General features: G+C 65.3%; 49 protein-coding genes (2 of these 49 running past the window's edge). 30 read left to right on the top strand and 19 right to left on the bottom strand.

Annotated features, from left to right (window positions below):
• The 4 genes in view from ACFYOW_RS40800 to ACFYOW_RS40785 are tightly spaced (each overlapping or abutting the next) and all read left to right on the top strand, a layout consistent with a single transcriptional unit that may run on beyond the window.
• Nucleotides 1-290 carry the 3' portion of a molybdopterin-binding protein gene (locus ACFYOW_RS40800; protein ID WP_063039958.1) on the top strand. The gene continues 109 nt to the left of window position 1, outside the view, so only the last 290 of its 399 coding nucleotides appear in the window; the start codon falls outside the window, past its left edge; the stop codon is at nt 288-290.
• Nucleotides 290-1075, top strand: coding sequence for a molybdate ABC transporter substrate-binding protein (gene modA / locus ACFYOW_RS40795; protein ID WP_387295913.1), 786 nt, complete (start codon nt 290-292; stop codon nt 1073-1075). The genes ACFYOW_RS40800 and modA overlap by 1 nt, the downstream gene beginning before the upstream one ends.
• Nucleotides 1075-1887 carry a molybdate ABC transporter permease subunit gene (gene modB, locus ACFYOW_RS40790; RefSeq protein WP_387295954.1) on the top strand — a complete coding sequence of 271 codons (813 nt, stop codon included), beginning with the start codon at nt 1075-1077 and terminating at the stop codon, nt 1885-1887. Before modA ends, modB begins: the two co-directional genes overlap by 1 nt.
• Nucleotides 1884-2933: an ABC transporter ATP-binding protein gene (locus ACFYOW_RS40785; protein WP_387295911.1), complete on the top strand. Its 1050-nt coding sequence runs from the start codon at nt 1884-1886 to the stop codon at nt 2931-2933. The genes modB and ACFYOW_RS40785 overlap by 4 nt, the downstream gene beginning before the upstream one ends.
• A gap of 6 nt (nt 2934-2939) precedes the next feature.
• Here ACFYOW_RS40785 and ACFYOW_RS40780 read toward each other — a convergent pair whose 3' ends face one another.
• The 3 genes from ACFYOW_RS40780 to ACFYOW_RS40770 form a co-directional block, all read right to left on the bottom strand.
• Nucleotides 2940-3977, bottom strand: a complete 1038-nt coding sequence (locus tag ACFYOW_RS40780) for an alpha/beta hydrolase (protein ID WP_387295909.1) — start codon at nt 3975-3977, stop codon at nt 2940-2942.
• A 159-nt stretch (nt 3978-4136) separates the two neighbouring features.
• Nucleotides 4137-4781, bottom strand: a complete 645-nt coding sequence (locus ACFYOW_RS40775) for a dihydrofolate reductase family protein (protein WP_387295907.1) — start codon at nt 4779-4781, stop codon at nt 4137-4139.
• Nucleotides 4782-4987: 206 nt separating this feature from the next.
• Nucleotides 4988-5917: a MerR family transcriptional regulator gene (locus ACFYOW_RS40770; protein WP_387295905.1), complete on the bottom strand. Its 930-nt coding sequence runs from the start codon at nt 5915-5917 to the stop codon at nt 4988-4990.
• A 72-nt stretch (nt 5918-5989) separates the two neighbouring features.
• Between ACFYOW_RS40770 and ACFYOW_RS40765 the strand changes: the two genes are divergently transcribed.
• Nucleotides 5990-6646 carry a maleylpyruvate isomerase family mycothiol-dependent enzyme gene (locus tag ACFYOW_RS40765; protein WP_387295903.1) on the top strand — a complete coding sequence of 219 codons (657 nt, stop codon included), beginning with the start codon at nt 5990-5992 and terminating at the stop codon, nt 6644-6646.
• 284 nt (nt 6647-6930) lie between these two features.
• Here the strand turns inward: ACFYOW_RS40765 and ACFYOW_RS40760 are convergent, their stop codons facing one another.
• From ACFYOW_RS40760 to ACFYOW_RS40750, 3 genes are all read right to left on the bottom strand, one after another.
• Nucleotides 6931-9171, bottom strand: a complete 2241-nt coding sequence (locus ACFYOW_RS40760; RefSeq protein WP_387295901.1) for a heavy metal translocating P-type ATPase — start codon at nt 9169-9171, stop codon at nt 6931-6933.
• A 34-nt stretch (nt 9172-9205) separates the two neighbouring features.
• Complete coding sequence (locus tag ACFYOW_RS40755) at nt 9206-10111, bottom strand: hypothetical protein (protein ID WP_387295899.1); 906 nt, start codon at nt 10109-10111, stop codon at nt 9206-9208.
• Nucleotides 10112-10266: 155 nt separating this feature from the next.
• On the bottom strand, nt 10267-11022 hold the full coding sequence (locus ACFYOW_RS40750) for a carboxymuconolactone decarboxylase family protein (protein WP_387295897.1): 756 nt from the start codon (nt 11020-11022) through the stop codon (nt 10267-10269).
• Nucleotides 11023-11141: 119 nt separating this feature from the next.
• On the opposite strand from ACFYOW_RS40750, the gene ACFYOW_RS40745 reads away from it, so the two are divergent.
• On the top strand, nt 11142-11699 hold the full coding sequence (locus ACFYOW_RS40745) for a TetR/AcrR family transcriptional regulator (RefSeq protein WP_387295895.1): 558 nt from the start codon (nt 11142-11144) through the stop codon (nt 11697-11699).
• A gap of 117 nt (nt 11700-11816) precedes the next feature.
• Here ACFYOW_RS40745 and ACFYOW_RS40740 read toward each other — a convergent pair whose 3' ends face one another.
• From ACFYOW_RS40740 to ACFYOW_RS40700, 9 genes are all read right to left on the bottom strand, one after another.
• Nucleotides 11817-12476, bottom strand: coding sequence for a sterol desaturase family protein (locus ACFYOW_RS40740; RefSeq protein WP_387295952.1), 660 nt, complete (start codon nt 12474-12476; stop codon nt 11817-11819).
• Nucleotides 12477-12631: 155 nt separating this feature from the next.
• On the bottom strand, nt 12632-13369 hold the full coding sequence (locus tag ACFYOW_RS40735; RefSeq protein ID WP_387295893.1) for a FadR/GntR family transcriptional regulator: 738 nt from the start codon (nt 13367-13369) through the stop codon (nt 12632-12634).
• Nucleotides 13370-13703: 334 nt separating this feature from the next.
• Nucleotides 13704-14480 carry a hypothetical protein gene (locus tag ACFYOW_RS40730; RefSeq protein WP_387295891.1) on the bottom strand — a complete coding sequence of 259 codons (777 nt, stop codon included), beginning with the start codon at nt 14478-14480 and terminating at the stop codon, nt 13704-13706.
• Nucleotides 14477-16144, bottom strand: coding sequence for an ABC transporter family substrate-binding protein (locus tag ACFYOW_RS40725; RefSeq protein ID WP_387295889.1), 1668 nt, complete (start codon nt 16142-16144; stop codon nt 14477-14479). The genes ACFYOW_RS40730 and ACFYOW_RS40725 overlap by 4 nt, the downstream gene beginning before the upstream one ends.
• Nucleotides 16141-17826 carry an ABC transporter family substrate-binding protein gene (locus ACFYOW_RS40720; protein WP_387295887.1) on the bottom strand — a complete coding sequence of 562 codons (1686 nt, stop codon included), beginning with the start codon at nt 17824-17826 and terminating at the stop codon, nt 16141-16143. The genes ACFYOW_RS40725 and ACFYOW_RS40720 overlap by 4 nt, the downstream gene beginning before the upstream one ends.
• On the bottom strand, nt 17823-19496 hold the full coding sequence (locus tag ACFYOW_RS40715) for an ABC transporter family substrate-binding protein (protein ID WP_387295885.1): 1674 nt from the start codon (nt 19494-19496) through the stop codon (nt 17823-17825). Before ACFYOW_RS40715 ends, ACFYOW_RS40720 begins: the two co-directional genes overlap by 4 nt.
• A gap of 12 nt (nt 19497-19508) precedes the next feature.
• Nucleotides 19509-21383, bottom strand: coding sequence for an ABC transporter ATP-binding protein (locus tag ACFYOW_RS40710; protein WP_387295883.1), 1875 nt, complete (start codon nt 21381-21383; stop codon nt 19509-19511).
• Nucleotides 21380-22321: an ABC transporter permease gene (locus ACFYOW_RS40705; protein WP_387295881.1), complete on the bottom strand. Its 942-nt coding sequence runs from the start codon at nt 22319-22321 to the stop codon at nt 21380-21382. The genes ACFYOW_RS40710 and ACFYOW_RS40705 overlap by 4 nt, the downstream gene beginning before the upstream one ends.
• Nucleotides 22318-23295 carry an ABC transporter permease gene (locus tag ACFYOW_RS40700; protein WP_063039893.1) on the bottom strand — a complete coding sequence of 326 codons (978 nt, stop codon included), beginning with the start codon at nt 23293-23295 and terminating at the stop codon, nt 22318-22320. The genes ACFYOW_RS40705 and ACFYOW_RS40700 overlap by 4 nt, the downstream gene beginning before the upstream one ends.
• 160 nt (nt 23296-23455) lie before the next feature.
• On the opposite strand from ACFYOW_RS40700, the gene ACFYOW_RS40695 reads away from it, so the two are divergent.
• Both ACFYOW_RS40695 and ACFYOW_RS40690 read left to right on the top strand, forming a co-directional pair.
• Nucleotides 23456-24316, top strand: a complete 861-nt coding sequence (locus ACFYOW_RS40695) for a hypothetical protein (RefSeq protein WP_387295879.1) — start codon at nt 23456-23458, stop codon at nt 24314-24316.
• Nucleotides 24317-24390: 74 nt separating this feature from the next.
• The gene (locus ACFYOW_RS40690) at nt 24391-25191 is read left to right on the top strand and encodes an HAD family hydrolase (protein WP_387295950.1); all 801 of its coding nucleotides are present in this window, start codon (nt 24391-24393) and stop codon (nt 25189-25191) included.
• A gap of 9 nt (nt 25192-25200) precedes the next feature.
• On the opposite strand, the gene ACFYOW_RS40685 is transcribed toward ACFYOW_RS40690, so the two are convergent.
• Nucleotides 25201-27522, bottom strand: coding sequence for an N-acetylmuramoyl-L-alanine amidase (locus ACFYOW_RS40685; RefSeq protein WP_387295877.1), 2322 nt, complete (start codon nt 27520-27522; stop codon nt 25201-25203).
• Nucleotides 27523-27799: 277 nt separating this feature from the next.
• Here ACFYOW_RS40685 and ACFYOW_RS40680 point away from each other — a divergent pair, with 277 nt between their 5' ends.
• On the top strand, nt 27800-29752 hold the full coding sequence (locus ACFYOW_RS40680; protein WP_387295875.1) for a SpoIID/LytB domain-containing protein: 1953 nt from the start codon (nt 27800-27802) through the stop codon (nt 29750-29752).
• A 409-nt stretch (nt 29753-30161) separates the two neighbouring features.
• On the opposite strand, the gene ACFYOW_RS40675 is transcribed toward ACFYOW_RS40680, so the two are convergent.
• Nucleotides 30162-30698: a MarR family winged helix-turn-helix transcriptional regulator gene (locus ACFYOW_RS40675; RefSeq protein ID WP_387295873.1), complete on the bottom strand. Its 537-nt coding sequence runs from the start codon at nt 30696-30698 to the stop codon at nt 30162-30164.
• 70 nt (nt 30699-30768) lie between these two features.
• Here ACFYOW_RS40675 and ACFYOW_RS40670 point away from each other — a divergent pair, with 70 nt between their 5' ends.
• From ACFYOW_RS40670 to ACFYOW_RS40650, 5 genes are all read left to right on the top strand, one after another.
• Nucleotides 30769-31695, top strand: coding sequence for an EamA family transporter (locus ACFYOW_RS40670; protein ID WP_387295871.1), 927 nt, complete (start codon nt 30769-30771; stop codon nt 31693-31695).
• 68 nt (nt 31696-31763) lie between these two features.
• Nucleotides 31764-32525, top strand: a complete 762-nt coding sequence (locus tag ACFYOW_RS40665; RefSeq protein ID WP_387295869.1) for a MerR family transcriptional regulator — start codon at nt 31764-31766, stop codon at nt 32523-32525.
• 110 nt (nt 32526-32635) lie between these two features.
• Nucleotides 32636-33115 carry a hypothetical protein gene (locus ACFYOW_RS40660; protein ID WP_387295867.1) on the top strand — a complete coding sequence of 160 codons (480 nt, stop codon included), beginning with the start codon at nt 32636-32638 and terminating at the stop codon, nt 33113-33115.
• A gap of 41 nt (nt 33116-33156) precedes the next feature.
• A complete protein-coding gene (locus ACFYOW_RS40655; RefSeq protein ID WP_387295865.1) occupies nt 33157-33708 on the top strand; it encodes a hypothetical protein in 552 nt (183 codons plus the stop codon).
• Between the two features lie 195 nt (nt 33709-33903).
• The gene (locus tag ACFYOW_RS40650) at nt 33904-34212 is read left to right on the top strand and encodes a hypothetical protein (protein WP_387295863.1); all 309 of its coding nucleotides are present in this window, start codon (nt 33904-33906) and stop codon (nt 34210-34212) included.
• A 168-nt stretch (nt 34213-34380) separates the two neighbouring features.
• Here the strand turns inward: ACFYOW_RS40650 and ACFYOW_RS40645 are convergent, their stop codons facing one another.
• Nucleotides 34381-35007 carry a TetR/AcrR family transcriptional regulator gene (locus ACFYOW_RS40645; RefSeq protein ID WP_387295861.1) on the bottom strand — a complete coding sequence of 209 codons (627 nt, stop codon included), beginning with the start codon at nt 35005-35007 and terminating at the stop codon, nt 34381-34383.
• Nucleotides 35008-35111: 104 nt separating this feature from the next.
• Here ACFYOW_RS40645 and ACFYOW_RS40640 point away from each other — a divergent pair, with 104 nt between their 5' ends.
• Both ACFYOW_RS40640 and ACFYOW_RS40635 read left to right on the top strand, forming a co-directional pair.
• Entirely contained in the window at nt 35112-35834 is a 723-nt protein-coding gene (locus tag ACFYOW_RS40640; protein WP_387295859.1) for an SDR family NAD(P)-dependent oxidoreductase, read from the top strand.
• A 102-nt stretch (nt 35835-35936) separates the two neighbouring features.
• A complete protein-coding gene (locus ACFYOW_RS40635; protein WP_387295857.1) occupies nt 35937-36305 on the top strand; it encodes an enoyl-CoA hydratase/isomerase family protein in 369 nt (122 codons plus the stop codon).
• A gap of 7 nt (nt 36306-36312) precedes the next feature.
• On the opposite strand, the gene ACFYOW_RS40630 is transcribed toward ACFYOW_RS40635, so the two are convergent.
• Complete coding sequence (locus ACFYOW_RS40630) at nt 36313-37518, bottom strand: hypothetical protein (protein WP_387295855.1); 1206 nt, start codon at nt 37516-37518, stop codon at nt 36313-36315.
• 201 nt (nt 37519-37719) lie between these two features.
• On the opposite strand from ACFYOW_RS40630, the gene glf reads away from it, so the two are divergent.
• From glf to pks13, 14 genes are all read left to right on the top strand, one after another.
• Nucleotides 37720-38949 (top strand): UDP-galactopyranose mutase, encoded by a 1230-nt coding sequence (gene glf, locus ACFYOW_RS40625; RefSeq protein ID WP_387295853.1) that lies wholly within the window; start codon nt 37720-37722, stop codon nt 38947-38949.
• 152 nt (nt 38950-39101) lie between these two features.
• Nucleotides 39102-41111, top strand: a complete 2010-nt coding sequence (locus tag ACFYOW_RS40620) for a glycosyltransferase (protein WP_387295851.1) — start codon at nt 39102-39104, stop codon at nt 41109-41111.
• An 80-nt stretch (nt 41112-41191) separates the two neighbouring features.
• Nucleotides 41192-41737, top strand: coding sequence for a phosphatase PAP2 family protein (locus ACFYOW_RS40615; RefSeq protein WP_387295948.1), 546 nt, complete (start codon nt 41192-41194; stop codon nt 41735-41737).
• A gap of 1 nt (nt 41738) precedes the next feature.
• Nucleotides 41739-42671, top strand: a complete 933-nt coding sequence (locus ACFYOW_RS40610; RefSeq protein ID WP_387295849.1) for a decaprenyl-phosphate phosphoribosyltransferase — start codon at nt 41739-41741, stop codon at nt 42669-42671.
• A gap of 7 nt (nt 42672-42678) precedes the next feature.
• Nucleotides 42679-44622: a flagellar motor control protein ZomB gene (zomB, locus tag ACFYOW_RS40605; RefSeq protein WP_387295946.1), complete on the top strand. Its 1944-nt coding sequence runs from the start codon at nt 42679-42681 to the stop codon at nt 44620-44622.
• 239 nt (nt 44623-44861) lie between these two features.
• A complete protein-coding gene (locus ACFYOW_RS40600) occupies nt 44862-45953 on the top strand; it encodes an alpha/beta hydrolase (RefSeq protein ID WP_387295847.1) in 1092 nt (363 codons plus the stop codon).
• A gap of 497 nt (nt 45954-46450) precedes the next feature.
• Nucleotides 46451-47554: an alpha/beta hydrolase gene (locus ACFYOW_RS40595; protein ID WP_387295845.1), complete on the top strand. Its 1104-nt coding sequence runs from the start codon at nt 46451-46453 to the stop codon at nt 47552-47554.
• Between the two features lie 1058 nt (nt 47555-48612).
• Nucleotides 48613-49650: an alpha/beta hydrolase gene (locus ACFYOW_RS40590; protein ID WP_387295843.1), complete on the top strand. Its 1038-nt coding sequence runs from the start codon at nt 48613-48615 to the stop codon at nt 49648-49650.
• A gap of 210 nt (nt 49651-49860) precedes the next feature.
• Nucleotides 49861-51663, top strand: coding sequence for an alpha/beta hydrolase-fold protein (locus ACFYOW_RS40585; protein ID WP_387295944.1), 1803 nt, complete (start codon nt 49861-49863; stop codon nt 51661-51663).
• A 102-nt stretch (nt 51664-51765) separates the two neighbouring features.
• Entirely contained in the window at nt 51766-52296 is a 531-nt protein-coding gene (locus ACFYOW_RS40580) for a DUF732 domain-containing protein (RefSeq protein ID WP_387295841.1), read from the top strand.
• Nucleotides 52287-53282 (top strand): cutinase family protein, encoded by a 996-nt coding sequence (locus ACFYOW_RS40575; protein ID WP_387295942.1) that lies wholly within the window; start codon nt 52287-52289, stop codon nt 53280-53282. The genes ACFYOW_RS40580 and ACFYOW_RS40575 overlap by 10 nt, the downstream gene beginning before the upstream one ends.
• A 315-nt stretch (nt 53283-53597) precedes the next feature.
• Nucleotides 53598-54638: an LLM class F420-dependent oxidoreductase gene (locus ACFYOW_RS40570; protein ID WP_387295839.1), complete on the top strand. Its 1041-nt coding sequence runs from the start codon at nt 53598-53600 to the stop codon at nt 54636-54638.
• 192 nt (nt 54639-54830) lie between these two features.
• Nucleotides 54831-56747 carry a long-chain-fatty-acid--AMP ligase FadD32 gene (fadD32, locus tag ACFYOW_RS40565; RefSeq protein ID WP_040685832.1) on the top strand — a complete coding sequence of 639 codons (1917 nt, stop codon included), beginning with the start codon at nt 54831-54833 and terminating at the stop codon, nt 56745-56747.
• A gap of 135 nt (nt 56748-56882) precedes the next feature.
• Nucleotides 56883-57671: the 5' end (the start) of a polyketide synthase Pks13 gene (pks13, locus tag ACFYOW_RS40560; RefSeq protein ID WP_387295837.1), read on the top strand. It continues 4635 nt past the right edge of the window; the window shows 789 of its 5424 coding nt (coding positions 1-789); its start codon is at nt 56883-56885; its stop codon lies off the right edge, out of view.

Here is a 57671-nt window from a genome sequence, read left to right as displayed (position 1 = left end):
GGCGCAAGGGTGTGAGCGGCCGCGAGTTGGCGGAATTTCTGCGGGCCAACGCGGAGGCCCCGGAGCCGGGTGCCACGGTCGCGGTCTCGGCGCGGAATCGGATGCGCGGGATCGTGACACGCATCGTGAAGGACACGGTGATGGCTCAGGTCGAGATGCAAGCCGGGCCGTTCAGATTGGTGTCGCTGCTGAGTCGCGACTCGGTCGACGAACTCGGACTGGAGGTCGGCAGCGTCGCGGTCGCATCGGTCAAGTCCACCCATGTTGTTGTAGAAATCCCGGAAAGTTGATGAGGATGGTTCGTTCGCTGAGTGCGGTTGCTCTGACCGGAGCTGTCGCATTGACGTTGGTCGGTTGTGGGTCGGACAAGTCGTCCGATCCGGCACCCACCGACAAGATCTCCGGCACGGTGACGGTATTCGCGGCCGCATCGTTGACCGAGACGTTCACCGAGTTGGGCAAGCAGTTCGAGGCCGCCCATCCCGGCGTCAAGGTTGTCTACAGCTTCGGTGCGAGTTCTGCACTGGCCGAGCAGATCAAGCAGGGCGCCCCGGTCGATGTGTTCGCCTCGGCGGCGCCGAAGAATATGCAGCAGGTCCTCGACGCGGGCGATATCAAGGCCACACCGGTGACGTTCGTGCGCAACCGCCTCGAAATCGCGGTCCCCAAGGGCAATCCCGGCCACATCACCGGTCTCGCCGACTTCGGCAAGACCGAACCCAAGATCGCGCTGTGTGCTGAGCAGGTGCCATGTGGTGCCGCAGCGAAGAGCGTGTTCGAGGTCGCCGGTGTCACCCCGCAGCCCGACACCCGTGAGGCCGACGTCAAAGCGGTACTGACGAAGGTCACCCTCGGTGAGGTGGATGCGGCGCTCGTCTACCGCACCGACGTCAAGGCCGCCGGTGACAAGGTGGAGGGCATCGACTTCCCCGAGGCCGATAAGGCGATCAACGACTATCCGGTCGCGCCGCTGGCCAAGGCCCCCAACTCCGCGGCCGCCGCGGCCTTCGTCGATTTCGTCCGGTCCGACCAAGCGCGCACGGTATTCACCAAAGCCGGATTCGACAACCCGTGATCCGAACGTCGGCGCGACGGCGGGCAACGCGCGGGCGGCGACCGCTCGTTCTCGTGCTGCCCGCCGTCTGCGGTTTGGCGTTCTTGTTGTTGCCGCTGGCCGGGCTGCTGCTGCGCGCACCGTGGCGCGGTCTGCCCGACCGGTTGTTCAGCGCCGAAGTCGGCCAGGCGCTGCGCCTTTCGCTGGTGTGCGCGAGCTCGGCGACTGTCGTCTGCCTTGTTTTCGGGATTCCCTTGGCGTGGCTGCTCGCTCGCGGTGAGATCCCCGGACTCGGGTTCGTGCGGGCGCTGGTGACGGTTCCGCTCGTGCTGCCGCCGGTGGTCGGCGGTGTCGCGTTGCTGCTGGTATTGGGCAGGCGCGGGGTCATCGGCCGTCATTTGTATGAATGGTTCGGTGTCTCACTGCCTTTCACCACCGCCGGGGTCGTCGTCGCCGAGGCGTTCGTGGCGATGCCGTTTCTGGTGATTTCCGTCGAGGGTGCTTTGCGGGGAGCCGACCCACGCTACGAAGAAGCTGCCGCCACCCTGGGTGCGTCGCGCTGGCTGACTTTCCGGCGGGTCACCTTGCCCTCGGTGCTGCCTGGTGTGATCGCGGGTGCGGTGCTGTGCTGGGCCCGTGCGCTCGGTGAGTTCGGCGCCACGATCACCTTCGCGGGCAACTTCCCGGGTAAGACGACGACCATGCCGCTGGCGGTCTACCTCGCATTGGAAACCGATCCCGAGGACGCGATCGTGCTCAGCTTGGTGCTGCTCACCGTGTCGGTGGTCGTACTGGCCGCGCTGCGGGACCGGTGGACGCGAGGAGCGCTATGACACTCGACGCCGAAATACATATCACCCGAGACAAATTCGAGCTCGATATCGCCGTCAGTGTGGCACCGGGTGAAGTCGTCGCACTGCTGGGCCCCAACGGTGCGGGCAAAACCACCGCGCTGCGGGCGCTGGCCGGACTCACCCCGCTCACCGGTGGCAGCATTCGTCTCGACGAAAACACGTGGGATGCACCGCCGAAGCTGTTCACCCCGGCCGAGCGGCGCGCGATCGGCGTCGTATTCCAGGACTACCTGCTGTTCGCGCACATGTCAGCCCAGGACAACGTCGCCTTCGGACTGCGCGCCCGCGGGCACCACCGCCGGGCCGCTCGCGATCGCGCGAAGTATTGGCTCGAGCGAGTCGGCCTAGCTGAGCACCTGCACGCCAAACCGCGTGCGCTGTCGGGCGGTCAAGCTCAACGTGTCGCGCTGGCCCGCGCGCTGGCCACCGATCCGCGACTGCTGCTGCTGGATGAACCGCTGGCGGCACTCGACGCCAGCACTCGTTTGCAGGTTCGCTCCGACCTCGCCCACCATCTCGCCGACTACACCGGACACACCGTGCTGGTCACCCATGACCCGCTCGACGCCATGGTGCTGGCCGACCGCCTCGTCATCGTCGAAAACGGCAGCATCATCCAGGAAGGCCCGCCCAGCGAGGTCGCCCGCAGACCACGCTCGGACTATGTCGCAAACCTGGTGGGCCTCAACCTTTATCGCGGCACAGCCCACGGCAACGTGATCGATCTCGACGACGGTGGCGCACTCACTGTCGCCGAGCCTGCCCAGGGCGCTGTACATGTCGCGTTCCCGCCGAGCGCGGTGAGCCTGCACCTCGAACAACCAACGGGCAGCCCGCGAAACACCTGGCCGGTCACCGTGGTCGGGCTCGAACAGCACGCCAACACCACCCGGATCCGCCTCGATGGCAGCCCATCCGTGCTCGCCGACGTCACCCCCGCCACCGTCGCCGATTTGCGTCTTCAGATCGGAGCGCCCCTGTGGGCCGCGGTCAAGGCGACCGAAATCCACACCTACCCGGCGTGATCCAGGTCAGTAGAGATCTTTGGACAGGACCGGCCAGGATTGCTTCAGATCGTCCTGCCAATAGCCCCAGGTGTGGGTGCCGGTGGGGGGCAGGTCGAAGGTCGCCGGAATCCCCAACTGGTTCAACCGATTCTGGAGGTTGTGCGAGCAGGCGCTCATCGCCGCCTCGATGATGCCGCCGACGACGACGTGGTTGGCCACGCTGATCGGGTTGTACTTGTCGTCGCCCATGATGAACGGGTCGCCGGGAGCGTCGTGCGCGCCGGGCAGACCGCCGCCCGCCGCAACCCAGAGGTTCGTTCCGCGCAGCTTGTCCGCGTGCAGGACCGGATCGTTCGCCTGCCAGAGCGGATTGTCGGCGGGGCCCCACATATTGTCCGGGTTACCGCCGCCCCACGTTTCGACCGTGGTCTGCACGAACTTCTGTCCGACCGGATCACTGGTCTGTGCACAGCCGCTGTAGGCGCCGACATTCTGGAACAGGCCGGGCTTGGTGATCGCCAGCATCAGCACCGATGTCCCCGCCATCGAGTAGCCCGCGATCGAGTTCTTGCCATTGGTGCCGAGCGCCGCATCGATGATCGGAGGCAGCTCCTCGGTGTAGAAGGTCTGCCATTTGTTCACGCCGAGCACCGGATCGGCCGCGCGCCAGTCCGCGAAGTAGCTCCACCGGCCGCCGATCAGCTCGACGACATTGATGTTCTTGTCGCCGAGGAATTGCTTGGCGTCGGTCTTCTGGTCCCATGAGGCGTTACCGTCGACGCCACCGCCGCCGCCGTTGACCAGATACAGCGTCGGGCGCGGGACCGAGTTGTCTGCGGGCAGATCCACCACGACCGGGAATGTCCGATCCATGGCCGTGGAGTGGACCTCGAGCTGCAGCTTGCGGTCGCCGAGGGTCTCTACTTTCTCGATGTAGGAACCGTCCGGTGCCTTGGCCGAGCTGTTGATCGGTGCGGCCGAGGCCGCAGGCGCCCCCAGGCTCACTCCCGTGCCGACGACCGTCACAGCGGCGGCCGCCGCAACGAGAACTCTGAATCGCATACCGCGTCTCTCCTGAAAATCGCATCCGCGCAACGCTCGAGCCCGTTTAGGAAGTCCACCAAATGGGCAGTCGTTACTACCGTAGATCGAATCGGAAGCCGGATGCGGCCGGAAGCCCCCAGTCCTGGGGGTTGCTGAGCGGTGCGGCCGAGAGTCGCATCACCTTCGCCAGAAGAAGTGATGTACTACACCACTCGGGCTCGGGATCTGCTCCAGATGGAAACGGTCGGTGAGATCGTCGGGGTTGGACCACAGCTTTTCGCCGCGACCGATTTCGACTGGTGCGACGACGATGTGCATGTTGTCGATGAGATCGGCGTCGAGGAATTCCCGGACTGTGGCGACACCGCCGCCGATTCGCACATCCTTGCCCTCGGCGGCGTCGAATGCCCGCACCAGTGCGTCTTTCGGAGACGCGTCGAGGAAGTGGAATGTAGTTTCCCCCAGGGTGATCGAGGGGCGCACATGATGGGTGAGGACGAAAACCGGTGTGTGGAACGGGGGTTCGTCGCCCCACCAGCCTTGCCAGTCGTAGTTCTCCCATGGACCCCGCTGCGGACCGAATTTGTTGCGCCCCATGATCTCGGCGCCGATGTTGTTGGTGAAGTCGCGGGTGCAGTAGTCATCGAGGCCGTAGGTGCCGCCGGGGTCTGTTCGGTTGGGCCAGTGGGCGGTGGCGCCTGCCCAGAACATGAGCGCGCTCGGATCGGCATGGCCGAATGGGCGCTCGCGGGTCTGGCCCTCGCCGGCGCCGTATCCATCGCTGGAGACGGTGAAGTTCTGAACTCGAACCAGCTGTGTCATCGGAATCCCTTCTGATTGCAATTTGCAATCAGTTGAGAATTTACCTGAACTGATCCCGTTGTGCAATCAGTTGGGGGCCGACTCGCGACGATTCAGACGCCGAACCCCGTACCAACCGCCTGTTGGAGAACTGACCGCCGTCTATCGCCCGAGCAGCTGCCGGGCGCGATCGCCGCATTCCGGTTGGGTCGAACAGTTACCGCTGGTCACGCGCGGACGTCATCCTCCAAGTCGGCCCACTGTGCAAGTGCTCGGTACAGCCAGTAGAGAGCAGCTCCGGCGGTGGTGGTTCCGGTGATCTCGGTAGTGAGCTTCCAGTAACGGTGGATGCGTGGATTGTTGTCGGGTGCATTGTCGAGGAGTCGGTATCGCAGACGTGGAGTGTCGTGGTCGCGTCGGGCGGTGGCGTGCGCGTCGATGAACCGGTCGAGTTCCGGGCCCGGGTGTGGTTGTGTGCCGAGTGAGTCCACGGCCGCGCATGCTTCGGCGACCCCGGTGACCAGTGCGAGTTTGTCGTGGATTCGGGTCGGGTTCGTCCGCCAGAGCTGTCGTGACATCGCGGCGGTGCATGCGGGATCGGTGATGTGGGTGGTGAGTTCGGCGAAGGCGACGATGTGCCCAGGGGTTGGATCGGCGGATAGCTGCGGGACGTTCATCGCGATGAATCCGTCGAACAGTGCCGGTGGGATCGGGCCGAGCAGTGTCCGCCAGAACGTCACCAGATTGTCGTAAGCGCGGCCCCGATCTTGTACGGACGCAAGCAGTTCCAACCGTCCGGCGCGTTCGGCGGGTGGCGCATCCTCGACCGCGCGTAGCGATGCACGCCGCCACGACAGTACGCCGAGTTCGGTGTCGAGTGCGGCGCGTTCCGCGGCGATCGCATCGGCGATCGACCGGCTGCCGGTCAGAACCTCGATGATTGCCGACAGGCTCAGCCCGAGCGTGCGAAGCCGACGCACCAGCAACACCTGATCGACCGTGGTCGCCGGATCGAACAATCGGTGCCCGCCTCCGCTGCGCCGCGACTCCAGCACCCCGTTGTCGCAGTAGAAGCGGAGCGTGCGGACCGGTACCCCGGTGACTCGCGACAACTCCCCGATACTCACGAGGCCGTCGCGGTGTGTGTTCTCGGTCACATTCGCTGGAACCTCCACCTCGGTGGAGTTCCTACCCTACTGGAACACCCACCGGGACAAGGAGATACGCGGATGGCCGAGGACACCATGATGAGCACCGACCAGATCTGGCGGGCTGTCGCCGCCGAGCGAGCCAGTCTGGTCGAGCTATTGGAGCCGCTGTCGGAAGCCGACTGGGACCATCCTTCACTGTGCGATGGCTGGCGGGTACGCGACGTCGTCGCGCACGTCGTGCTGTCGGCCCGCGCCTCCATCGGTTGGATCCTGATCAATGTGATCCGTGCCCGCGGCAGCCTGGACCGGGCGATCCGCGATACCGCCATTCGTCACGCGGACCACCTCACGACCCGGCAGCTGCTCGGCGAGTTGCGCGACAGCATCGACGCACGGGTCACGGCGGTCGGCACCACACCGGCCGATCGCCTGATGGACCTACTGGTGCACGGCCAAGATATCGCGGTCCCACTCGGCATCACCCGCGATATGCCGGTCGCCGCCGCACGAGCGGCCATCCACCGAATCTGGACAATGGGCGCCCCATTCCACGCCCGCAAGAAATTCACTGGCTACTGCCTCGCCGCAACCGACACCGACTGGTCCGCCGGTGATGGATCCCCCATCACCGGCCCGGTCGCCGCCCTGCTCCTGATCGTGACCGGTCGCCGGCACGCATGGGACCAGCTCACCGGTGCAGGCGCAGTGCTATTTCCGCAACGTGACCGACGGTAGAACGCGAATTTTCTTGCTGGGAATTGACTGGCAATGTCGCGAGAGGTTGCCGAGAGTATCGCGCAGATGATTGTGGATGCCATTGGGCCGCAGTAGTTTTCGATTGCTGATCGTTGCTCTACGAAAGGTCGAACCGATGATTCTGCTTTCCCTCTTGGGCATGACCGGAAGTGCCGCTGCCGCATGGGCCACCGGAAGTGCCGCGATGGGTCTGGGAAATAGCGGCATTCTGCAGTGAGCCATGGGATCGGGCGGGACGACATGGACGCCGTCCCGCCCGATTCCTATCGAGCGGTGGAGCGGAAGCCGCGCAGGCGCAGACTGTTGCTGACCACGAAGACCGAGGAGAACGCCATCGCGGCGCCCGCGAGCATCGGGTTCAGCAGTCCGGCCATGGCCAGCGGAATCGCCGCGACGTTGTACGCGAAGGCCCAGAACAGATTTCCCTTGATGGTGCCGAGGGTCCTGCGAGACAGTCGGATCGCATCGGCGGCCGCGCGCAGGTCACCACGGACCAGGGTCAGGTCGCTGGCCTCGATGGCGACATCGGTTCCGGTGCCCATCGCCAGGCCGAGGTCGGCCTGGGCCAGGGCCGCGGCATCGTTGACGCCGTCGCCGACCATCGCCACCACCTTGCCCTCGGCTTGCAGCCGCTTGACGGTGTCGACCTTGTCGGCGGGCAGCACCTCCGCGATCACCTCATCGATACCGACCTGTGCCGCAATGGCTTTCGCTGCGGCGGTGTTATCGCCGGTCAGCATGATCGGGGTGAGACCGAGTGCCTTCAGCTGCGAGATCGCCTCGGCGGAAGTGGGTTTCACCGCATCCGCGACCACGAGCACGCCGCGGGCCTTACCGTCCCAGCCCACCGCGACGGCGGTCTTACCATCGGTTTCGGCAGTGTGCATGGCCTGCTCGAGGTCGGCGTCCAACTGCTGCGACCAGTCCGTGAGCAGCCTTGCGCGCCCGACGATCACCGCATGGCCGTCCACCACACCCTGCACGCCGAGGCCCTCGATATTCGCGAAATCCTCGACCTGCCGCAGCGCACCGACCTTATCCCGGGCACCCTTGGCGATCGCCTGGGCGATCGGGTGCTCCGACGAATCCTCCAGCGCCCCGGCCAGCGCCAGCACCTCGGCGGTGTCCTCACCTTCGGCGGCAATGACATCCAGCAGGGTCATCTTGCCGGTGGTGACGGTGCCGGTCTTGTCGAGCACCACGGTATCCACTCGACGGGTCGACTCGAGCACCTCCGGACCCTTGATCAGAATGCCGAGCTGCGCACCGCGACCGGTGCCGACCAGCAGCGCCGTCGGCGTGGCCAGCCCGAGGGCGCACGGGCAGGCGATGATCAGGACCGCGACCGCGGCGGTGAAGGCCGCGGCGACCGAACCGCCGGTGCCCAACCAGAATCCGAGCGTCGCGACCGACAGCGCGATCACGATCGGCACGAAAATCCCGGAGATCCGGTCCGCCAACCGCTGCGCTTGCGCCTTACCGGTTTGCGCGTCCTCGACCAGTTTCGCCATCTGGGCCAGCTGGGTGTCGGCGCCGATGCGATTGGCGCGCACCACGATCCGCCCGCCCACATTGACCGTCGCACCGACCACCGCATCCTCGGGACCGACCTCCACCGGCACCGATTCACCGGTGAGCATCGAGGCGTCGACCGCCGAGGACCCCTCGACGACCACGCCGTCGGTGGCGATCTTCTCACCGGGCCGGACCACGAAGGTGTCGCCAACGCTCAACTGCTCGACCGGAATTCGTTGCTCTACGCCAGCGCGTAGCACCGAGACTTCCTTCGCGCCCAGCTCCAGCAGTGCCCGCAGCGCCGCCCCGGCCCGCCGCTTGGAGCGCGCCTCGAAGTAGCGTCCGGCGAGGATGAAGGTGGTGACGCCCGCCGCGGCCTCGAGGTAGATGCTGCCGGTGCCGTCCATCCGCGAAATGGTCAACTCGAACGGATGCTTCATGCCGGGCATTCCGGCCGTGCCCCAGAACAGCGCATACAGCGACCAGCCGAACGCCGCGAGCGTGCCCATCGACACCAGGGTGTCCATGGTGGCGGTGCCGTGCCGCAGGTTGGCCCACGCGGCGCGGTGGAAGGGCAGTGCGCCCCACACCACGACCGGCGCGGCCAGCGTCAGCGAAAGCCACTGCCAGTTGTCGAACTGGAGTGCGGGCACCATCGCCAGCGCGATGACCGGAACCGTCAGCACCAGCGAAACCAGCAGTCGGGTCCGCAGCGCGGCCGTCGGATCCTCTTCCGCGGCCGTTTCCGCGGGCTCCTCGATCGGCAGCGCGGCAGTATAACCGGCCTGTTCGACGGTGGCGATCAACTGCTCCGGTGAGATATCACCGCTGAAGTCGACCCGCGCCTTCTCCGTCGCATAATTGACCGTCGCGGTGACGCCGTCGAGCCTGTTCAGCTTCTTCTCGATGCGATTGGCGCAGGAGGCGCAGGTCATGCCACCGATCACCAATTCGACCTGTCCGGCGGATGGTTGTGTCGCGGTGGTCATCGTGTGCTCCGTTCTGTGCGACTCAGGGTAGTGATCAGTGGCCGTGACCGGCAGGTTCGGCTGCCGGGATGGGTGCGGGACCGGCAACCGAGACGGTGAATTCGGCGGTGCGGACCACGCCTTCGTGCTGGAAATCCAGGAAGAGTCGGTAGTCGCCCGTGCTCGGCGCATCGACGTAGAAGGTAATGCCTGGCCCGGCCGGGGTCACACCGTCGCCGGGGCTGCCCTCCGGATGGACGTGCAGGTAGGCGAGGTCGGCGGCGCGCAATGCCACGAGGTGACCATAGGCCCCCAGGTAGGGCTGCAGATCGGTGACCGGTTTGCCATTGCGGCTGACCGAGAGCACGACCTTCGAGGCCTGGCCCGGCGTGACCGTGCCGTTCAGCGCGACGGTGTACTCGCCGACCTGCGCGGTGGTCGACGGCGCGGGCAGTGCCCGCGCGTCGTAGTTGCCCGCGACCCGCAGATCGGCGCCGAGCGTCAGATTCTTACCGCCATCGGGTGTGAAGTCGGCGAAGACCCGGTAGTCACCGGCGCGGGTGAGATCCAGCGGGACGCTCCAGGCTCCGGCCTGGTCGAGTACCGGATGCACGTGCTGGAAGGCGGTCATGTCGCGGCGGACCACGATGAGGTGCAGATCCTTGTCGTGGCTGCGGACATAGCTGGTGACGGGTGCGCCGTCGCGATTCAGGATGCGAAACCGCAGCGGAACATTCGCCGCCGCGGTGGTCTGCGGGGTGTCCAAGCGCAGGGTGTAGCCGTTTTCGCTGGCCATGAGTCCCGCGGGTAGCTCCTCGGACTCGCTCATGGCCTCGTGCCCCTTCGCATCGTGCGTGGACTCGGTGGGTTCCGGCCCGAGTGTGGCACCGACGGCCAGTGCGACCCCGAAGACCGCCGCGAGACCGAGGGTGAAGCCGGTGAACTTGCTTGCCGCGTTCATCAGGGGGCTCCGTTCGGATTATTCGGCGGACTGTCCTGCCGAACTCGGCTCTACCATACCCCCCTAGGGTAGGTTGTCAACATGGTACGGGGTGAGGGTATGCAGACGAGAGCCCGGCCCGGTACTGGACCGGGCCGGGCTCTCGTCTGCGATGCTCAGGCTTCGGGGCGGTAAGTGACCAGCGCCACCGCGGGCGCCGAAACCACCTGCACCTCGGCCGACTCCGCAATCTTGATGTGCAGGAATCCACCCTCGATCGACACCTCGACGTCATCGATCGTCCGAACCGGCTGTCCATCCCGGTCGAGCAGTGAATATCCCTCGACCAGGGCGACTTTGGTGGCCTTACGCCATTTCGCGGTCATCGTGTTGCCTTTCGTGGGTTCGGCGGGAGGGAAGTCCAGCTCCGGCTGGGCGACGTGGTTGAAGTAGTTCGACAGGACATTCAGCGCGATATGGCCGACCACCTCGCTCAACTGGGCATCGCTCACGCCATGCTGGTGGGCCGCGTCGATGACGCGATCGTCGACCCGGCCGCGCGATCGCAGCACCTCGCGCGCGACCTGTAGTACCGCATCCGCGTGCGGATCATCGGCGTGCGCCGCACGGGTGGCCGCGATGGCCTCCTCGGTGAAACCCATCCGCCCCGCTCGCATGCTGTGCGCGGCAACGCAGTAGTCGCAACCGTTTTCGCTCGCGACCAGCAGGGCCAGTTGTTCGCGGATGCGGGCCGAGAGCTTGCCGCGGGTGAGTGCGTCGCGCATGTTCAGGTATCCGCGCAGTGTCGCGGGGCTGTTCGCCATGGCGGCGTAGAGATTCGGAACCCGGCCCAGTTGGCGCTGCACTTCGGTGAGCAGGTCGGCCTGCTCGGCGTCGGCGGTTTCGGTCGATACAAGCGGTAGCCGAGACATCGTGACTCCAAACTCGAACATGATGGTACTGATCGGTACCGAACTGAAACGGTACTGATCGGTTCCGAATGAGTCAAGTCAGATGGTACCGATCGGTGCCGTCCTGGTATGGTGATGCCATGGCAACACAGGCCAAGCAGCGACTACTCACCACGGCCGAGGAACTTTTCTATGCCGAGGGCATCAGGGCGGTCGGCGTCGATCGCCTGCTGCAGGAGTCCGGCGTCGGCCGCGCATCCTTCTATCGCCACTTCGCTAGCAAAGACGACCTGGTCGTCGCCGTACTCGAGGACCGGGATCGGCGCTGGTTGGCGTGGTTACGGGAATCCGTCGAAGCGAAGGCGGGCGACCCGGCGGACCGCCCGCTCGCGGTCTTCGGCGCACTCTCGGAACGCTTCGCTCGCAACGACTTCCGCGGCTGCGCCTTCATCAACACCATGGTCGAAGTGGCCGATCCGAGCTCGGCCGCCCATCGGGCCGCCGATCGGCACAAGCGACGCGTCATCGACTACCTCGGCGAAATCCTCACCGCCGCAGGCCGATCCGATGCCGAGGAGTTGGCCGCCGAATTCGCGCTGCTCGTCGACGGTGCGATCGTCACGGCCGTACGCGAGAACTCCCCGGCCGCCGCCGACCGTGCTCGCACCATCGCGCACCGTCTGCTCGCGGCAACCTGACCCCGCTACCTGCCGCTTGGGCGACCTCCCGGTGGTGTGAGGCAGACAACCTCACCAGTCGCGATGGATTCGCAAGTCGACAGCGGTACGTATTCCTACGAACGCGCCCTGAGCTGGTCAGGCGGAGTGGAGATGGCGAGCGGTTGGGGAGGTTTCGGTGGTTGCCGGGTCCGGGTGGGTGCCGAGTAGACGATCGGCGGTGCCGGAGGTGGTCACGGTGAACCAGTAGTGCTCGTTCTTGTAATGGTGATGACGATGGTTTCGCCAAACCGCCCGGTAGAGCGAGCCTTTCGGCTTGTAGTCGGTGTGGATCAGGTAGTGGGTCCACTCGTAGCCGAGGCCGAGGGCGGTGATCATCAGGAGGAAGGTCAGGCCGAGGCCGAGCCGGGGGAAGGCCAGGGTCGCGATCGCGATCAGGACGACAACCAGTACCGAAAGCGTCTTGGTCGGGATGAAGATCAGCGGGATATTGCGCGGATCCACATGGTGCTCGCGGTGTTTGCGGGCCAGTTCGCTATCGATCGGGATCGAGCCGAGTTGCCGCGGCCGCCAATGCAACACCGTGACGTGCACGATCCATTCGAAGACCGGGAAGACCGCGAGCATGACCGCGGGCACCAGCGCATCGGTCGATTGCCAGTCGCCCACAATGATCCGGGCGACCAGCGCCGCCATCAGGGTGGTGCCGATCAGCCATGGCGAAGGGTGCCGGGTGAATTCGCGGAAGGCGGCGGCGAGGGTGAGGCCGCGGCGCAGGGGCCGCTCGTCCTGACGCATACGCGCCGTGGCCGAATCCTTGCTGGATGATTGTGGTTTTGTCATGGTCTTTCCTCGATGGAGTCAGTCGGTGCCGTCCATTCGGTGGCGACCGAGCGATATTCCGAACCGCCGCGGTGATCCGGGATTGCCGATGCCGGATCGCGTATTCGCCATCAGCGTTCGATGTTTTCGGTGCCCTCCAATACTTCGATCAGGGCCGTGGTCGCCGGTTCGAGCAGCGCCCGAGCGGTGTTTGCTGCCTGTTCCGGCGCACCGGCCTCGATGGCGGCGGCCAGGTTTCGATAGGCCTCGACATTGCCCACCTCGGCGGACATGATCGGGGCCAGCGCCGCGAGCGCGGGTTCATAGGCGGCGCGCAACATGTTGAACATCAGCCGGAAAACGATGGAGTCGGCGGCGTCGACGACGTGATCCCAGAACTCCATCGCATGGCGCTGCTGTTCGATCGGATCCTGTTCGGCGGCAAGCGCTTCGACCGTGCGATCCAGGGCAGCGCGCACGCCGGCCGACTCGGTTTTGCCGAGCCGGATCGCCGCGAGTCCGGCCACCTTCGGTCCGTTGTGCAGCCGCGCTTCCAGGATGCTGCGCGCGACCTTCGGTTCCAGCTCACCGGCCTGAACCAGCAGTCGCGGCAGCACCTCCAGCCCGGCCCCGCGCCGGTAGTCCAGCACGGTGGTCGCATCTCCCTGTCGCACCGCCACCAGTCCGGCCGCCGCCAACCGCTGCAGCGCCTCCCGCACCGCCGGCCGCGAAACTCCCAACGCCTCCGCCAACTGCCGCTCGCTGGGCAGCGTCGCGCCGGGCGCCAACTCCCCACTGAGCACATCCGCCGCGATCTGCTCGAATACGTCGCCCGATACCGACCGCTTGACCACAGGTTGCAACGCCATGCCCCCACTCTCCGCCAAATAGGTCAGGAGGTCAAGTGGTCAGACCAGCTTGGTGACTCCTGTGTCTCGCGACGTGCGCGATACACGCTCATATTCGGGTTCGGCTCCGAGGCGGGTCCGCCTGTCGGCGGCCTTGGGAACGTCCCGCTGAGACCAAAACCGCGCAGGCGGCGAGCCGGGTCGGGCTGACAATCGGTGTGGTTCCCGACGCGGGCTCTACCGTCGGCGAAGGGAGCTCGGGGTTGGGGACGGAGCTGCGAGTGGCGCCACGCTGGGTCGGGCCCCAAGCGGCGTAGGCCCGACGCGGGCCCGACTGTCGGCTGCCCTGGGAAGGTCAGCTGGGGTCGGAGCCACGAATGGCGGCGAGCCAGATCGCGGTGGCGGCGGCTACCGAGGTGGCGGCGAGAAAGGCGATGAAGCCACCCGCGGCGACGTAGATCCACATGAGGGCTACGAAAGGCGCGGCGACGGTGGATTGGGCGTCGAGCAGGAGGCGGCGGCGGATCCGCGCGGAATCGGTGGCGAGATTTGCGGCGTCGGGATCGCGGCGGGAGGGATTGTCGATCAGGCGGCCCGGAGGTTCGGAGGTCCGTGCCTTTCCGGATGGATAGAGGTGCTGCGTGGCGGTGTCGACGGAGGTGTCGGTCACGTCGGCCTCGGTCTCCGTCATACCGAGCAGCGCTGGCTCGAAAAACACTGGCAACCAGCGAGTTCGATAGTTCTCGGTGATCTCGAGCCAGCTTCGGCTGACGAGCCGATGTTGCTGTCGCACCCGTTTGATCTCTACGGTTCGCAGGCCGTGGCCGCCTTCGGTTTCCCTGCTGTGGCCGGTATCCGCAATCCCGTCCGTTCCGAACTGTGAGCCGCCATCGCTGCGAGCCGTATTCCTGCGATTCCCGCGCGGTGGGCCGATATCCGCCAAACCGTTCGTCAGGTAGCCCAATGCCCTGGCGAGCTGAAGACCGGTATAGCCCAGAATTCCGAGCGCAACCGTCGCCAATGCCGCCACCTGGTCCACATCGCCGAACGGCGCCCAAGCCAGGCAGACAACCAGGGCGCCGATCGTCACGGAGACCGGATAGGCCAGGGGGTGGCCCGGTCCGAATTTCACTTCAGGAAGCCGACTTTGGTGTAGTCGGGGGAGGCGAGGCCGAACGCGCCGTAGTTGGCGAGGTTGTCGCGCACCGCGTAGGTGCCCGAGGCCTGCTGCAATGGCACCGAATAGCCCTCGGCGAAGATCATCTGATCGCATTTGTTGGCCAGCTCGATGGCCTTCGTCGGATCGAGTTCGGCAATGGTCTGCTCGATCAGCGTATTCAATTCCGGGGATCCGATGCGGGCCTTATTGCTGCCTTGACTGTTCGGGTTGTTCGGGTCATACGCGTAGACCTGTGGCAGCACCCCCAGCGGTAGCACGCTACCGCCCCAGCTGAATTGGGCGATGTCGAAGTTGCCCGGATCGATCACATCCTTGAACAATCCTTGGCCGGGCACGGTTTGGATGGTCATCTTCACCCCGACCTTCGCCAGGTTCTGCTGCACGATCTGCGCGGTCTGCACCCAGCCCTCCTGCTGGTACATCACGTCGCGCAGTTCCAGCTTCCGGCCGTCCTTTTCGCGGACATCGCCGTTGAGCTTCCACCCGAGCGCGTCGAGCATCCGCGCCGCCTCGGCGGGGTCGTAGGCGATGGGAGCCGAATTGTCCTGGTAGCCCTTCTGGCCCTTCATATAGATGTGGTTGTTCAGCGGCGTCGGATTTTCGACGACACCGTTCTGGGCAGCGGTCACCAGGGCCTGCCGATCGATTGCCTTCGAAATGGCAATGCGCAGTTGCGGATCCGCGAGCAGCGCGCCCTTGCCGCCATTGAAGGTCAGATGCGACCAACTGGGCTCGGGCGTGCGCCGCACCACCACATTCTTGGAGTTCCTGGCCCCGGTCACATTCTCGATGCCGGACATATAGGCATAGTCGATCTCGTTGTTCTGGATCCCGGGCAGCACCGCGGAATCGTCGAGCACGCTGAGCGTGATCGTGTCCAGCTTCGGGGTATCGCCCCACCATTTCGGATTGCGGCCCAACGTGATCCGGTTCTGCGCGCGATCGATGCTGGTGAGCACGAACGGACCCGAGCTGACCGGGAGGGTGTCGTGGTCGGCGTTGCTGAACGCATCCGGGGTGGCAGTGACGGACTTCGGATACAGCGGACTGAATTGACCCTGCCATTCGGCATAAGGCTTATCGAAGGTGACGATCGCCTGCCGGTCGTCCTCGCCGCGTTCGACCGTTTCGACCCGGTCGAAGCCACTTGGGGAGGAGATGAGGAAGCCGGGGTCCTTCGTGCTCAGCGCGGCCGCCTCTGATCGCAGGTCCTCCCAGGTGATCGGGGTGCCGTCGGACCATACGGCCTTCGGGTTGATCGTGTAGGTGACCTGCTGGGGGCTGGTATTCGTCAGCTTGATGTCGGTGAAGTAATTGTGATCGACGGTTAGTTCTCCCGCGGCATTGCTCACCCAGGGCGACGGCATGGTCGGATTGATCACCGAGGCCGTGGTATCCGTGGTGCCGTCGATATGCAGATAGTTGAAGTTCTCCGGGAAGTTGGTGATGGCAAGGCGCAGATTCCCGCCGTCGCGCAGCTCGCTGCGATCCTTGGGGTTGATGTCGTTGGTACTACCGATATCGACCGCGCCGGGCGTGATGCTGTTGTCGGAGCAACCGGTCACGATCAGGCCGAGCGCGACAACCGGAACTGCTACCGCGGTTGCGAATCTCATTTCTCGAACCCGACCTTGGTGTAATCCGCCGACGCGAGGCCGAAGGCGCCGTAGTTGGCCAGCCCCTCGCGCACTGCCACGGTGCCCGCGGACTGCACGATCGGCAGCGAGAAGCCCTCGTCGAAGATCATCTTGTCGCATTCGTTGGCCAGCTCGATGGCCTTTTCGGGATCGAGTTCGGCGATCGTCCGTTCGATCAGCGCATTCAGTTCCGGGGAGCCGATCTTGCCCTTATTGCTCAACGTATTCGCCGGGTCGAAGGCATAGATCTGCGGCAGCGCACCCAGCGGGAGGATGCCGCCGCTCCAGGTGAACTGGACGATGTCGAAATTGCCCGGGTCGACCACATCGGTGAAAAGCCCGTTGCCCGGGTAGGTCTGGATGAGCAGTTTGACGCCGATCTTGGCCAGATTCTGCTGCGCGATCTGGGCCATCTGCACCCAGCTCTCCTGTTGGTACATCACATCGCGGATTTCCAGCTTGCGACCGTCCTTTTCGCGGACATCGCCGTTGAGCTTCCACCCGAGATCATCGAGTTCTTTGGCGGCCTGTTCGGGGTTGTAGGCCACCGATGCCGCATTGTTCTGATAGCCCTTCTGACCAACCATGAAAATGTGGTTGTCGAGTGGCTTCGGGTCGACCACGACGCCCTGCTGGGCCGAGGTCGCGATGGCCTGCCGATCGATACCCTTCGAAATGGCAACGCGCAGTTCGGGATCCGCGAGGATCGAGCCGGGCGCGCCATTGAAGGTGAAGTGCGAGAAGCGTGGCGCGGGGGCGCGGCGCACCTTGATGCCGGGCGCGTTCGAGGCCGTCTTGACCTCATCGATGCCCGATACCGATGCCGAATCCAGTTCGTTGTTCTGCAGTGCGTTCAGTCGCGCCGAATAGTCGAGCACGCTGTAGGTGACCGTATCCAGCTTCGGCGTATCACCCCACCACTTCGGATTGCGGCTCAGTACGATTCGCTGCTGCGCCTTGTCGATCGAGGTGATCATGAACGGACCCGCCGAAACCGGCAGGCCATTGCGGTTGACGTCGTCGAAGGCCTGCGGGGTCGCGGTCGACGCCTTGGGGTAGACCGTGCTGAAGATGCCCTGCCATTCCGCATAGTGCTGGGCCATGGTGACGATCGCCTGCCGGTCGTCGACTCCGCGTTCGACCGTGCCGATCTGCGCGTAGCCCTGGGTTGCCGCCACCTGGAAGGCCGGGTTGCGCCCGCTGAGCGCCTCGGCCTGGGATTTCAGATCTTCCCAGGTGATGGGCGTGCCGTCGGTCCAGACCGCCTTGGGATTGATCGTGTAGACGATGGTCTGCGGATTCGTATTGGTGAGTTTGATCTCGGTGAAATAGTTGGTGTCGGTGGTGATATCGCCCGCCGCATCGGATTTGACCGAGCCCGGCAATGCCCACCCGACCAGATCGGAGACCTCACCGTCGGAGTCGACGTGGGATGCATTGAACGTCGCCGGGAAGTTCGTCAGCGCCAGCCGCAGATTTCCGCCGTCGCGCAGGTCGCCGGCGTCCTTCGGATTGATGTCGTTGGCCGTGCCGATCGAGCTGGAGCCCGCCGTCACGTCATCGCCCGACCCGCACCCGGACAGAATCAGCGCGATGGCGACGGCGGGTGCCGCGATCCGAATTCCCACCCGACGCTGCCGGGTGATGCGTGCTGTTGTCATTTCACGAATCCGATCTTGGTGTAGTCGTAGGACGCGAGGCCGGGGGAACCGATATTGGCGAGATTCGCGCGGACGCCGAAGCTGCCGTCGCTCTGCATCAGTGGCAGCGAATGACCCTCCTCGAACACCTTGCGATCCACCTCATTGGCCAGCTCGAGCGCCTTCGCCGGATCCAGTTCCGAGAGGGTGCGATCGATCAGGGCATTGAGCTCCGGCGAGCCGACGCGGGCGTAATTGCCCTGCAAATCGTTAGGGTCGTAGTAGTAGGCCTGTCGAATACTGCTGAACGCGAACGCATCACCCACCCAGATGAACTGGGCGGCGTCGAAATCGCCGGGCTGGATGACATCGGTGAAGTAGCCCGCCCCCGGCCTGGTGTCGATGGTCAGCCCGACGCCGATCTTGGCGAGGTTCTGCTGGATGATCTGGGCGACCTGCACCCAGGTCGGATCGTTGTACATGACATCGCGGATGACGAGCTTGCGCCCGTCCTTCTCCCGCACGTCGCCGTTGAGCTTCCACCCCGCCTCGTCGAGTTCGCGCGCCGCGGCGGTCGGATCGAAGCCGAGGCTATTGTCCTGATAGCCCGCCTGTCCCTGCAGGAAAATGTGATTGTTCAGCGGCTTCGGATTCTCCACCAGCCCGTTCTGAATCGCGGTGACGATCGCCTGCCGATCGATGGCCTTCGAAATGGCAACGCGCACTTTGGCATCGGACAGGATGGACCCCGGCGCGCCGTTGAAGGTGATGTGGCGCCAGCGATTACCCGGCGCGCGACGCACCACCAGGCCGCCGGTATTGCGCACCGTCTGGACATCGTCGACCGTGGTCAGCTGCACCAGGTCGAGTTCGTTGTTCTGCAGCGCCGTGGTCCAGGCCGAGTGATCGAGCACGCTGTAGGTGATGGTGTCGAGTTCGGGCTTGGACCCCCACCATTTCGGGTTGCGGCCCAGCACGATTCGGCCCTGCGACCGGTCGGTGGAGACGACCTGGAATGGTCCGGCACTCGGCCCCATCGCATCGGCGAGGCTGTTGTTGAACGAATCCGGGTCGGCGGTTACGGATTTCGGGAACAGTGAGGCGTTGCCCGCGAACTGACCGCGCCATTCGGCGTAGGGGTGGCTGAAGGTCAGAACGGCCTCGCGGTCGTCGACGCCGCGCTCCACCTTGTCCACGAATTCGAAGCCGTTGGTGATGGCGATCAGGAATCGCTTGTCCCTACCGCTGAGCGCGTTGGCCTCGGATTTGATGTCTTCCCAGGTGATCGGATTGCCGTCGGACCATACGGCCTTCGGGTTGATTGTGTAGGTGACCTGCTGCGGGTTGGTGCCGGTCAGCGCGACATCGGTGAAAAAGTCCTTGTTGATGGACAATTCGCCTGCTGCGTTGGTGTCGAACGCGCGCGGCATCAGCGGCCGTTCGATATCGGCTATCTCGCCGTCGTTACCGTCATTGGACAGGGTGTTCCAGTTGGCCGGATACGTCGTGGTCGCCAGGCGCAGATTCCCACCGTCGCGGACTTCCTCGACGCGCTTGGGGTTGATGTCGTTGGCGGTGCCGAGCGTATCCGACAGCCCCGCCGTCGAGTCGCCGCCCGGACCACAGCCCGCCGCGATCAGACCCAGTGCGACAACCGGTGCCGCCCATTTGGTTCGGGTTCTCGATCGCATCGCGCTCTCCCTCTATCGGCTGACGACCGGCACCGGGACCGCATCGATCAACGCCCGGGTGTATTCGTTGCCGGGACGGTCGAAGATCTGTTCGGCGGGTCCGGCCTCGACGATCTTCCCGCGATACATCACCGCGATATCGTGGGCCAGATTGCGGACCACCGAAAGATCGTGGGAGACGAACAGATACGACAGACCGTGTTCGGTCTGCAGGTTGCGCAGCAGATTCAGCACACCCGCCTGGATCGACACATCCAGTGACGACACCGGCTCGTCCAGCACGAGAATCTCCGGATCCAGGGCCAGGGCACGGGCAATGCTGATGCGTTGCTTCTGGCCGCCGGAGAAATCGGCGGGATAGCGGTCGGCGTGTTCGGGCCGCAGACCGACCTGCTCGAGCAATTGCGGTACCCGCTTGGCGATTTCGGTGCGGGGCCTGCCATCGATGCGCATCGGTTCGGCGAGCACGTCGAAGATCGGCAGCCGCGGATCCAGAGCGGCCGTCGGATCTTGGAAGACGATCTGCATCTTCCGGCGGATCTCCCGCCTGCGCGCCTTGGTCAGGGTCGCGGTATCGCTGCCCATGATCTCGATGGTGCCCTCTTGCGGCTTCACCAGGTCGAGAATCTGGGTGAGTGTGGTGGATTTTCCGGATCCGGACTCACCGACCAGCGCCAATGTGCGCCCGGCGCGCACCTCGAAGCTGATGCCGTCGACGGCGCGGACCTCGCCCTTACGGCGCTTGAACACCACGCCCGAGGTGATCGGATAGGTCTTCACGAGATCCGAAACCCGCAGCACCACACGCTCATCGGTATCGGCTTCGGCGGATGGCTCCGAAATCTCCTGGCGGTAGGCCTCGAACAGATCGGCGGAGGTGACTTCCGCGGTGCGGATGCAGGCGGCCGAATGACCGGGGCCGGTCTTCTCCAACGGCGGTTCGGCCGCACGGCAGTCATCGATAGCGATGGGGCAGCGGGGTGCGAACGAGCAACCCGGCGGCAGCGCGTGCATGGCCGGCGGTGCACCGACGATCGGGATCAGCGGGCTGCGGGCCGGACCGTCCATGCGCGGTATCGAGCCGAGCAGGCCGACCGTATACGGCATCCGCGGTGTGGCGAAAAGCTCTGCCGCCGGTGCGGTTTCGACGATCTTCCCGGCGTACATCACCGCGACCCGATCGGCGAGCGTGGCCGCGATGCCCATATCGTGGGTGATCATGATGACACCGGCGCCGGTGATATCGCGCGCCTTGCGCAGCAGATTCAGGATCTGCTTCTGCACCGTCACATCGAGTGCGGTGGTCGGCTCATCGCAGATGATCAGCGCGGGATCATTGGCAATGGCCATGGCGATGACCACACGCTGACGCATACCGCCGGAGAACTCGTGCGGAAATGCCTTGGCGCGCAATGCCGGTTCCGGAATGCCGACCAGATCCAGCAGCTCGACGGCCCGTGCCGAGGCCACTCGACCGGTCATATCCGTATGTGCGAGTAGGGCTTCGGCGACCTGATCGCCGATTCGATACACCGGTGTCAGTGCCGAGAGCGGGTCCTGGAACACCATGCTGATGGAACGTCCACGCAGCTTGGACAATTGGCGATCGCCGAGCCCGAGCAACTCGCGGCCGCGCAGCCGGATGGAGCCGTTGATCCGCGCTTGCTCCGGCAGCAATCCGATCACCGCGAGCGAGGAGACCGACTTGCCGGATCCGGATTCGCCGACGATGGCGAGCACTTCGCCGTCGGAGACGGTGTAGTTCACCCCGCGCACCGCGTCGATGCGGCCCTCTTCGCTGGGGAAGGAGACCCGCAGGTCGGAGACCTCCAACAGCGGTGCGGTCGAGTTCTTTTCGGTGGAGACCTTGTCCGCTGGGCCCGTCACGCCGCTACCTTCTCTTCCGACCCAGCCTTCTTGCGCGAGCGAGCCCGTTTGGCACTGGGATCGAACGCGTCCCGCAAGCCGTCACCGACCAGATTCGCCGAGAGCACGATGACGATCAGCAGTCCACCGGCGAACATGAACAGCCAGGGGAAAGTGAGCGCCGATGCGGTGCCCGAGGCGATGAGCGTGCCGAGTGAGACATCCGGCGACTGCACACCGAATCCGAGGAAGCTCAAACCGGTTTCGGCCATGATCGACGCGCCTACCGACAGTGTGGTGTCGATGATCAGGATCGAGGCGATATTCGGCAGGATATGACTCAGGATCACCGTCCTGGTCGGCGCGCCCATATATCGTGCGGCCTTGACGAATTCGCGTTCACGCAGACTCATGGTCAGGCCGCGCACGATGCGCGCGCTGATCATCCAGCCGAAGACACTGAGCAGCAGGATCAACAGCAGGATGGACCCGCTGCCCTTCGTCTTCGGCGCGAACAGCGCGACGATGATGAAACTCGGCACCACCAGCAGCAGGTCGACCAGCCACATGATGGCCTTATCGGTGAAACCGCCGATGAGGCCGGCGATCGAACCGGTCAGCGCCGCGATGGTGGTGCTGATGATGGCGACGCAGAAGCCGATGATCAGCGATTTCTGCATACCGCGCAGGGTTTGGGCGAGTACGTCGTGGCCGATGGCGTCGGTGCCGAAGGGATGCTCGGGAGAGGGCGGCTTACGCAGCGCGGTGCCGTCGAGTTCCTGATAATCCCAGGTCCAGAAGTACGGCAGCACATAGGCGACCAACACGAGGATCAGCAGCACGATCACGCCTGCGACGGCGGCCTTATTGCGCAGGAACCGCCGCAGCACGAGCCTGCGCCGACCCGAGGCAGCCGCGACTTCCGGCGCGCCCTGGACAATGATTTCGGCTTCTGTCATCCCACACGCACCCTGGGGTCGAGAATCGCGTACACGACATCGGAGAGCAGACCCGATACCAGTACGACAAGACCGGCGAATGCCGTCACCGTGACGACAACGTAGAGGTCCTGGGCATTGATCGAATTGACCAGCCATTCCCCGACGCCGTGCCAGCCGAAGATCTTCTCGGTGAAGGTCGCGCCGGTGATCAAACCGCCGAGGCTGTAGGCGAACAGCGTCGCCATCGGGATCAACGCGGTCCGCAGGCCGTGCTTGTAGAGCGCCTTGTTGCGGGTCAGACCTTTGGCTCGGGCGGTACGGATGAAATCGCTCTGCAGCACGTCGAGCATGGCATTGCGCTGGTAGCGACTGTAACCGGCCATCGCGCCGAGGGCCAGACCGGCCGTCGGCAGCACCAGATGCTGGAGGCGGTCGAGCAATTGCGGGAAGAAGCCGTTGATCTTGTTCGCCGAGGTCTCGCCGGTATACAGGAAGATCTGCGATCCGGTGAGCGTATTCACTTCCAGCGCACCGTATTTCAGCAAGGTGGCGAGCAGGAACACCGGCGTGCTCAGCACCAGCAGGGACACGACCGTGGTGAAGTAATCACTGAATTTGTATTGCCGGATCGCCCCGGCCGCACCGATCAAAACCCCGAGCACTGTACCGACGATCGAACCGATGATCAGCAGCCGCAGACTCACCAGCACCCGGCGCGGCAGTTCCTCACTGACCGGCTGCCCGGCCAGCGTCTGGCCGAAGTCACCCTGCGGGATGCCCTTCAGCCAGCTGATATAGCGCTGTGGGATCGGCTCGTTGAGATGCAGCTGTTCGGCCTTGGCATCGATCACCGCCTGCGGCGGACGTGGATTGCGCTGTTCGAGACTGTCCAGCGGCGTGAACGTCAGCGACGCCAGACTGAACGTCAGGAACGAGGCCAGCAGCAACAGCACGACATAATTGAACGCGCGTCGTAGCAGGAAGCCGGTCATCAGTCCTCTGGTCCTACGGCTGGTCGGGCCAGCATCGAGTATTAGTCCCTGATCATAAGGACGTGCGTGCGAGCGTGCGTGACACGCGTGAGATCGGCATGTCCTCTATTCTGTCGAGACCGGTGTTTCCAGGCTTTTCCGGTGCTCAAAGGGGGACTGCATGGGTTATCCGCAATATGAGCCATATCCATCGGTCCCGGCACCCGCACCCGGTGGCGGCACCGCGATCACGGCTGGGGTGCTGGCGAGTATCGGCAGTGTGGGCCAATTACTCGGCGGCGGTTTCAATATCGTGCTCGGGCTCACCGACCTGGCCCGTGATCTCTCGGAGTACGACTCGACCGGCCTGTTCGCGCAGAGCTGGATCAAGACCTACTTGCTGGTGGCTGGTTCGATCGCGGTGGTGACGGCGTTCCTGCTCGGTATCGGCGCGATCATGATGTTCACCAGGCGCCCGCTCGGTCGGGTGTTCGTCGTCGCCGGATGCGCGGTGGTGGTGATCGCGGGGATCACGGAGTACGCGGTAACCCTGCACTACACCACCTCGGGCGGGAGCGCGGCGGAGATCGGCGGCGGCATCGGTGGTCTGTTCGGGTTGATCTTCCCGATCACGACCGCGGTGCTCGCCCTGGTGCCCCCGACAACGCGCTGGCTCAACCACAACCCGGTAGCCGCGCCGCCCGTGGCCATGTATCCGTATGGACCTGGCGCTCCAACCGGTGGGTATCCGTCCGGACCTGCCGTGCGACCAGCTGGGTATCCGTCCGGACCCGCTGTACCAGCGGCCAGGTATCCGTCCGGTCCGACGCCCTATCCACCGTCGCCTTATCCGCAATACGGTCCGTCAGCCGATGTTCCCCCGTATCCGCAAGCAGGTACCGATCAGGCGGGCGCGCAGCCCCAATGGGGAGCGAATCCGCAGGCAGCACCGGATTCTCCGCCACCGGATCTGGCGAAACGGCAGTCCGACCCGGCGATGAACGCCGAGGACTCCCCGTGGCGGCGACCGCCGTCACAGTGATAGCCGCGACCTCGCCGAGATGGTCTTCCGGCAGGATGGAATAGGTGACTCGCCTGCACCTGCCCAAGCCGAAGATGGTTGCTACCGATGTGGACGGCACCCTCATCGATCACGACGAGCGGGTCACCGCGCGAACCAAGGCGGCGGTGGCTGCCCTGATCACCGATGGGGTGCCGTTCGTACTCGCCACCGGACGGCCGCCGCGCTGGATCGATCCGGTGGTCGACGGACTGGGTTATGCGCCGCTCTGCGTCTGTGGCAATGGTGCGGTGATCTACGACAGCGCCGCGGACCGCGTGCTCGCCAGCCGGACCCTGGACGTGGACACCCTGGCCTGGATCGCCGACCTGGCCGAACGCGCACTGCCCGGCTGCGGTCTGGCCGCCGAACGCGTCGGCGCCAGTGCACACGACGCGGTGACGCCGCAATTCGTCAGCTCACCGGAATACGAACACGCCTGGCTGAATCCGGATGACACCGAGGTTTCGCGCGCCGAGGTCATCGATGCGCCTGCGATCAAAATGCTGGTCCGACTACGCGGCACCCCCAGTGCCGATATGCGCGCGGTTCTCGCACCGCTGATCGGCGACCGCGCCGATATCACCTATTCGACCGACCACGGCCTGATCGAACTCTCGGCAACCGGCGTCACCAAGGCGTCCGGCCTGACCAGCGTCGCCCAACGCCTCGGTGTCGAACATTCGGCGATCATCGCATTCGGCGATATGCCCAACGATGTTCCGATGCTGTCGATGGTCGGCCACGGCGTCGCGATGGCCAATGCGCATCCGGAGGCGCTCGCCGCCGCGGACGAGATCACGGCGGCGAACTCCGAAGATGGTGTGGCGCAAGTGCTCGAGCGCTGGTGGGTGTGAACGCCCGGGTCAGCTGGCCGGGACCGGATCGGGGCCCGGCGCGACGACCTGGCCGACCGGGTTGCGGTTGACCTGCTGCTGGTAGGTGTCGTTATAGGTCTTCCAGACGGTGGTGATGATGCCGGTCAGCTGGTTGAGAATCAGTGAGCCGTACTGGAAGTCGGTTCGCAGCCCGTTCGGCGCCGCGTAGCCGTTGCTCATCGGCAGCCCGAGCAGCCCGGCATCCCCGCCGAGGGCGAGGAAGCGATCCAGGATCGCGCCCATCACCTCGAACACCTGACCGTTCGGTCCGGTATAGACGTACCCGTTGACGAACTTCGCGTACTGCTGCCCCTGCGCGGCGGGCAGCGGCTCCGACACCGGCTTGCCGAGCGGACCGTCCGGACCGCCCTTATCGGCCCAGTGCCTGGCGATCGCATTCTGATTCACCATGCCGAGCAGCTTGGCCGTGAGTGCGGCCAGCGTGGCGATATCGCTCTGCGGGGTGGTCTGCATCTGCGGTTGCTGGGTTGGCGGCGCCTGTGCCTGCCGTTGCGGCTTGGTAGAGGTGCCGGACGGTGCCGAAATGCCCGCTGCGATATCCCGAATGCGGTCCATATCGGCGTAGGCGGAGTCACCGGGGCAACTGGTGTTGCCGACATCGCGATGCGCGAACACCACCGGCAGCCGAACCGCCTCACCCTGCGCATACGAGGTGAATTCGGTGCCCTCGGAATACATCGTGGTGTAGCCCTTGGGATCCAGGCCCGCGATCTTGGACCGCCACCCGATGAACCGGCCGATCGCATTGATCGCCTCTTCCGAGGGTTCTGCGGATTCGTAGTTGCCCATCAGTGCGACGCCCGAAGTGTTCTCGTTGAACCCACCCGCGTGCGCGCCCTGCACCGGGCGATCCAGTCCGCCGAAGCGGCCCTCGAAGATCTGGCCGTATTTGTCCACCAGTGCGTTGTAGCCGATATCGCACCAGCCCAACGTCTTTGCGTGATACGTGTAGATCGCGCGGACGATGCCCGCCGATTCGGCCGGGGTGTAGTCGTTGCGACCCGCGGTGTGGTGCACGGTGAGGCCGCCGAGCTGGTCGTCGTAGGTGGGTTCCTCGCAGCGGATGGATTCGTCCGCGCCCCACTGGGATCGGGTGATGACATTGGGTCCGCCACCGGGAAGCGCCGCGGCGACATTTTTGAGTGCGCCATCGATCGCGCCGCGGCCCGGATCGATCAGCACGGCCGTCAGTGCGGCGTCGGTCTGGGCCGGATCATCGGAACGTCCGGCGGCCGGGGTGGGCAGCACTGGCACGGCGCCCTCCGCGTCACCCGCGACCGGAGGACGCGGCACGGTCGCCACGGCAGGCTTGCGGGTCACCAGGATCTGCACGGACTTGGTATTGCCGACGTAGATCGGTTCGGTGCCGGTGGTGCCGCCCGTCGCCCGATCGTTGCGACGGGTGTCGACCGCCTCGGCGTCGTACCAGGGACCCCAACCGCCATCGGACTGCCGTGCCCGGACCAACGTCTTGGTATTCGCCAGATCTTGCGCGGTCAGTGCGACAACGCTGAACGGGGTATCGCGGCTGAGCTCCTTGACCTGCGCACCCACCTGGCTGAGGAGTTCCGGCGGGACGGCGCCGGGTGACAGTGCCGGTGTGTCGGGGGTGACTTCGGGCTCGAGCTGGGCGGGATCGGCGATGAAGGCGGCGGCTGGGGAACGGGCTTGGGTGGGTTGACCCGGGGTTGTGCCCTGAGCTGGGGCGAGGGTCTGACCTGGGATGGTTTCGGCGGGAGTCGATTGACCCGGGATGGTCTGGCCGGGTGCCGATTGACCATGCGTAGTTTGGCCGGGGAGCGATTGGCCGGGGGTGCTCTGGCCTGGAACTGTTTGGCCGGGGAGCGACTGGGCGGGGGTGCTCTGGCCTGGAACCGTTTGGCCAGGCAGTGTTTGGCCGGGTAGCGATTGGCCGGGAACCGTTTGGCCTGGTGTGGTGTGTTCGGGGTTGAGATTGGGTAGGGGAATTTCCGTCGGTAGCTCGACACCGGGCGGCAGTGGCAAACCCTGGGGAACCGGAATGGATTCTGGAATCGGCAGCATGCGTAGATCCGAAAGATGCAGATCAGGCAGGTCGAGACCGGTGAGTTCGCGCAGCGGAAGGGTGATGTCGGGCGCCGTGGTGAGAACCACCTCGGCTAATTGCGCGGGGATTGCGGCGAGCTCGCTACCAGTTGTCGCGCGGTAATCGGACGAATCGCTCAGCGTGAACGTCGCGAGCGGAGCCGCTACCGCAAGTGTGGTGACAACCGGGAGCACGTAGGAACGTTTCGGTTTGCGGTACGGCACGAGCATCTCCAATCAGGTCGAACCGGAGCGATTATCTGCATGAATGTCAGGGTTGCTTCCTGATGCATCAACGACCACACTAGTTCACAACTGTCACATGTCTAAACCTTTAGTTGAGGATTGTGTGATTGCTTGAATGTAGCTCTCGATTTGCGGCCGGATGGAACGACATGCCGACAGGTATCGAACCGATCAGGTCCTGGAAAACCGTGGGAGTGAACGGATGCGAAGTAAACGGCACCGGAATGACACGACGCGGGGGGAGCGAAAATTGCGGATGAAAACGAGTGCGCCACGCGGACGAATTGGTGGGCGGCGGATATCGGGAACTCCGATTTCCATCCGTCCAGTTCTGGTCACCGGTGGTGCGGCCGTGCTGGCCGGCACACTACTCGCGTTCTGGGTCTGGCCGACCGACGCCCTTGTCCGGCCGTTGGCGGGACCGGGCCATGGGCGCGGTATGAGTCAGGTCGGCGCGTTCGACAGCGCCCTGGAAGGCTGGACAGCCGAACGCATCCTCGATCACTACTACCCGGGCGCGGCGCTCAGCAAAATCTCGGCGACCACCGTCGGGGTGCGGCTGTTCGCCCAAGACGATTCGACGCTGGACGTCTATGCCGACGCCGGATTGCGAGTCGCGGGCCAAATGCTGCCGCGCGGCCAGGTCGCGCATCTCACCGCGCTGCCCGACGGCGGCGCGAATGTGGTTGTCACGATGGGCTGTGACGGTGCGGTGCTGTGGCAGCGGGCGACCGCCGACCCGTGGATCTATCCGCTCAACCCGCGGCCCAACCGTCCGGCCGCCGAACATCTGACGCTGTGTGGTGGTTCGGCATATCGCGGCTCACTCGGCGTTGCCATGGAAAACGGTGAGGCGCGCACGGTGAACCGCGTCGACGTCGAGGACTATCTGCTCGGTGTCGTCCCGGCGGAGGTACAGGCCAACTGGGTCGACAAGGGAGCGACGGAAGCCCTTCGCGCACAAGCGATCGCGGCACGTTCGTATGCGCTGGCGGAGCACCGCCACCTATACGCGCAGACTTGCGATATCACCGACTGCCAGGAGTATCCCGGCACTGCCAAGGAGGATCCGCGCGCGGCCGCCGCCATCGCATCGACCGCGGGAACGGTGCTTTTGCGGGACGGCCGAATCCTGCGTTCGGAGTACTCCTCCGCACCCGACGGTGGGGAACCGGCCGATATCTACGCCTTCGATGTCGGACCGACGCCCGCCGAGCTCGGCACCCCGGTGGTCGGTGCGGGTAATCCTGTCGATCCCCGCAAGCAGACCCTCGTCGCCGAATCCCCGATCGATGCCGAATACCGCCGGATCGGCGGCGCGAACAGCGCGGTCGGCCGGCCGCTCGGCCCGGAAATGGCGCTACCCCAAAACGCCGGTACCTACCGGCTTTTCACCAACGGCGTCATCATCGAGACACCGACGCTCGGCGCCCAGGTCGTCGACTTCAAGACGCTGATGCAGTTGGTACCGGATACGCACGAGGGCAAGCCGGGGGGCTCGGCGCCGCCTGGCAGCAACGAGCGCGCCGTACCACCCGGCGCGAATGGCACACCCGAGACCGCGGTGCCCGGTGCTGCGAATGGCGTGCCTGAAAGCGCGCCGCCCGGACGTGCGCCCGGTGTGAAGAGCTCACCTGAAAGCGCGGTGCCCGGTGTTGCGAATGGCGTGCCTGGAAGCGCGCCGCCCGGACGTGCGCCCGGTGTGAAGAGCTCACCTGAAAGCGCGGTGCCCGGTGTTGCGAATGGCGTGCCTGGAAGCGCGCCGCCCGGACGTGCGCCCGGTGTGAAGAGCTCACCTGAAAGCGCAGTGCCCGGCGGCGCGAACGCCGTGCCCGGCAATGTCGCACCCGGGCGCGTGCTGCCCGGCGGCAATGTATTGCCCGGGAACGCATTGCCGAGTGCTGCGAATGGTGCGCCTGAAAGCGTGCCGCCCAGCGGCAACATATTTCCCGAGAGCGCGTTGTGGGATGGTTCGAATGCCTCGCCCGAAAGCGTGCCGCCCGGGGGCGCGCTCGCGCCCGAAAATGCCGGGTCGCCGGGACTTTCCGCAGTACCGGGCGCCGCCATCGCGCCCGAGGTCTCGGTCCCGCCCGGAACCACCGTCGCACCGACCACCGCATCAACCCCAACTCCGCCACCCCCACGCGGTCCCGCGATCCCCTCGGCCGCGCCGACAAGTGAGGAATCGGAGCTGACCGAAGAGCTCTAGTCGCCCTACGCACCTTTGTGGTCCACTTGCCTCTCGGCCTCTCGGCCTCTCGGCCTCTCGGCCTCTCGGCCTCTCGGCCTCTCGGCCTCTCGGCGGCTCGGCGGCTCGGCGGCTGCGGCTGCCGCCCGATTACCGCTGCTCGTGCCGCGTGGCGTATTGCCCGCACAGGTCCTCATCCCGGCCCGGCCGCGCCGCTCGCACTCGCGGGCGCGCACCGTGCACTGGGTGTGCGGCTCGCAAAGGAGTGCTGCCCCTCCGGACGATCGGCGCCGGCGGGATGCCGTGTCGACCGCTGGCGTCGGTCCATGGGTGCCGCGGCTTGCGGCCCATTTGCCGCCGCCGGTGTCGGTCTTGGCGAATCCGCTTGCGCGGCAGTAGTTGTCGGTGGCGTAATCGGGCAGTCGTCGAATCAGGACGACGCGGTATCGCCCAGTGATTCGGTCAGGATTCGCAGTAGATCGGCGAGGTGACCGCGGTCCTGCTTATCGAGTGCGGCGAGGAGGCGCTGCTCGTTCGCCATGTGCAAGGGCAGTAGGTCGTCGATCAGGGTGCGGCCGGTGGCGGTGAGTTGGACGCGGATTGCTCTGCGATCCTCTGGGCAGGGTGCGCGCTCGACGAGGCCCTTGGCTGCGAGGCGGTCGATCCGGTTGGTGATGGCGCCCGAGGTGAGCATGGCGACCTGGTTGAGGGCGCCCGCGGTGAGCCCGTCGGCGCCGCCGGAGCGACGCAGGGTCGCGAGCATGTCGAACTCCCAGAACTCCAGTCCGTGTCCGGCGAAGAACTTCTTCAGTTCCTGTTCCAGCAGGCGGGAAAGCCGCTGGATGCGCCCGATCACTGCCATCGGTGACACATCGACGTCCGGCCTTTCCCGGTTCCAGTGCACGGTGAACAGATCGATCGCGTCGGCCACGGTGTTCCTCTCGATAGTGATTATCTCAACATTCATCTACTTGACGGTGAGGTATGCCAACGAGTAGATATTTCAACGTTGAGATTATCAATGAGGAGCGACCAACATGACAACAACCACCGCCGCGCGTGACTCGTACGCCGGCACCCTGGCGCTCGCCGCACTGGCCCCGATCGCATGGGGCTCCACCTACGCCGTGACCACCGAATTCCTGCCGCCGGATCGTCCGCTCTTCACCGCGCTGATGCGCGCGCTGCCCGCCGGGCTCGCGCTGCTCGCCATCACCCGCGTGCTGCCGCGCGGGGTCTGGCTCGGTCGCGCTGCTGCCCTCGGTGTCCTCAATATCGGCGCGTTCTTCCCGCTGTTGTTCCTCGCCGCGTACCGGCTGCCCGGTGGTGTCGCCGGTGTTCTGGGTGCGGTCGCACCGATGTTCGCACTGGCCTTCGCAACAGTCGTGCTCGCCGAAAAGCCCAACGGGCGCAAGGTGATCGCGGGCCTGATCGGTGTCTTCGGGGTCGCGCTCGTGGTGCTGCGCGCCAATGCGCAACTCGATACGGTCGGTGTGATCGCCGGACTCGCCGGTGCGGCGTCCATGGCGATGGGCACGGTGCTCACCCAGCGCTGGGGTCGGCCCGATGGTGTCGGACCGCTCGCGGTCACCGGCTGGCAGCTCACCGCGGGCGGCCTGTTCATCGCGCCGCTCGCCTTCCTGATCGAGGGTGCGCCGCCCGTACTCGACAGCCGGGCCGTCGGCGGCTACCTGTACCTCGGCGTCATCGGCACCGCGCTGGCGTACTTCCTCTGGTTCCGCGGCATCGCGAAGGTGCCGGCCACCTCGGTCGCCTTCCTCGGGCTGCTGAGCCCGGTATCGGCGGCTGTGATCGGGTGGATCGCGCTCGGTCAAGCGTTGAGCCCGCTGCAGGTGGTCGGACTCGGTATCGCGCTCGGCGGCACGCTGCTCGGCCAGGCGGCCGCAAAGCCGCGGATCGAACCTGCCCTGGTCACACCTCGGGTCCCGGTGGATGCACATTAAAGGTTGACCTTGACGTAACGTTAACTTGCAAAGTGGTTGTACCGACGAGAGAGAAGGGAGAACAGGTCATGCGAACGGGCACCGAATGGTCCATCCAGGATCTGGCCAAGGCAGCCGGTACCACCAGCCGGACGCTGCGCCACTACGGGCAGCTCGGGCTGCTGCCGCCGAGCCGGATCGGCGCCAACGGCTACCGCTACTACGACCAGGGCTCCCTGGTTCGGCTGCAACGCATCCTGCTGCTGCGCGAACTCGGCCTCGGCCTTCCGGTCATCGCCGAAGTTCTCGCGGGCGAACAGGACACCGCCGCCGCACTGCGCGCGCACCTGGAACTGCTTCGGCAGGAACAGGATCGGATCCGGCGCCAGATCGAGTCGGTCACCACCACGCTGCACAAGACGGAACGAGGTGAACAACTCATGGCAGCAGAGGTTTTCGACGGTTTCGACCACACTCGGTACAAGGATGAGGTGATCGAACGCTGGGGCAAGGCCGCCTATGAAAGCGGCGACCGCTGGTGGCGCTCACTCACCGAGGCGGATAAGCAGGCGCACTTCCAGACCCACCTGGATATCGCCGCCGACTACGGCCGGGCGCACGCAGCCGGACTCGCCCCGGACAGCGACGAGGTCCAGGCCATCGTCGCGCGGCACTACGACTGGATCGGGGTCGGTTCGCAGCGCCGCCCGTCGTACGAGTACTTCACCGGACTCGGCGAAATGTACGTCGCCGACCCGCGTTTCGCGGCCAACTACGACGTACACGGCGACGGCACAACCGAATTCGTGCGCGACGCGATGAAGGCGTACGCCGAGGCCAACCTGCGATAACAACAAGGTAGGGCGCCCGCACCCAGCGGACGCCCTATCCGCATTTCGCCGGGCAGCCGAACTGGTTGCGGCGCGGTAGAGTTCGCGATCGAAATGAGGAGGGGATTTCGATGGGCTATCCGTATGGGGGACCGGGGCCGCAGCTACCGCCGCACGCGTTCGGCCGTCACGAGCCGGTACCCAACAGCGGCACCGCGATCGCCGCAGCGGCGATATCGCTGATCATCGGATTGTTGTTGGCATTCGGCACCTTGTCGGCGGGTATGTTCGCGTTCACGGAGGTGGACCGGGAGTATCGATCCGGCGAGTTGTACTTCGTCGTCGCGAGCAGCGGTGTGGCCGCGTTGGTCTGGTTGTCGGCCGCGGCACTGCTGTTCCTTCGCACCACCGCCGGACGGGTGCTGGTAATCATCGCGTCCGTGCTCAGCCTGATATTCACAATTGCCCAAGCGGTGGATACCGGTGAGCCGCTCGCACTCATGCTGATGTTTCCACCGCTGGCTCCGCTCATCCTTGCCGCTGTGCCGTCGACCGGCCGCTGGATCGCCGCTGAATCGACATCTCGACCGGGTCCGGTACGGCGGCCGTAGGATCGGAATCGTCCACAACTAGGTGGGGAGGAGTGTCGACGATGCTTTACCGGAGTGGGGATCGGCCGCCGAGCGGGGCGGCCGCGCAGATCGGCGCGGTGCTTGCGGTGCTGTATGGGTTGCGGAGCCTGGTCGGGGGCACGTGGCTGATCGTCGATTTCATCGACAATCGAAGCCGGTTCGACAATTCGCTCGTCATCTTCACCACGCTCGGGGCGGCGCTGATGGCCGCTGTCATGATCGTCGGCGGTCTCCAACTCTGGCGTCAGGACGAGACCGGGCGCTACACCCTGATCGTCGCGTCCGGTGTGTCGATCGCGATCGGCATTGTCGGACTTGCCGTTTCGCTCACCGGTTACGAATTCGGCCTCGGCATCTTCTGGTGGTCCCCCGACGACCACTCACTTTGGGTGTCGTCCGCCTTGTTCGGCCTGGTCGGCCAGATCACCGCCCTGATCCAGGAAAACCTGCTCCGCACCGCTCTAGACCTCATCCAGCCCCTCCTCATTTTCGTCCTGTGTGCCAACAAAAACGCCGCCCGCTGGACCGCCGCCCGCCCGACCCGCCCGTCCCACCCCGCGCTGACCTACTGACCGCGCTCGCGTCGAACGAAACCCGCGCGGCGCGGTACAGTTTCGCGATCGAAGTGGGAGGGAGATCTCGATGGGTACCCATATGGCCAACCGGGGTACGGCTATTCGCAGCAAGCATATGGTGTTGCCGCGAAGACCGCGGGGGTCATCGCGATCATTATCGGCCTCCTCGGCCTTGTCGGTGTGGTGTTCGGAGTGTCCGCCGCGAATGACGCGAGCAACAAGTCGCACGGCTATCACAGTGGTCCGTCCGCACCGGACGTGCCCGGCTATATCTACGGCTTGATCGGCCTCGGCGGCATCGCCTTTCTCTGGGCGCTCGGCGCGTTTCTCCTGTTCCGCCGCAGTACGGCAGGCCGGGTGATCCTGATCATCATGTCCTCGATCAGCCTGATCGGAGCCGCCATCAGCGCCATCGGCGGAAATCCGGCCGGGCTCGTCCTGGGCTGGTCACACTGGCCGTCCTCGTCTGTGCTTGGTCCAGTTCCACCCGTGACTGGATAGCCGAGGGTCGCGCCCGGTACCCATACGGTCAGCCGATTCAGGGCACTACCCGTATCCGCCGCAGCCTCCTGCTGGGCAAACACCGTATCCGTCTCAGTGAGCTTGGCTCACAGGTTGTTTCGGCCGCACTGAAGTACTCCGGACGGAATGCCTTGGGCGCATCCGTCACTAGCCTTTGAGTGCCTGCATCAGTTGATCTTCGGTGATGGGGGGTACCGGGAGGGGGTGGGCGGCCGTGGCTCGGAGGCCGTCCAGGACGAGGGCGAGGTGGCGGCGCCAGGCTTGGGGGGCGATTTTGGCGGTGGCTTCGATGATGCGGGTGTGGGACCAGGTGATGAAGGCTATGTCTTCCAGGACCCAGTCGGGACGTAGGGCGCCGGATTCCTGTGCGCGGGTGACGATTTGACGCATCAGCCCGTGGCCGTATTCCTGGGCGCGCGCAATCGCGGGGCTGGGGGCGCCGCGTAGGGCGAGGTCGCTGAGTAGGCGGTCGGCGGCCTGGAGTTCACAGACCTTCTCGACCAGGTAGACGAAAGCGTCCCAGGGGTCCTGGATTTCGATCGCCTCCCTGGCGATGCGCCCGCCCGCTTCGATGCGGTCCTCGACGGCGGCGGCGATGAGGTCGTCGCGGGTGGGGAAGCGGTTGTAGAGCGTGCCGATGGCCACGCCGGCGCGGGCGGCGATTTCCTTGAGTGGTGCGTCCAGGCCGCGTTCCTCGAAGACCTCGCGGGCGGCGTTGACAAGCGCGTCCCGGTTGCGTTGGGCGTCGCTGCGTAACGGCTTGTCCACGGGCATTCGCCGATCCTACAAATCCGGTACTCGATTTATCTTGAGCATGGGTTCAACTTAATGCTACCGTCGAAGCTAACTTGAACCACTGCTCAACTTAGCGAGGAAGTATGACCAAGACGATCGCGATATTCGGCTTCGGGCCCGGGCTCGGCATGGGGACCGGACGGCGGTTCGGCCGGGAAGGATTCCGAGTGGCGGTCATCGGGCGGAATCCGGATAAGGCCCGCGGACATGTCGCGGAACTGACCGCCGAGGGCATCGAGGCCGCGGCCTTCCCGGCCGATCTCACCGATGAAAAACAGCTGTACAGCGTGGTCGACAAGATCACGGCCGAGTTCGGGCAGATCGATGTCGCGATGCACGGAGCGGCGGGCGATGCGGTGAATCGCATCCCGACCACCCTCGATGTCGACGCCGCCAACCTGCGCGTCCCGCTGGAATTGAAGGTCTACTCACCGATCTGGATGACCCGCGCGCTCGCGCCCGCGATGATCGAGCGCGGGGCAGGGGCACTGCTGTTTTCGTCCGGATATTCCGACAGGTATCCGGTCCCATATCTGTCCAATTTCGGCGTCGCACTCGGCGCGCAGCGCACCTACATTCGCCAGCTCGCGATCGAACTGCAAGGCACCGGCGTCTATGTCGGCCTGCTCAATATCGGCGCGCTGATCGGCAACAGCAAGGCCGAGCGCCTGGTGGACGAGCAGCCGGAACTGTTCCCGGCCGGGCTCGAGATCCTCCGCATGACCAATGCCGAACTGGGCGACCACTATTGGCGCATGTACACCGACCGCGACGTCGTCGAGTCGGATATCGGCTTTCCGGGGTAGTTCTACCGTGGCGGCCGCCGGATTGCCCTGCGGTACGACTCGCGATTCGAGGCCGAGATATGAGCGCTGATCAGTGCTCCATGGCATCGGCGCCGTCGTGTAGTGGCTGGGTGGTGCGATGGGGTTCGGCTCAACAATCAGCGCACCTTCGAAGGTAGCCAGGATGACGATCGCCAGAGCCCGAGCCCGGTCCTCGGGAAGGCCCGAGTCGCCGAGGATTTCGCGAATCCGAAGCTGGTGGGCGGTGCGGCCGCGCGCTATCTCACCCTGTCGGGCCGACGCATCGATGCCGCCGGGGCACTGCGCATCGGCTTGGTCGTGGAGGTCGTGCCCGCGGCGGAGCTGATGGATGCCGCGGGCCGCCTCGCCCGAGACGTCGCACGCGGTCCGCGCGAGGCGCTGATACGTACGAAGGCGAAGGCGGTGCAGCGCATGGGCATAGATGTGGGGATGGCGACGCTGGCGATGTGAACGGGCATTACACCGCGCACATGGACTGCATGACGCCCTTCAGAATCGGCGCACCGTAGGTAGTCGGCGCGTAGGCCACCGTCTGCACGATGGACAACGGCGTGAGTACAGCGTTGCTCATCCCGGTCCAGCCCGCCGCCAGATTTGCGACGGTGAGCAGCAGACTCGTCACATCCAACGTCAGTGTGGCCAGGTCGAAGGCGTTCTCCACCTGCACATCCGCCAAAGCGACCGTGTCGAGCGCCTTACCCTCGTACAGATCGAAACCGAGGTTGGACAGGAAGGTCACCGGACCGTAGTCGAGCGCGTCGACGATCGGTCCCAGTTCCTCGGTCCGGCGCATCAGTGCCAGTTTCGCGACCCGGTTGTCGCGCAGAAAGCCTTGCAGGGACTCGGCGCCGGCGTTCAGCCCGTCTCGATCCAGCGGCAGATCGGCCTGCTCCAGGAAGGCCCTGGTGCGTTCGACCAGCGTCCGGGTGGTCAATTCGGCTATGGGAGTGCAGGTTCCGTTCGCGCGCACCAAGGTGTCGGCGAGATCGATCAGCGCCTGCGGTAATTCGACGTGCTCGGTGTAGACGGATTCGTCGAGTACCAACTTCGGATATGCGTTCGGCGCTGCGCAATTCGCGGCGAGGAAGTCCTGCACCGTGCGCGCCAGCGACTTCACACCGGTGAACACCGCACCGACGATCGGCTTCAGAAAAAATCCGACCGTGGGCACCAGACTGGCCGCGAACTGCGCCGGAATCTTCACGATCCGAGTCGCGAGGATGAAGACCTCGATCACATCGTTCACGGTCAGCCGGGATACCGACACGGTGGTGTCGAGCCGCCCGGTCCGCACCGCGTCCAGGCCGTTGACCAAATACGTGACGATCGGATCGTCGAGGAATTCGGTGCGCTCGTTCACCGTCGACGGCGCGACAGGCAGTCCGTCCCGATGCACCCGCACCGCGGCGATGGTGCCGCGGAAATCGGCGACCTGACGGTCGAAGGCGGCGACCTGCTCGCCCGGCACCGCCGTGCGCAACGCGGTCGCGGCGGCGGTGACGATGTCGTCGAAGGTCGGTGCACCGCCGACGCACACCGTGTCCGCAACAGGTGTAGCTGCCAGCGAGTCGAACTCCGCCGCGTTCGCGGGTGACGGGACGACTACCGCCGCCCCCAACACCGCGAACAGCGCGAGGAACGGGATATGGAATTTCCGCATCATCAGGTCTTCCGGGTCGGGCTGCTGGCGACTGCCGAACTGGACACATGATCAGTTCGCGTCCGTGTGTAATCGCGGCTCTATGGCGGCGGCGTATTCGTTTCGGCAAACACCAGGCGAAATCCCGATGGCATCCAGCGCCGAATGCACGCAGGTCGCGACTCCACCCGGCTCGCGCGCGGACTTCCGATACGCTGGGCACCCGTGACCGTCGCATCGTCCCCGGGTAACTCCGCAAACTCCGCCTCTCAGTTCGATCTGATCGTCGTCGGCTCCGGATTCTTCGGGCTGACCGTCGCCGAGCGCGCCGCCAATCTGCTCGGTAAACGGGTGCTGGTGATCGATCGTCGCTACCACCTCGGCGGCAACGCCTACTCGGAGCCGGAGCCGCAGACCGGGATCGAGGTGCACAAGTACGGGGCGCACCTGTTCCACACCTCGAACAAGCGGGTGTGGGACTACGTGACCCAGTTCACCGAATTCACCGGCTACCAGCATCGGGTCTTCGCGATGCACAAGGGGCAGGCCTATCAGTTCCCGATGGGCCTCGGTCTGATCTCCCAGTTCTTCGGCCGCTACTTCACGCCCGAACAGGCGCGCAAGCTGATCGCCGAACAGGCCTCGGAGGTCGAGACCAAGGACGCGCAGAACCTCGAGGAGAAGGCGATCTCGCTGATCGGCCGTCCGCTCTACGAGGCGTTCGTGCGCGACTACACCGCCAAGCAGTGGCAGACCGACCCGAAGGAACTGCCCGCGGGCAATATCACCCGCCTGCCGGTGCGCTACACCTTCGACAACCGCTATTTCAACGACACCTACGAGGGTCTGCCCAAAGAGGGCTACACGAAGTGGCTGGAGAATATGGCCGCCTCCGAGCTCATCGAGGTCCGGCTGAACACCGACTGGTTCGACGTGCGCGAGCAGATCCGCGCCGAGAACCCGGACGCCCCGGTCGTCTACACCGGACCGGTGGACCGCTACTTCGACTACAGCGAGGGCGAACTCGGCTGGCGCACCATCGATTTCGAGACCGAAGTGCTCGATACCGGTGACTTCCAGGGCACCTCGGTGATGAACTACAACGATTCGGATGTGCCCTACACCCGCATTATCGAACCGCGGCACTTCCACCCGGAGCGCGACAGCTACCCGAACGACAAGACCGTGATCATGCGCGAATTCTCCCGCTTCGCGCAGACCGGTGACGAGCCGTACTACCCGATCAACACACCGGAGGACCGCGCCAAGCTCACCGCGTACCGGGCGCTGGCGAAGAAGGAAACCGCAGCGGCGAAGGTGCTTTTCGGTGGTCGCCTCGGCACCTACCAGTACCTGGATATGCATATGGCGATCGGCAGCGCGCTCAGCATGTTCGACAATGTCCTGCGGCCGCACCTGGAGTCGGGCGAACCTCTTTCGGACCAGGAGGCGTAGATGAGCGACACTGGCGAAGCCTTGCTCATCGAAGCCGACCGGGTGCGGGTGTCCCGCATTGGCACTGGGGCGTAGATGAGCGACACTGGCGAAGCCTTGCTCATCGAAGCCGACCGGGTGCGGGTGTCCCGCACTGACGCTGAAAGCGACGAATGACCTCCCAATCGATCCTGGAAGATATGACCACCGAAACCCGCGCGAAGTCGCTGCTGCAGCGCATCATCCTGCCCCGGCCGGGTGAACCGCTGGACGTGCGCACCCTCTACCTGGAGGAGTCGCCGACCAACGCGCGGCGCGCGCACGCCACCACCCGCACCTCGCTGTCGGTGGGCGCGGAGTCGGAGGTGTCGTTCTGCACCTACTTCAATGCGCTGCCCGCGAGCTACTGGCGGCGCTGGAGCATCCTGAAGTCGGTGGTGCTGCGGCTGGAACTCGCCGGACACGGACGCGTAGACGTCTACCGCTCGAAGGCGGACGGCTCGCGAATCCATGTGCAGGGCAAGGAATTCGCGGTCGCGCTCGCGGCGCGAGCTCAGGGCCCGGAGGAGGCAGCGGAGCGTGACCACGGAGGGACCAGGGAGCGCCGCAAATCCGACACAAGCACTGAATCGGTGCATGTGGAATTCGAGACCGATCTGGGCCCGTTCGAGGACGGCGGCTGGATCTGGTTCGACATCACCACCGATACGGCAGTCACGCTGCTCGCGGGCGGTTGGTACGCGCCGGTCGAGGCGCCCGGTGCGGGCAGCATCGCGGTCGGCATGCCGACCTTCAACCGGCCGACCGATCTGGTGAAAACCCTTGGCGCGCTGGGCTCGGATCCGCTGGTGCTGGAGAAGATCGCCGCGGTCATCGTCGCCGATCAGGGCAACCGCAAGGTGGTCGACGAGCCCGGCTTCGCCGAAGCCGCCGCGGTGCTCGGCGATCGGCTCGCCATCCGCAATCAGCCCAACCTGGGCGGTTCCGGCGGCTACAGCCGGGTCATGTACGAGGCGCTGAAAACCACCGACGCCGAGTACATCGTCTACATGGACGACGATATCGAGATCGAACCCGATTCGATCCTGCGCGCGCTGGCCTTCGCCCGCTTCGCCAAGTCGCCCATGCTGGTCGGCGGGCAGATGCTCAACCTGCAGGAGCGCTCACACCTGCACAGCATGGGCGAGGTCGTGGATCGCGGCATCTTCATGTGGACCTCCGCGCCGAATGTCGAATACGACCACGACTTCTCGAAGTACCCGCTCAAGGACCGCGACAACTCCAAGCTGCTGCATCGGCGCATCGACGTCGACTTCAACGGCTGGTGGACCTGTGTGATCCCGCGCCAGGTCGCCGAGGAGATCGGTCAGCCACTGCCACTGTTCCTGAAGTGGGACGACGTCGAATACGGGCTGCGTGCCCGCGATCACGGCTACTCCACCGTCACCCTGCCCGGCGCCGCCGTGTGGCATATGGCCTGGAGCGACAAGGACGACGCGATCGACTGGCAGGCGTACTTCCACCTGCGCAACCGCCTGGTGGTCGCCTCGCTGCACATGCCTGGCAACGGGCGCGGAATGGTCGTCAACACCGTCAAGGCGACGCTGAAACACCTGCTCTGCCTGGAGTATTCGACGGTCGCCATCCAGAATCTGGCGATCAAGGACTTCCTCGCCGGACCGGAGCGACTGTTCCAACTGCTGCCGAGCGCCCTCGGCGTGGTGCACGAAATGCGCAAGCAGTACCCGGATGCGGTCATCCTGCCCTCGTCCACCGAACTGCCGCTGGCCAGCCACATTGGCGTCGGCGCGGTCGGTGAACCGGCGAATCCGATCGCCAAGGTGGTCCGCCTGGCCAAGGGCGTCGTGCACAACTTCCGCCCGGCACATGCCGAGCATCACGAGCGTCCGCAGCTGAATGTGCCTACGCTGGACGCCCGTTGGTTCCTGCTCTCGCAGATCGACGGTGTCACCGTCACCACCGCGGACGGCCGCGGCGTGGTTTACCGTAAGCGCGATCCGCGTCAGGCCCTCGGCCTGTTCAAGGAGGCCATGCGGCTGCGCAAGGAGTTGGCGGCCCGCTTCCCGGAGATGCAGCAGCGCTACCGCGCCGCTCACCCGACGCTGACCAGCACGGCGGCTTGGGAGAACGTCTTCGGTATCGATACGAAGGATGAGCAGTAGTGAGTCTGGAAGCCACCGCCGCGGACGACAACACCGCGGTGCACTCGAGTGCGAATGGCCACGGCGGGCCGGTATCGGCGGTGCCGTCGGCGCCGCAGCCGCCCGAGGTCAAGATCATCAACGCGGTCCAGGCGACCATCGGCACCAAGCCCGAGGTGATCAAGGCCGCACGCGGCATGTCGCATTTCGGTGAGCACGCGCTCGGCTGGATCGGCATCGCGGCGGCGGGCTGGCTCGTCGACAAACCGCGGCGCCGGCAGTGGGCCGGGGTCGCGGTCGGCGCGGTCGGCGCGCACGCGGCATCGATCGTCATCAAGCGCATCGTCCGGCGTCCGCGCCCCAATGATCCATCGGTGCAGGTCAACGTCTCGACGCCGAGCAAGCTGAGCTTCCCGTCCTCGCACGCGACCTCGACCACGGCAGCGGCGGTGTTGCTCGGCAGACTGACCGGGCTACCCTTGCCTGCGGTGCTCGTCCCACCGATGTTGCTCTCCCGGGTTGTGCTCGGGGTGCACTATCCCTCCGACGTGCTCGCCGGTTCCGCGCTCGGCGCCGCGTCCGCCGCTGTTGTGCTTGCCGCCGAAAAGAGACTCGATAGTGACCGCACAAGAAAAGACGTTCGTTGACATGAGTGAAGAGCCGACCAGCACCGACCTAGCCGAAGCGGTAGTCAAGGGTCCGCCCAAGACACTGGCCGGCGGGCTGTTCAAGGCGGTCCGCCCGCGTCAGTGGGTCAAGAACGTGCTGGTGCTCGCCGCGCCGCTGGCCGCGGGTCCGGATACCGCGACCGAACTGAGCGTGCTCGGCCATGTCGGCATCGCCTTCGTGGTCTTCTGCATGGCGGCCTCGGGCATCTACCTGGTCAACGACGCGCTCGACGTGGAGGCCGACCGGGCGCACCCGACCAAGCGGTACCGCCCGATCGCCGCGGGCGTGGTCCCGGTGAATCTGGCCTACCTGCTCTCGGTGGTGCTGCTCGTCGGCTCGATCGCCGGATCGTTCCTGGCGTCCTGGCATCTGGCCGTGGTGATGACCGTCTACATCGGCATCCAGCTGGCCTACTGCTTCGGCCTCAAGCACCAGGCGGTGCTGGACATCTGCATCGTGTCCTCCGGCTTCCTGCTGCGCGCGGTCGCCGGTGGCGCGGCCGCGAATATCGACCTGTCGCAATGGTTCCTGCTGATCATGGCGTTCGGCTCGCTGTTCATGGCCGCCGGTAAGCGCTATGCGGAACTCCAGATCGCGCTGAGCACCGGCGCCAAGATCCGCAAGTCGCTGGAGTACTACACACCGACATATCTGCGCTTCATCTGGACTCTCGCCGCGACCGCGGTGGTGGTGTTCTACGGTCTGTGGGCGTTCCAACAGGACAGCCTCAAGCACACCAACTGGTTCGCAATCTCGATGATTCCGTTTACCATCGCAATCCTGCGTTACGCGGTCGACGTCGATGGCGGCGAGGCCGGTGAACCCGAAGAGATCGCGCTGGGGGATCGCATCCTCCAGTTCCTCGCAATCGCCTGGATCGGAGCGGTAGGTGTCGCTGTCTATCTCACCTGACGAACTGCTGGTAGAGGGAGCGGAGCGAACAGAACAAGTGACGGAGGAGCCGGCCGAAGGGCCGGCTCGTTCGGCCTTGCGGTTCGTCAGGCTATCCCGAGCCACCTTCGTCGGTGGGATCGCGCTCACCGTCGCACTATTCTCGGTCGGCGCCTGGCAGCGACGCTGGATCGCCGACGACGGCCTCATCGTGCTGCGCACGGTGCGGAATCTGTTGGCGGGCAACGGGCCGGTCTTCAACGAGGGCGAGCGCGTCGAGACCAACACCAGTACCGCATGGACCTATCTGGTGTGGTTCTTCAGCTGGCTCACCAGGGCCAGGCTGGAGTACGTCGTACTCGGCGTCGCGCTGACGGTGTCGATGCTGGCGATCGTCTTCGCCATGCTCGGCGCCGCGCGGTTGTGGGGCGGCACCAAGTCGGCGCTGCTGCTTCCGGCGGGCGTATTCGTCTATATCGCTCTGCCGCCCGCCCGTGACTACGCCACCTCCGGTCTGGAGAGCGGTCTGGTCATCTGCTGGCTGGGCCTGCTGTGGTGGCAACTGGTGCGCTGGAGTCAGACCGAGCGGGTGAAGCTGCCCGCGCTGTTCGGGCTGGTTTTCCTCGCCGGACTCGCACCGCTGATCCGTCCGGAGATGACGCTGGTCGGCGCGCTGTCGCTGCTGATGATCTTCCTCGCCCCGATGCCGCAGTCCCGGCTGCACCCGATCGTGTTGCGCGGCTTGATCGTTGCCGCCGCCGGACTGGTGCCGCTGTGCTACCAGGTCTGGCGGATGGGCTACTACGGCTTGCCCTATCCGAATACCGCGGTCGCCAAGGACGCGGGCGGCGCCAAGTGGGGGCAGGGCTTCAAATACCTCTGGGATCTGGTCGGTCCGTACTACCTGTGGGTGCCGCTGCTGGTGCTGCTGGTCCTGGGCGTGGTCGCGGGCCGCTCGGCGCGTGCCGGAAAGGCGACCGACGAGCGCGGCTGGACGGTGCGCCGGGTTCGTGAATGGCTGCACTCACCGAGTGCGGTGGTCGCGCTCATGCTCGGCAGCGGAATCGTCCTAACGATCTACGCTCTGCGCGTCGGCGGTGACTTCATGCACGGCCGGATGCTGCTGCCGCAGCTTTTCTGCCTGCTGCTGCCGGTCGCCGTGGTGCCGATCCGGCTGCCACTTGCCTCCTTCAACCGCCAAGGCGGTCTGCGCGCGGTCACCGCGAAGGACTGGTCCTTCGCGGTGATCACACTCGCGCTGCTCGGCACCGCGGGCTGGGCGCTGTTCGCGGCCAACACCACGGCCATCAAGACCGGCACCAAGATCAGTGCCTCCGGCATCGTCGACGAGCGCGTCTACTACGTCCTCAATACCGGCCACGACCATCCGATCCTGGCCGAGGACTACCTGGACTACCCGCGCGTGCGGGCCATGGTGAACAACATCGCCGAAACCCCCGAAGGCGGTCTGCTGCTCAACTCGCCGTCGTTCATGTTCTGGTACATCGCGCCCCCGCCGCAGCCGATTCCCGATGGCGGCGCCGGGCATACCGTCTACTTCCTCAATCTCGGTATGACCAGCATGAACGTCCCGCTGGACGTGCGCGTTATCGACCAGATGGGCCTGGCCTATCCGCTGGCCGCGCACACCGACCGGCTCACCGACGGCCGGATCGGCCACGACAAGAGCCTGTATCCGGACTGGGTCGTGGTGGATACCGGCATGGTCGACCGGCATCCGTGGATGCCCTGGTACATGGACGAGAAGTGGGTCACCCAGGCGCGTATCGCCATGAGCTGCCCGGACACGGTGGCACTGAATATCTCCTACCGTGATCCGCTCACCTGGGGTCGCTTCAAGCACAACCTGATCCACGCACTGCACTTCGCGAAATACCGGATCGATCGGGTGCCGAAGTACGAGATCGAGCGGTGCGGGCTGGTGGATCCGTATCCTCAACCGCAAAGGTAAGACGCAACTCCTGTCACACGGGGCCCAAGGATCTCTGTGGGCCCCAGTTCTTCCACTGACCAGGGCAAATAAACGTGGCGCATATCGCTTTATCTCTTTTTGATAACGCCACCGCATCGATGTCGCGATATGGTACGTGGGAACGCCCGTTGGGGCTTCCGATTCGACATGGGCCCATCCAGTGGTCAACGTAGAGACGCGGTCGAAATACGACCGCATAACGAAAGGCCGAAAACCAGATGCGAGGCGTGATCGGGCGAAGGACGCACAATGGACGTCTGAAAACCCGTAGAGCCGGTTCGTGGCTCAAGCGGTCGGTGCTGATGTCGCTGGCTATCTTGCTGCCGCTCGGGGTGTCAGTAGCAGGTCCGGCGGGTTCCGCGTCGGCTGCGTTCAACCCGGACGGTTTCGATTTCTGGGTCGACTCCAGCATGGGGCCGATCAAGTCGCGGATCTTCCGCGCCGCGGACGGCAATACCGGGCGTGTGGTCTACGCGCTCGACGGTATGCGGGCCCGCGGTGACCTGAGCGGCTGGGAGATCGAGACCGAGGTCGCCCGCGAGCTGACCAAGTGGAATATCAATGTCGTCATGCCGGTCGGCGGCCCGTCCAGCTTCTACGCGGACTGGAACGCGCCGGGTAACTTCCTCGGCCTGAGCACCGGTTCATCGGGTTCGGCCAACGGTTCGTCCTCCGGGTCCGCGATGACCGGGTCCTCGGGTTGGAACGAGACCCTCGGCAAGTCGAACACCTACAAGTGGGAGACCTTCCTGACCAGCGATCTGCGCAATGCCCTGCGTGATCGCCTGGGCTTCAGCCCGACCCGCAATGGTGTCTTCGGCCTGTCCATGGGCGGCAGCGCCGCGCTGACGCTCTCGGCCTACCACCCGGACCAGTTCGTCTATGCCGGTTCGTATTCCGGCTACCTGAACATCTCCGCGCCGGGTATGCGCGAGGCGCTGCGCGTCGCGATGATCAGCGCGGGCGGCTACAACATCGACGCGATGGCGCCGCCGTGGGGCCCGCAGTGGCTGCGCATGGATCCGTTCGTCTTCGCGCCGCAGTTGATCCGGAACAACACCAGGCTCTGGGTGGCCGCAGGCAGCGCACTGCCCGGTCCGTCCGACGCGAGCTCGCCGATCGACGTCATCCAGGGCACGCCGCTGGAGGCGCTCGCATTGGTCAACACCCGGGCCTTCCAGGTCCGGATGGCGACGCTGGGTGCGCAGAACGTCACCTACAGCTTCCCGTCCGTCGGCATCCACAACTGGCACAACTGGGAGTCCGAGGTCTACCGCATGATCCCGGATCTCTCCGCCAACATCGGGTAAAGCTGTGTTTGATTTGCAGCGCCTGCGGCGCTGCGTGTTCGCGGCCCCTTGGTGTCTCGCGTCCGACCCTTGCGAGCGACCTGCAAGCAGTCGCTAGCGGCGCCGTCGAGACTCGCGCCTGCGGCGCATGCGCTTCGACGACTCGGACGCGAGACGGGCCGCGAACGTCGATCGTAAGACTCGCTCCGAGCGGGGCTGGTAATGCGGTGATCTGACCGCCTGGTGTGTTCGCACACCAGGCGGTTTTTTTGTTTGCTCGCATCCGTCCGGAACCCCCGTTGACAACGAATCAGCTGCTGGATGCCCTTCGATGGTTGTGGGTTGGATCACTTTTCAGCAACATGGAAGCATTCGGTGGAGATTGATGTGCGAGCAGCATGTATGCAGGTGGTATGTCTGTTTTGGACAGGGTTTGGCTGTCTTTATGCCCGATGAGGCGTCAGTCGAAAATTGCTTGACGTTTGCCGACTGGCCGTCTGGATGAAAGGTCGAGTCGAATGCGAAGTGCGCGCTGGCAACGTAGGCCCGGAAGCTCGGCCGGTTCGTCGGCCGGGGCGGCCGGTGGTTCCTGGGCGAAGAAATGGGTGCTCGGTGTGGCGACGGCGATGCTGTTACCGCTCGGGATCTCCCTCGCGGGCAGTGGCGCCATCGCATCGGCGGGCCTCAACCCGGCGGCCTTCGACTTCTGGGTCGATTCCCCGGTGATGGGTCCGATCAAGAGCCGAGTGCTGCGCGCGGCGGACGGCAATACCAACCGCGTCGTTTATGTGCTCGACGGCCAGCGGGCACCGGAAACGCTCAATGGCTGGGAGATCGAGACCAACGTCCCCGAGATCCTCGCCAACTGGAATATCAATGTGGTCATGCCGGTCGGCGGCATGTCGAGCTTCTACGCGGACTGGAATGCACCGAGCAACTTCTTCGGCGTCACGCCCGGTTCGATGGGTTCGGCCACCGGATCCGGTGTGACAGAAGCCTTTTTGGCGGGGCCCGGGAAGAGCTATCGCTACGACTGGGAAACGTTCCTGACCCAGCAACTGCGATCGGCGCTGCGGGATCGCTTGGGCTTCAACCCGAATCGCAATGGTGTGTTCGGGCTGTCGATGGGTGGCAGTGCCGCGCTGACGCTTGCGGCCTATCATCCGGACCAGTTCAGCTTCGCCGGAGCGTTCTCGGGCTACCTCAATATTTCGGCGCCGGGTATGCGGGAGGCGATTCGGTCGGCGATGGTCGACGCGGGGGGCTACAACGTGGACTCGATGGCGCCGCCGTGGGGTCCGCAGTGGCTGCGGATGGATCCGTTCGTCTTCGCGCCGCGCTTGATCGCGAACGGCACCCGGGTGTGGGTCGCCGCCGGTAGTGCGCTGCCGATGCCCGAGGATCTGAATATTCCATTCCCTGTTGCCGCGGATCGTCTCCTCAGGGGCTCACCGCTCGAGGCGCTCGCATTGGCGAATACCAGGGCATTTCAGGTCCGCATGATGTCGTTGGGGGCGCAGAACGTGGTGTATTCGTTCCCGCCCGCCGGTCTGCATGCGTGGACCAACTGGCAGGACGAGGCCTATCGGATGATTCCGGACATGTCCGCCAATATCGGCTGAGTTATCGGACCGCCGCGAGTCGCTGGCTCCCGCGGAGCATGCGTTGCGGTGAACAAGCCGTCCGGTGCACGGACCGGGCGGCTTTGTTTTGGTCCGCATCGAGCATTTGCCCGCTGGTTGGCTGGATGATCGCTGGCTCGGGAGCCTCGGCGTCGCATGCCCGGCGAAGGTTCGTGGTAAGAGTTCGCGTCGGTAATTCCCCGGACCTCATCACCATTCGGCATCGCGGCGGCTTCTGGTTCGAGCACTTGCCGGTTAGAAGAGCGATAACGCCGAGACCTTCTGTGCGCGGGGAGCATCGGTGTCGAGTGTCGATCCCTCTTACCTCGACAGCGTGAGCAATGCTCGACAGCGGCGAGCAATGGTGCTCGCACGGGCGAAAGGTCGAAACCGCTGCGGCATTGCTGAGTGCGCTGAATAGTTGCCAGTGACTGGCTGCGAAGCTCGGCGGTTGGGGTGGCATTCGTATTGGCGGATCTCCCAGGTGCTGCCGCAGTGGAATATCAACGTTGTCATTCCGGTCAGCGGGCAATCCAATTCCGCTATGCGGGTTCGTATTCGGGCCACCTGAATATTCGGCGCCGGGTATGCGCGAGGTGCTGCGGCTGGATTTCCGCGGCCCGGCGAACGCGGTCTTCCGCTACCCGGCGGTCGGTGTGCACGCCTGGCGCAACCGACCCGACCGAGTGCTCGAGATGCTGCCGGATCCGAGCCGGTCCCCGGGGTCAGGATTCGGACTCCCTAGCGACCCCCTAATCTTTGTTCGAAATTCCCGTTCCGACACGACATCTCCGCACGAACGCGATAAGGTCTCCGCACGATCACAGCTTGTGAACAGGCGGAATTCGGCCACTCGAATACCCCGGTCTTGCTAAGGCTTCGCACGTCGAATAACCTCCAGCGAGCGCAAGTGTGACCAGATCGTTGTAGCGCCGTCTCTTGTGCCGGAATGTCGGGTACCGGTTCGCATGTGACGCGCGTCTCGTTGGCAGCACGGGTGTTGCCCGGCCCGCAAGGGCTACGGGCAACACCACAACAGCAGAAAGAGAGCAGGATTCATGCGTTTCGGCAGGGCGGCCGCGCCGAAGAGAACCAAGTCGGGACGGCGAGGCACCCCTCGTGGTTGGCGGAATCGAATTCTGGCTGTCGGTGCGGCGGCGTTGGCGCTACCGATCGCCGCAGGCGTGACGGGCCCGACCGTTGCCTTGGCTGCGCCGGTGCACGGCCCCGCGCTGCGGACGCCGTCGGGCGGCTTAGAGGATCTGATGGTCCCGTCGCAGATGGGTCCGATCAAGGTCCAGGTGCAGTGGGCGGCGCGCGGCGGTAACGCGGCGCTGTATCTGCTCGACGGCTTGCGGGCACGTGACGACCGCAATGCGTGGTCGTTCGAGACGAACGCCCTCCAGCAGTTCGGCAACGACAACATCTCGCTGATCATGCCGGTCGGCGGCCAGTCGAGCTTCTATGCCGACTGGTACAGCCCGAGCAACACCAACGGTCAGAAGACCACCTACAAGTGGGAGACCTTCCTTACCAAGGAACTCCCGGCCTTCCTCGAGGGCTACGGTGTGTCGCGCACGAACAACGCGGTTGTCGGCCTCTCGATGGGTGGCTCGGCCGCGCTGGCGCTGGCCGCCTACCACCGCGACCAGTTCAAGTACGCCGCGTCCTACTCCGGCTACCTGAACATCTCCGCGCCGGGCATGCGTGAGGCGATCCGCATCGCGATGCTGGACGCGGGCCGCTACAACGTCGACTCGATGGCCGCGCCGTGGAGCTCGCAGTGGCTGCGGATGGACCCGTTCGTGTTCGCCCCGCAGCTGAGGGGTCTGCCGATGTACATCTCGGCGGCCAGCGGTCTGCCGGGCCAGTACGACAACCCGAACTCGGCCGTCGGCTACTTCAACACCGCCAACGGTATGGCGCTCGAGGCGCTGTCGCTGGTGAACACCCGCGCGTTCCAGTCTCGCCTGGCCTCGCTCGGCATTCCGGCCACGTTCGACTTCCCGGCCGCGGGTACCCACTCGTGGAAGTACTGGGAGGGTGAGCTGTGGAACTCCCACAACGGCATCCTCGACGCCACCGGCGGTTGGTGAGCTAAGGGTCAAGACGCCGAACGGCGCCGTCTGCTTCCGAACGGAAGCGGCGGCGCCGTTTCGCATTCGCCAGACGGATAAGCCTGCCCGCGTGTCTTACCCGCAACCGCGCCGCAACCGGGGTAGGAAACACTTGTGGCAGGACTTGCATTCGGCAGATGTCGGCGGCGCGGGCGGCGTAGCGGACGTGTGACCCGTGGCCGGGTCGCGATGCTCGCCACCGCCATCGCGATCCCACTCGCCTCAGGGCTTTCCCCGAGCACCGCACCCGCAAACGCCCAGCCTGCCGCCGCACCCGCTGTCAGCGCGACGGTGCAGCGGGCGGTGTGGCTGAGCGACCGGCGGGTGGCGTTGTGGATCAACTCGCCATCGATGGCCACACCCATCCAGGTGCAGCTGCTGCTGGCCCGGGATTGGAACACCCACCCGGAGGCCAGGTTCCCGGCTCTGTTCATGCTCGATGGTCTGCGGGCAACCGATGAGGAGAGCGGCTGGACCCACGACGCCGGTGCGGTGGATTTCTTCGCCGATAAGAACGTCACGGTGGTGCTGCCGGTCGGCGGTCAGTCCAGCTTCTACTCCGACTGGCTGCAGCCCGACAACGGTCGTAACTACAAATGGGAAACCTTCCTGACCAAGGAACTTCCGCCGCTGTTGGAGAGTCAGTGGCGGACCACGGATGTGCGTGGCATGGAAGGCATTTCGATGGGCGGCACGGCCGCGATGTTCCTGGCCGGGCGCAATCCGAACTTCGCGAAATACGCCGCGTCGTACTCAGGTGTGCTGACCACGACCACTCTCGGCATGCCGCAGGCGATCCAGTACGCCATGCACGATGCGGGCGGATTCGATTCGGCGGCCATGTGGGGTCCGCCGGGCGGTCCGGAGTGGGAGAGCCACGACCCGTATGCGTTGGCGGACAAGCTCAAGGGCGTCAGCCTGTATATCTCCAGCGGTAACGGCTCGGTCGGACCGTTCGACCAGGCCAGCGGCATTCCGGGGGTCAGCACCAATTACGCGGGCATGGGGTTGGAGATCCTATCCCGGCTGACCTCGCAGAACTTCGTGACCAAACTCGGCAAGCTGTCCATCCCGGCCCAGGTGAATTACCGTCCCTCCGGCACACATTCGTGGCCGTACTGGGATTTCGAAATGCGCCAGTCCTGGCCACAGGCCGCCGCCGCGCTCGGGGTCGACCCGAACAAACCGGCCTGCCAGACCGGGGGCGCGATCGCCGCCCTGGCGAGCGGCAACGGCTGGCTCGGCGAATGCCTCACCGGTGAGTACCAGGTGGCGGGCGGCACCGCACAGGACTTCAAGGGCGGCCGGGTCTTCTATTCGCAGGCCGACGGCGCGCACGCGGTCGGGGGCATAATCGGCGGCGGCTACCAGGCCGCGCTCGGCCCGGGCGGTGCGCTCGGCCTGCCCACCGGTGACGAGCGCGGGCTGCCGGACGGCCGCGGACGCATGCAGGCATTCCAGAACGGCCTGCTCTACTGGACCCCGCGGACCGGCGCCCAGGTGGTGCGCGGCGCGATTCTCGACGAATGGGGTAGGCAGGGCTTCGAGCGCGGCCCGGCCGGATATCCCACCGGACCCGAGACCAAGGCTCCCAATAAGGACGGTGTGGTCCAGTCCTTTGAAAACGGTCCGTTCTACTACAGCGCGAAGACCGGTGTGCATCATGTGCAGGGAATGATCTTGGGCAAGTACGCCGAATTGGGTTATGAGAACAGCCAACTCGGCTTCCCCACCGCCGACGAGGCCCCGAGCAAGGATTTCGGTCGCTACTCCAAGTTCGAGGGCGGAAATATCTACTGGAGCCCGCTGTCGGGTGCGTGGCCGGTGCGTTCGGGTCCGATCATGGATATGTGGTCGGTGGTCGGCTACGAGAACGGCAGGCTCGGGTACCCGACGAGTGACGAGTTCGCCGTTCCCGGGGGGATCCAGCAGAATTTCCAGACCGGATTCATTACGGTGCGCGACGGCAAACCCGAAGTCCACGGCATTTAATTCCAACCGGTCTGTTTGCCTACCGCCTGCACGTATGCTCGGCTTTCCTCTAGCCTGGGTGGCGACCCGTCCCCTTAGCGAACAGATCGAGGACACAAATTCATGCATCGGACCCGCGGAAAGGTTATCGGCGTAGTCGTGGGGATCGCCGCTACCGGCTTGCTCGCCGCCTGTGGCAATAACGATTCGACTGTGTCGAGCACGCCGACGCTGTCCCACACCACGACGGCGGCGGCAGCGACCTCCGCCTCGACCCCTGCCTCGACCAGCGCCGGCGCAACCGGTCAGCCGTCGCAGGCCCCCGAGACGCCCGCCGATACGGCGACGCCGGAGCGCCCGCAGCCCGTCCCGACCAATGCCGCACCTGGTGACACGTCGAAGCTCACCGACAAGGACAAGAAGTTCCTCGACGCGCTCAAGGCCGCGGGCATCACTCCGTCCAGCCCGGACATCGCGCTGAGCATCGGCACCTACGTCTGCCAGGGCGTCGCCGCGAATGCCTCCGATCAGGATCTGATGACCTTCGCTACCGCGATGGCCGGATCGGATCCGTCCTTCGATCCGGCGAAGATGCCGGTGGAGCAGGCCGGAAAGATCTACATCGATACGGCTAAGTCGACGTACTGCCAGTGAGTGCGCGCGGTTCGGCCTCCCGCCGGTCCCGAAAACCGGCGGGGTGCCTGCTCTTCATCGGTCTGGTAGTCCTCGTCGTCGTCATCGCGCTGCTGCTGTGGTTCGTGCTCGCCGGACCGCTGCGCAAGCCGAAGCCCGGTCCCAAGCCGCCGCCGACACCGCCGACCGCCCAGCCGGCCTGGTGTCCCGACGTGCAGATGATTTCGATACCCGGTACCTGGGAATCGAACAGCAACGACGATCCGCACAATCCGACGGCCAATCCGATCTCGTTGATGCTGAACGTCTCCGGGCCGGTATCGCAGCAGTTCCCGGAGGGGCGGCTCGATGTCTACACCGTTCCGTACGTCGCGCAGTTCTCCAATCCGATCGCGATTCCGCCGGACGGCCAGCAGTCGTACAACAACAGCCGTTCCGAGGGCTGGCAGCGCACGCAGGACGCGATGGCGAATCGCTATCGCGACTGCCCACTGACCACCTATGTGGTCGCCGGGTTCTCCCAGGGCGCGGTGATCGCGGGCGATATCGCCAATCAGATCGGCGCGGGCAAGGGACCGGTACCCGCGGACAAGGTGCTCGGCGTCATGCTGATCGCCGACGGCCGCCGCACCGGTGACAACGGACCGGGCCAGGCCATCCAGATCGGCACCGCGCCCGCCGGAGTCGGCGCCGAGGTTTCGCTCAACGGGTTGAAGGTGCCCGGGATCACGATGACCGGTGCGCGTTCGGGTGGGTTCGGCTCGCTTGCCGATCGCACGTACACCATCTGCGCGCCCGGCGACATGATCTGCGATTCGCCGCGCGATGCGTTGAGTCCCCTGAACATCGTCGGCAGTGTGCTGACCCTGGTCCGCGCGGTCGGCAACCCGGTGCACAGCCTCTACAACGGCTACGTGGTGGACGGCGATGGCACCACCGCGACACAGTGGACGGTGAACTGGGCCAACGGTTTGATAGAAGGCGCGCCACATCCGGCGCATGCTTGACCGCCTCCCCTGGCCTTTTACCGGTCGTGGGAGCCTCGACAGTGCCGTCGCGGGCCGGCGGTCCAGTGCGGGTGAGCCGCTGGGCGTACCCGGCGAGTTACCCGTGTGCGCACGAAATCAGTCGTTGCCTTGGTGACTGGTCACATGAAACCCGCCTGATCGCGGTGCTAGTGACGCAAGCCTGGGCAACTACACACCACAACGCTGTAAAGTGCGCCTGATGATCGCGACGCCGGCCCTCGAGCCCCCAGAAGCGTGGGCACGATGCGGCCCGGCATCGCGCCCACATTTCCTTACAGCCAGGAGCATGAGTTCATGACAGAAGCCGCACCGGCCACCACGGCGAGCCGTGAAGCGGATGCTGAGACGACCGCGCTGGGTACTCCGCTGCGGCCCTTCCGCTTCGCGGCCGCGGGCGAGGGAAATAAGCAAGAGGGCGGGGCCAGGAAGTTCGTCCAGACCGCGCAGACGGCCGAGGAGTACGGCTTCGACACCTTCGTCGTGCCGGACCACCTGGGTGACCAGATCGGCCCGATCGCCGCACTCGGCGCGCTGACCCAGGCCACCGAGCGGATCCGGCTGGGAACCTCGGTGCTGGCCAACGGTTTCCGGCATCCGGTGGTGCTGGCCAAGGACCTCGCCACCATCGATGTGCTGTCCAAGGGCCGCCTCGAGGTCGGCATCGGCGCGGGCTGGAAGCAGGACGAATTCGTCGCCGCGGGTCTGCCGTACGAATCGCCGGGCGTGCGCCTCGCGAAGCTGGACGAGACCCTGACCATCCTCGATGTGCTGCTGCGTGGCCAGGAATGCACCTTCGAGGGCAAGTACTACCAGGTGAACGGCATCAAGGGCACGCCTCGGCCGCGGCAGGGGCCGCGCCCGCCGATCTGCACCGGTGGCGGCGGTCCGAAGATGCTGCGCCTGGCCGCCAAGCACGCCGATATCGTTTCGGTCGTTCCGGTCACCACCAAGAACGGCAAGGGCCTGCTGTCCGGCATCACCTTGAAGAAGACCATCGAGAAGGTGAACCTGATCAAGGAAGCCGCAGGTGAGCGTTTCGCCGATATCGAGCTGAACTGGGCCATTACCGCGATCGTCATCACCGACGACCGGGAGAAGACCGCCGAGATGGCGCTGTCCGCGATCGAGCGCGGACTGCACCCGGACCTCGAGGTCGACGTAAAACTGTCGGTCGAGGAAATCCTCGCCTCGCCCTATGTGGCGATCGGCACATTCGAGGAGATCGCCGAACAGATCCGTCAGGTGCGGCAACTCACATCGATGTCCTATGTCGGTGTGTTCCCAACCCAGATGGACGCGTTCGCGCCGATTATTCCGCTGCTGCGGGGGGAGTGACCCGGTCTTCTCTGTAACATGACTCTGGTTTGAGAACATCTAGCCGATAGCGGTCTACCGCGCAGACCGCAATAAAATCTGCAGGCTGGCTCTCGCATGTAGAGCACCCGCGGGCGATAGCGAGTCGGGGCCTCACAGGTAACAGCGGCGTTGTCGCCGTCTTGCTGCGTGTGCCTCGGAGGAGATGAAGGAATGGAAGAGACTTTCGACGATTACCTGGATGAGACCGGGAACATCCGTATTCCCGATGATCACACCCTGGTAGACCACGTCGAGAAGCACACCCGCAACGACGCGAACACCCTCGCGTACCGCTACATCGATTATTCGCGCGAGCGTGACGGTGAAGCGCAGGAGCTGACGTGGCGTGAGTTCGGTATTCGGCTGCGCGCGGTGGCCGCTCGACTGCAGCAGGTGACCAACCCGGGTGACCGGGTCGCGATCCTGGCCCCGCAGGGCCTGGATTACGTGATCTCCTTCTTCGCCGCGATCTACGCGGGCACCATCTCGGTGCCGCTGTTCGACCCGGACGAGCCGGGCCACACCGACCGCCTGCACGCCGTGCTCGGCGACTGCGAACCCTCGGCCATTCTGACCGCGAGCTCCTCCGCGGCCGGTGTGCGCCAGTTCTTCCGCTCGCTGCCCGCCGCCCAGCGTCCGCGCATCATCGCGGTCGACGCGATTCCGGATGCCGTCGGCGAGAGCTGGGTGCGTCCCGATGTCGCCGTCGACGACATCGCTTACCTGCAGTACACCTCGGGCTCCACTCGCGTCCCGGCCGGTGTCGAGATCACCCACCGGGCGGTCGGCACCAACCTGCTGCAGATGGTCGATGCGATCAACCTGGACTGGAACTCGCGCGGTGTCACCTGGCTGCCGCTGTTCCACGATATGGGCCTGCTGACGGTGATCCTGCCCGCGGTCGGCGGCAAGTACATCACCATCATGTCGCCGAGCGCGTTCGTGCGCCGCCCGTACCGTTGGATCAAGGAACTGGCCGCCCACAATGACGGTGCCGGAACCTTCGCCGCCGCACCGAACTTCGCCTTCGAGCACGCCGCCGCGCGTGGCCTGCCGAAGAACGGCGAATCGCTGGACCTGTCGAATGTGATCGGCCTGATCAACGGCAGTGAGCCGGTGACCACCTCGTCGATGAAGAAGTTCAACGACGCGTTCGCCCCGTACGGCCTGCCCAAGACCGCGATCAAGCCCTGCTACGGCATGGCCGAGGCGACGCTGTTCGTCTCCGCGACCAAGGCCGAGGACGAGGCCAAGGTCGTCTATGTCGACCGCAACGAGCTCAACGCAGGTCGCATGGTCAAGGTCGAGCAGGGCGCCGAGAACGCCATCGCGCAGGTCTCCTGCGGTTATGTCGCGCTGTCGCAGTGGGCCGCCATCGTCGATCCGGAGACCGTCGATTCCGACGGCGGCGGGCACGAACTGGCCGACGGCCAGGTCGGTGAGATCTGGCTGCACGGCAACAATATGGGCATCGGCTACTGGGGTCGTCCGGACGAGACCGCAGCGACCTTCCACAACAAGGTCGCGCATCGTCTCACCGAGGGCAGCCACACCGAGGGCACCGCGGCCGACGCCAACTGGATGCGCACCGGCGACTACGGCGTGTACTTCGAGGGCGAGCTGTACATCACGGGGCGGGTGAAGGACCTCGTGATCGTCGACGGTCGCAACCACTACCCGCAGGACCTGGAATTCTCCGCCCAGGAGGCCTCTAAGGCACTGCGGCCCGGTTTCGTGGCCGCGTTCTCGGTGCCCGCCAACCAGCTGCCCGCCGAGGTGTTCGAACAGGGCAGCCATTCCGGCCTGAGCTTCGATGCCGACGACGCCTCCGAGCAGCTCGTCATCGTGGGCGAGCGCGGACCCGGCGCAGGCAAGGCCGATCCGCTGCCCATTGCCGACGCGGTCCGCGCAGCGGTATCCCAGCGTCACGGTGTGACCGTGCGCGACGTGCTCTTGGTTCCCGCGGGTTCGATTCCTCGGACCTCCAGCGGCAAGATCGCTCGACGCGCCTGCAAGACTGCTTATCTGGAGGGAACGCTGCGGGGTGGTTACACCCAGCAGGCCTTCCCCGATGCACCGGAAGAGTAATTGCCCGAGGGTGGTAGCCGTAGCGATTGCTTGCAGATCGCTCGAAAAGATCGGCCCCGAATATCGACGCTAGGCGTGGCTTCCCACGGCAGGCGTCGATCCGCCCGGTACGCAGACAGGTAGCTTGAGGAACTGATGGCTGACAACGAGGGCACGCCCGACCAGACGACCGAGATCGTGCTCGCCGATGCGGACGCGATCGATCCCACTGGCGCCGGGGACGTTTCGCAATCCGCCCCGCGGACCGATATATCCGTCGCGGAGCTGCGGGAGTGGCTGCGCCGCTGGGTCGCCGACGCGACCGGTCAATCGATCGAGCAGATCACAGTGGACCGGCCGATGGAGGAGTTCGGGCTGGCCTCACGCGATGCCATCGCACTCGGCGGTGATATCGAAGAGCTGACCGGTGTGGTGCTGACGGCGACGATCGTCTATCAGCATCCGACCATCGCGTCGCTGGCCGAGGTCGTCGTCAACGGTGAGCCGGAGTTGCCGCAGGAATCCGCCGACGATTCGTTCTACACCGCCGGTTATCAGCCGGGCGAGGCGCACGATATCGCGATCGTCGGCCTGTCCACCCGCCTGCCGGGCGCGGGCGATACCCCCGAGTCGACCTGGGAATTCCTGATCAACCGCGGTGACGCGATCCGGGAGCGTCCCGAGGGCCGGTGGGACGAGTTCACCGACGACCCGGCGGTGGCCGCGAAGGTCGCCGAGAGCAACACCTTGGGCGGCTACCTCGACCAAGACGTGGTCAAGGGCTTCGATGCGGAGTTCTTCGCCATGTCTCCGATCGAGGTCGAGCGGGTCGATCCGCAGCAGCGCTTGATGATGGAGCTGGTCTGGGAAGCATTGGAGCACGCCAGGATTCCCGCAAGCGAGCTCAAGGGCGAGTCGGTCGGCGTTTTCGTCGGCACTTCTACC

The organism is Nocardia sp. NPDC006982 (genome assembly GCF_042869435.1).
Lineage (GTDB): Bacteria > Actinomycetota > Actinomycetes > Mycobacteriales > Mycobacteriaceae > Nocardia.
This window is presented reverse-complemented; position numbering and strand designations above follow the sequence as displayed.

Bases quoted from the DNA above. Each gene is read 5' to 3' on its own strand.
- ACFYOW_RS40695 (WP_387295879.1), top strand. From the start codon at position 23,456: ATGGGTTATCCGCAATATGAGCCATATCCATCGGTCCCGGCACCCGCA.
- ACFYOW_RS40780 (WP_387295909.1), bottom strand. From the start codon at position 3,977: ATGCGATTCAGAGTTCTCGTTGCGGCGGCCGCCGCTGTGACGGTCGTC.
- ACFYOW_RS40755 (WP_387295899.1), bottom strand. From the start codon at position 10,111: ATGAACGCGGCAAGCAAGTTCACCGGCTTCACCCTCGGTCTCGCGGCG.
- ACFYOW_RS40720 (WP_387295887.1), bottom strand. From the start codon at position 17,826: ATGACAACAGCACGCATCACCCGGCAGCGTCGGGTGGGAATTCGGATC.
- ACFYOW_RS40760 (WP_387295901.1), bottom strand. From the start codon at position 9,171: ATGACCACCGCGACACAACCATCCGCCGGACAGGTCGAATTGGTGATC.
- ACFYOW_RS40715 (WP_387295885.1), bottom strand. From the start codon at position 19,496: ATGCGATCGAGAACCCGAACCAAATGGGCGGCACCGGTTGTCGCACTG.
- ACFYOW_RS40735 (WP_387295893.1), bottom strand. From the start codon at position 13,369: ATGGCGTTGCAACCTGTGGTCAAGCGGTCGGTATCGGGCGACGTATTC.
- ACFYOW_RS40580 (WP_387295841.1), top strand. From the start codon at position 51,766: ATGCATCGGACCCGCGGAAAGGTTATCGGCGTAGTCGTGGGGATCGCC.
- ACFYOW_RS40745 (WP_387295895.1), top strand. From the start codon at position 11,142: ATGGCAACACAGGCCAAGCAGCGACTACTCACCACGGCCGAGGAACTT.
- ACFYOW_RS40680 (WP_387295875.1), top strand. From the start codon at position 27,800: ATGAAAACGAGTGCGCCACGCGGACGAATTGGTGGGCGGCGGATATCG.
- ACFYOW_RS40660 (WP_387295867.1), top strand. From the start codon at position 32,636: ATGGGCTATCCGTATGGGGGACCGGGGCCGCAGCTACCGCCGCACGCG.
- ACFYOW_RS40630 (WP_387295855.1), bottom strand. From the start codon at position 37,518: ATGATGCGGAAATTCCATATCCCGTTCCTCGCGCTGTTCGCGGTGTTG.
- ACFYOW_RS40655 (WP_387295865.1), top strand. From the start codon at position 33,157: ATGCTTTACCGGAGTGGGGATCGGCCGCCGAGCGGGGCGGCCGCGCAG.
- ACFYOW_RS40665 (WP_387295869.1), top strand. From the start codon at position 31,764: ATGCGAACGGGCACCGAATGGTCCATCCAGGATCTGGCCAAGGCAGCC.
- fadD32 (WP_040685832.1), top strand. From the start codon at position 54,831: ATGGAAGAGACTTTCGACGATTACCTGGATGAGACCGGGAACATCCGT.
- ACFYOW_RS40785 (WP_387295911.1), top strand. From the start codon at position 1,884: ATGACACTCGACGCCGAAATACATATCACCCGAGACAAATTCGAGCTC.
- ACFYOW_RS40700 (WP_063039893.1), bottom strand. From the start codon at position 23,295: ATGACCGGCTTCCTGCTACGACGCGCGTTCAATTATGTCGTGCTGTTG.
- ACFYOW_RS40595 (WP_387295845.1), top strand. From the start codon at position 46,451: ATGCGAAGTGCGCGCTGGCAACGTAGGCCCGGAAGCTCGGCCGGTTCG.
- ACFYOW_RS40570 (WP_387295839.1), top strand. From the start codon at position 53,598: ATGACAGAAGCCGCACCGGCCACCACGGCGAGCCGTGAAGCGGATGCT.
- ACFYOW_RS40670 (WP_387295871.1), top strand. From the start codon at position 30,769: ATGACAACAACCACCGCCGCGCGTGACTCGTACGCCGGCACCCTGGCG.
- ACFYOW_RS40740 (WP_387295952.1), bottom strand. From the start codon at position 12,476: ATGCGTCAGGACGAGCGGCCCCTGCGCCGCGGCCTCACCCTCGCCGCC.
- ACFYOW_RS40775 (WP_387295907.1), bottom strand. From the start codon at position 4,781: ATGACACAGCTGGTTCGAGTTCAGAACTTCACCGTCTCCAGCGATGGA.
- ACFYOW_RS40600 (WP_387295847.1), top strand. From the start codon at position 44,862: ATGCGAGGCGTGATCGGGCGAAGGACGCACAATGGACGTCTGAAAACC.
- ACFYOW_RS40765 (WP_387295903.1), top strand. From the start codon at position 5,990: ATGGCCGAGGACACCATGATGAGCACCGACCAGATCTGGCGGGCTGTC.
- ACFYOW_RS40590 (WP_387295843.1), top strand. From the start codon at position 48,613: ATGCGTTTCGGCAGGGCGGCCGCGCCGAAGAGAACCAAGTCGGGACGG.
- ACFYOW_RS40725 (WP_387295889.1), bottom strand. From the start codon at position 16,144: ATGAGATTCGCAACCGCGGTAGCAGTTCCGGTTGTCGCGCTCGGCCTG.
- ACFYOW_RS40690 (WP_387295950.1), top strand. From the start codon at position 24,391: ATGGTTGCTACCGATGTGGACGGCACCCTCATCGATCACGACGAGCGG.
- ACFYOW_RS40705 (WP_387295881.1), bottom strand. From the start codon at position 22,321: ATGACAGAAGCCGAAATCATTGTCCAGGGCGCGCCGGAAGTCGCGGCT.
- ACFYOW_RS40585 (WP_387295944.1), top strand. From the start codon at position 49,861: ATGCTCGCCACCGCCATCGCGATCCCACTCGCCTCAGGGCTTTCCCCG.
- modA (WP_387295913.1), top strand. From the start codon at position 290: ATGAGGATGGTTCGTTCGCTGAGTGCGGTTGCTCTGACCGGAGCTGTC.
- ACFYOW_RS40640 (WP_387295859.1), top strand. From the start codon at position 35,112: ATGACCAAGACGATCGCGATATTCGGCTTCGGGCCCGGGCTCGGCATG.
- ACFYOW_RS40610 (WP_387295849.1), top strand. From the start codon at position 41,739: ATGAGTGAAGAGCCGACCAGCACCGACCTAGCCGAAGCGGTAGTCAAG.
- ACFYOW_RS40645 (WP_387295861.1), bottom strand. From the start codon at position 35,007: ATGCCCGTGGACAAGCCGTTACGCAGCGACGCCCAACGCAACCGGGAC.
- ACFYOW_RS40675 (WP_387295873.1), bottom strand. From the start codon at position 30,698: ATGAATGTTGAGATAATCACTATCGAGAGGAACACCGTGGCCGACGCG.
- ACFYOW_RS40620 (WP_387295851.1), top strand. From the start codon at position 39,102: ATGACCTCCCAATCGATCCTGGAAGATATGACCACCGAAACCCGCGCG.
- ACFYOW_RS40750 (WP_387295897.1), bottom strand. From the start codon at position 11,022: ATGTCTCGGCTACCGCTTGTATCGACCGAAACCGCCGACGCCGAGCAG.